At 73.6% G+C, this 57,671-nt stretch carries 47 protein-coding genes, 3 tRNA genes and 1 pseudogene (1 of these 51 running past the window's edge); 32 read left to right on the top strand and 19 right to left on the bottom strand.

The features are described 5' to 3' along the window. The 4 genes from BLR33_RS32550 to BLR33_RS32535 all read left to right on the top strand — a co-directional run. On the top strand, positions 1 to 654 hold the 3' portion of the coding sequence (locus BLR33_RS32550) for an ABC transporter permease (RefSeq protein WP_093788389.1). Its footprint begins 102 nt before the window's first position; the window shows 654 of its 756 coding nt (coding positions 103-756); its start codon lies off the left edge, out of view; its stop codon occupies positions 652 to 654. Beyond that, positions 651 to 1,871 (top strand): sensor histidine kinase, encoded by a 1,221-nt coding sequence (locus BLR33_RS32545; RefSeq protein WP_093788346.1) that lies wholly within the window; start codon positions 651 to 653, stop codon positions 1,869 to 1,871. The genes BLR33_RS32550 and BLR33_RS32545 overlap by 4 nt, the downstream gene beginning before the upstream one ends. Then, entirely contained in the window at positions 1,868 to 2,488 is a 621-nt protein-coding gene (locus BLR33_RS32540; protein WP_093788344.1) for a response regulator, read from the top strand. The genes BLR33_RS32545 and BLR33_RS32540 overlap by 4 nt, the downstream gene beginning before the upstream one ends. 249 nt (positions 2,489 to 2,737) lie before the next feature. After that, positions 2,738 to 4,012 (top strand): RNA polymerase sigma factor, encoded by a 1,275-nt coding sequence (locus tag BLR33_RS32535; protein WP_093788342.1) that lies wholly within the window; start codon positions 2,738 to 2,740, stop codon positions 4,010 to 4,012. A 62-nt stretch (positions 4,013 to 4,074) separates the two neighbouring features. Here the strand turns inward: BLR33_RS32535 and BLR33_RS32530 are convergent, their stop codons facing one another. The 4 genes from BLR33_RS32530 to BLR33_RS32515 form a co-directional block, all read right to left on the bottom strand. Further along, complete coding sequence (locus tag BLR33_RS32530; protein ID WP_176930717.1) at positions 4,075 to 5,004, bottom strand: DUF3048 domain-containing protein; 930 nt, start codon at positions 5,002 to 5,004, stop codon at positions 4,075 to 4,077. A gap of 134 nt (positions 5,005 to 5,138) precedes the next feature. After that, entirely contained in the window at positions 5,139 to 5,735 is a 597-nt protein-coding gene (locus BLR33_RS32525) for a hypothetical protein (protein ID WP_093788338.1), read from the bottom strand. Continuing rightward, positions 5,732 to 7,252, bottom strand: coding sequence for an ATP-binding protein (locus tag BLR33_RS32520; protein WP_245771817.1), 1,521 nt, complete (start codon positions 7,250 to 7,252; stop codon positions 5,732 to 5,734). Before BLR33_RS32520 ends, BLR33_RS32525 begins: the two co-directional genes overlap by 4 nt. A gap of 57 nt (positions 7,253 to 7,309) precedes the next feature. Then, complete coding sequence (locus BLR33_RS32515) at positions 7,310 to 7,999, bottom strand: response regulator transcription factor (protein WP_093788336.1); 690 nt, start codon at positions 7,997 to 7,999, stop codon at positions 7,310 to 7,312. A 245-nt stretch (positions 8,000 to 8,244) separates the two neighbouring features. Between BLR33_RS32515 and BLR33_RS32510 the strand changes: the two genes are divergently transcribed. Both BLR33_RS32510 and BLR33_RS32505 read left to right on the top strand, forming a co-directional pair. Continuing rightward, positions 8,245 to 9,072 (top strand): DUF3152 domain-containing protein, encoded by an 828-nt coding sequence (locus tag BLR33_RS32510; RefSeq protein ID WP_093788334.1) that lies wholly within the window; start codon positions 8,245 to 8,247, stop codon positions 9,070 to 9,072. 248 nt (positions 9,073 to 9,320) lie between these two features. Further along, positions 9,321 to 9,713 (top strand): hypothetical protein, encoded by a 393-nt coding sequence (locus BLR33_RS32505; RefSeq protein ID WP_093788332.1) that lies wholly within the window; start codon positions 9,321 to 9,323, stop codon positions 9,711 to 9,713. A gap of 15 nt (positions 9,714 to 9,728) precedes the next feature. On the opposite strand, the gene BLR33_RS32500 is transcribed toward BLR33_RS32505, so the two are convergent. The 5 genes from BLR33_RS32500 to BLR33_RS32480 all read right to left on the bottom strand — a co-directional run bounded on the left by BLR33_RS32500 (position 9,729) and on the right by BLR33_RS32480 (position 18,346). Next, the gene (locus BLR33_RS32500) at positions 9,729 to 11,750 is read right to left on the bottom strand and encodes a hypothetical protein (protein ID WP_093788330.1); all 2,022 of its coding nucleotides are present in this window, start codon (positions 11,748 to 11,750) and stop codon (positions 9,729 to 9,731) included. Positions 11,751 to 11,968: 218 nt separating this feature from the next. Further along, positions 11,969 to 13,930, bottom strand: coding sequence for an ABC transporter ATP-binding protein (locus BLR33_RS32495; RefSeq protein ID WP_407639752.1), 1,962 nt, complete (start codon positions 13,928 to 13,930; stop codon positions 11,969 to 11,971). Further along, complete coding sequence (locus BLR33_RS32490) at positions 13,927 to 15,663, bottom strand: ABC transporter ATP-binding protein (RefSeq protein WP_093788326.1); 1,737 nt, start codon at positions 15,661 to 15,663, stop codon at positions 13,927 to 13,929. Before BLR33_RS32490 ends, BLR33_RS32495 begins: the two co-directional genes overlap by 4 nt. A 544-nt stretch (positions 15,664 to 16,207) precedes the next feature. After that, positions 16,208 to 17,653 carry an FGGY family carbohydrate kinase gene (locus BLR33_RS32485; protein WP_093788324.1) on the bottom strand — a complete coding sequence of 482 codons (1,446 nt, stop codon included), beginning with the start codon at positions 17,651 to 17,653 and terminating at the stop codon, positions 16,208 to 16,210. Positions 17,654 to 18,049: 396 nt separating this feature from the next. Beyond that, positions 18,050 to 18,346 carry a hypothetical protein gene (locus BLR33_RS32480; protein ID WP_093788322.1) on the bottom strand — a complete coding sequence of 99 codons (297 nt, stop codon included), beginning with the start codon at positions 18,344 to 18,346 and terminating at the stop codon, positions 18,050 to 18,052. Positions 18,347 to 18,567: 221 nt separating this feature from the next. Here BLR33_RS32480 and BLR33_RS32475 point away from each other — a divergent pair. The 5 genes from BLR33_RS32475 (at position 18,568) to BLR33_RS35480 (ending at position 19,678) form a co-directional block, all read left to right on the top strand. Next, a tRNA-Asn gene (locus BLR33_RS32475) sits at positions 18,568 to 18,640 on the top strand. A gap of 5 nt (positions 18,641 to 18,645) precedes the next feature. Beyond that, positions 18,646 to 18,718 (top strand) — tRNA-Asn (locus BLR33_RS32470). A gap of 178 nt (positions 18,719 to 18,896) precedes the next feature. Next, positions 18,897 to 18,970: transfer RNA gene (locus tag BLR33_RS32465), tRNA-Ile, on the top strand. Between the two features lie 204 nt (positions 18,971 to 19,174). Continuing rightward, the gene (locus BLR33_RS32460; RefSeq protein WP_093788320.1) at positions 19,175 to 19,474 is read left to right on the top strand and encodes a hypothetical protein; all 300 of its coding nucleotides are present in this window, start codon (positions 19,175 to 19,177) and stop codon (positions 19,472 to 19,474) included. A gap of 60 nt (positions 19,475 to 19,534) precedes the next feature. Continuing rightward, complete coding sequence (locus BLR33_RS35480; protein WP_176930715.1) at positions 19,535 to 19,678, top strand: hypothetical protein; 144 nt, start codon at positions 19,535 to 19,537, stop codon at positions 19,676 to 19,678. Between the two features lie 149 nt (positions 19,679 to 19,827). Here the strand turns inward: BLR33_RS35480 and BLR33_RS32455 are convergent, their stop codons facing one another. Then, a complete protein-coding gene (locus BLR33_RS32455; RefSeq protein ID WP_093788318.1) occupies positions 19,828 to 20,598 on the bottom strand; it encodes a helix-turn-helix domain-containing protein in 771 nt (256 codons plus the stop codon). Between the two features lie 368 nt (positions 20,599 to 20,966). On the opposite strand from BLR33_RS32455, the gene BLR33_RS32450 reads away from it, so the two are divergent. From BLR33_RS32450 to BLR33_RS32420, 6 genes and pseudogenes are all read left to right on the top strand, one after another. After that, the gene (locus tag BLR33_RS32450) at positions 20,967 to 21,473 is read left to right on the top strand and encodes a glycine-rich domain-containing protein (protein ID WP_093788316.1); all 507 of its coding nucleotides are present in this window, start codon (positions 20,967 to 20,969) and stop codon (positions 21,471 to 21,473) included. A 296-nt stretch (positions 21,474 to 21,769) separates the two neighbouring features. Continuing rightward, positions 21,770 to 22,309 (top strand): annotated as a pseudogene (locus BLR33_RS36540) (DoxX family protein); the annotation flags it as partial. Positions 22,310 to 23,272: 963 nt separating this feature from the next. Then, positions 23,273 to 24,445, top strand: coding sequence for an acyl-CoA dehydrogenase family protein (locus BLR33_RS32435; RefSeq protein WP_218136744.1), 1,173 nt, complete (start codon positions 23,273 to 23,275; stop codon positions 24,443 to 24,445). Next, positions 24,442 to 25,212, top strand: a complete 771-nt coding sequence (locus tag BLR33_RS32430) for a PIG-L deacetylase family protein (protein ID WP_093788310.1) — start codon at positions 24,442 to 24,444, stop codon at positions 25,210 to 25,212. The genes BLR33_RS32435 and BLR33_RS32430 overlap by 4 nt, the downstream gene beginning before the upstream one ends. Beyond that, complete coding sequence (locus tag BLR33_RS32425) at positions 25,209 to 25,841, top strand: class I SAM-dependent methyltransferase (RefSeq protein ID WP_245771816.1); 633 nt, start codon at positions 25,209 to 25,211, stop codon at positions 25,839 to 25,841. Before BLR33_RS32430 ends, BLR33_RS32425 begins: the two co-directional genes overlap by 4 nt. Beyond that, positions 25,838 to 26,548, top strand: a complete 711-nt coding sequence (locus BLR33_RS32420) for a glycosyltransferase family 2 protein (protein ID WP_093788308.1) — start codon at positions 25,838 to 25,840, stop codon at positions 26,546 to 26,548. Before BLR33_RS32425 ends, BLR33_RS32420 begins: the two co-directional genes overlap by 4 nt. A 177-nt stretch (positions 26,549 to 26,725) precedes the next feature. Here BLR33_RS32420 and BLR33_RS32415 read toward each other — a convergent pair whose 3' ends face one another. Beyond that, positions 26,726 to 27,178 (bottom strand): SRPBCC family protein, encoded by a 453-nt coding sequence (locus tag BLR33_RS32415; protein ID WP_093788306.1) that lies wholly within the window; start codon positions 27,176 to 27,178, stop codon positions 26,726 to 26,728. A gap of 182 nt (positions 27,179 to 27,360) precedes the next feature. Between BLR33_RS32415 and BLR33_RS32410 the strand changes: the two genes are divergently transcribed. From BLR33_RS32410 to BLR33_RS32380, 7 genes are all read left to right on the top strand, one after another. Then, positions 27,361 to 27,609: a type II toxin-antitoxin system CcdA family antitoxin gene (locus BLR33_RS32410; protein ID WP_093788304.1), complete on the top strand. Its 249-nt coding sequence runs from the start codon at positions 27,361 to 27,363 to the stop codon at positions 27,607 to 27,609. Further along, positions 27,606 to 28,007 carry a PIN domain-containing protein gene (locus tag BLR33_RS32405; protein ID WP_093788302.1) on the top strand — a complete coding sequence of 134 codons (402 nt, stop codon included), beginning with the start codon at positions 27,606 to 27,608 and terminating at the stop codon, positions 28,005 to 28,007. The genes BLR33_RS32410 and BLR33_RS32405 overlap by 4 nt, the downstream gene beginning before the upstream one ends. Before the next feature lie 1,064 nt (positions 28,008 to 29,071). Continuing rightward, entirely contained in the window at positions 29,072 to 30,940 is a 1,869-nt protein-coding gene (locus BLR33_RS32400; protein ID WP_093788300.1) for an acyl-CoA dehydrogenase family protein, read from the top strand. 171 nt (positions 30,941 to 31,111) lie between these two features. Then, positions 31,112 to 31,393 carry an acyl carrier protein gene (locus BLR33_RS32395; RefSeq protein WP_093788298.1) on the top strand — a complete coding sequence of 94 codons (282 nt, stop codon included), beginning with the start codon at positions 31,112 to 31,114 and terminating at the stop codon, positions 31,391 to 31,393. Next, on the top strand, positions 31,390 to 35,379 hold the full coding sequence (locus BLR33_RS32390; protein WP_245771815.1) for a non-ribosomal peptide synthetase: 3,990 nt from the start codon (positions 31,390 to 31,392) through the stop codon (positions 35,377 to 35,379). Before BLR33_RS32395 ends, BLR33_RS32390 begins: the two co-directional genes overlap by 4 nt. Continuing rightward, on the top strand, positions 35,366 to 35,821 hold the full coding sequence (locus BLR33_RS32385; protein ID WP_093788294.1) for an SRPBCC family protein: 456 nt from the start codon (positions 35,366 to 35,368) through the stop codon (positions 35,819 to 35,821). The genes BLR33_RS32390 and BLR33_RS32385 overlap by 14 nt, the downstream gene beginning before the upstream one ends. 197 nt (positions 35,822 to 36,018) lie before the next feature. After that, on the top strand, positions 36,019 to 37,314 hold the full coding sequence (locus tag BLR33_RS32380) for a beta-ketoacyl-[acyl-carrier-protein] synthase family protein (protein ID WP_093788292.1): 1,296 nt from the start codon (positions 36,019 to 36,021) through the stop codon (positions 37,312 to 37,314). A gap of 131 nt (positions 37,315 to 37,445) precedes the next feature. On the opposite strand, the gene BLR33_RS32375 is transcribed toward BLR33_RS32380, so the two are convergent. From BLR33_RS32375 to BLR33_RS32365, 3 genes are all read right to left on the bottom strand, one after another. Next, positions 37,446 to 39,062 carry an MFS transporter gene (locus BLR33_RS32375; protein ID WP_176930713.1) on the bottom strand — a complete coding sequence of 539 codons (1,617 nt, stop codon included), beginning with the start codon at positions 39,060 to 39,062 and terminating at the stop codon, positions 37,446 to 37,448. A 109-nt stretch (positions 39,063 to 39,171) separates the two neighbouring features. Next, positions 39,172 to 39,669: a MarR family winged helix-turn-helix transcriptional regulator gene (locus BLR33_RS32370; RefSeq protein ID WP_093788379.1), complete on the bottom strand. Its 498-nt coding sequence runs from the start codon at positions 39,667 to 39,669 to the stop codon at positions 39,172 to 39,174. Between the two features lie 125 nt (positions 39,670 to 39,794). Further along, complete coding sequence (locus BLR33_RS32365) at positions 39,795 to 40,499, bottom strand: TetR/AcrR family transcriptional regulator (RefSeq protein WP_176930710.1); 705 nt, start codon at positions 40,497 to 40,499, stop codon at positions 39,795 to 39,797. A 118-nt stretch (positions 40,500 to 40,617) separates the two neighbouring features. Between BLR33_RS32365 and BLR33_RS32360 the strand changes: the two genes are divergently transcribed. The 7 genes from BLR33_RS32360 (at position 40,618) to BLR33_RS32335 (ending at position 51,375) form a co-directional block, all read left to right on the top strand. Then, complete coding sequence (locus BLR33_RS32360; protein WP_093788288.1) at positions 40,618 to 41,655, top strand: zinc-dependent alcohol dehydrogenase family protein; 1,038 nt, start codon at positions 40,618 to 40,620, stop codon at positions 41,653 to 41,655. A gap of 171 nt (positions 41,656 to 41,826) precedes the next feature. Next, complete coding sequence (locus BLR33_RS34875; RefSeq protein WP_143031796.1) at positions 41,827 to 42,015, top strand: hypothetical protein; 189 nt, start codon at positions 41,827 to 41,829, stop codon at positions 42,013 to 42,015. A 415-nt stretch (positions 42,016 to 42,430) separates the two neighbouring features. Then, the gene (locus BLR33_RS32355) at positions 42,431 to 44,485 is read left to right on the top strand and encodes a serine protease (protein ID WP_143031795.1); all 2,055 of its coding nucleotides are present in this window, start codon (positions 42,431 to 42,433) and stop codon (positions 44,483 to 44,485) included. 554 nt (positions 44,486 to 45,039) lie between these two features. Further along, positions 45,040 to 47,292, top strand: a complete 2,253-nt coding sequence (locus BLR33_RS32350; protein WP_093788284.1) for a tetratricopeptide repeat protein — start codon at positions 45,040 to 45,042, stop codon at positions 47,290 to 47,292. Positions 47,293 to 47,390: 98 nt separating this feature from the next. After that, positions 47,391 to 49,148, top strand: coding sequence for a VWA domain-containing protein (locus tag BLR33_RS32345; RefSeq protein WP_093788282.1), 1,758 nt, complete (start codon positions 47,391 to 47,393; stop codon positions 49,146 to 49,148). Next, entirely contained in the window at positions 49,145 to 50,083 is a 939-nt protein-coding gene (locus BLR33_RS32340) for a hypothetical protein (RefSeq protein ID WP_093788280.1), read from the top strand. The genes BLR33_RS32345 and BLR33_RS32340 overlap by 4 nt, the downstream gene beginning before the upstream one ends. Continuing rightward, a complete protein-coding gene (locus BLR33_RS32335; protein ID WP_093788278.1) occupies positions 50,080 to 51,375 on the top strand; it encodes an extracellular solute-binding protein in 1,296 nt (431 codons plus the stop codon). Before BLR33_RS32340 ends, BLR33_RS32335 begins: the two co-directional genes overlap by 4 nt. 161 nt (positions 51,376 to 51,536) lie before the next feature. Here BLR33_RS32335 and BLR33_RS32330 read toward each other — a convergent pair whose 3' ends face one another. The 5 genes from BLR33_RS32330 to efeU form a co-directional block, all read right to left on the bottom strand. Beyond that, the gene (locus tag BLR33_RS32330; protein WP_093788276.1) at positions 51,537 to 52,376 is read right to left on the bottom strand and encodes a helix-turn-helix transcriptional regulator; all 840 of its coding nucleotides are present in this window, start codon (positions 52,374 to 52,376) and stop codon (positions 51,537 to 51,539) included. Between the two features lie 140 nt (positions 52,377 to 52,516). Next, positions 52,517 to 53,290 carry an SDR family NAD(P)-dependent oxidoreductase gene (locus tag BLR33_RS32325; protein WP_093788274.1) on the bottom strand — a complete coding sequence of 258 codons (774 nt, stop codon included), beginning with the start codon at positions 53,288 to 53,290 and terminating at the stop codon, positions 52,517 to 52,519. A 178-nt stretch (positions 53,291 to 53,468) separates the two neighbouring features. Beyond that, complete coding sequence (gene efeB, locus BLR33_RS32320; protein WP_093788272.1) at positions 53,469 to 54,773, bottom strand: iron uptake transporter deferrochelatase/peroxidase subunit; 1,305 nt, start codon at positions 54,771 to 54,773, stop codon at positions 53,469 to 53,471. Between the two features lie 3 nt (positions 54,774 to 54,776). After that, the gene (efeO, locus tag BLR33_RS32315) at positions 54,777 to 55,955 is read right to left on the bottom strand and encodes an iron uptake system protein EfeO (protein ID WP_093788270.1); all 1,179 of its coding nucleotides are present in this window, start codon (positions 55,953 to 55,955) and stop codon (positions 54,777 to 54,779) included. Between the two features lie 156 nt (positions 55,956 to 56,111). Continuing rightward, complete coding sequence (gene efeU, locus BLR33_RS32310; RefSeq protein WP_093788268.1) at positions 56,112 to 56,963, bottom strand: iron uptake transporter permease EfeU; 852 nt, start codon at positions 56,961 to 56,963, stop codon at positions 56,112 to 56,114. A gap of 399 nt (positions 56,964 to 57,362) precedes the next feature. On the opposite strand from efeU, the gene BLR33_RS37295 reads away from it, so the two are divergent. Beyond that, the coding region (locus tag BLR33_RS37295) for an SCO2400 family protein (protein ID WP_456049206.1) at positions 57,363 to 57,671 on the top strand (309 nt) is incomplete at its 3' end.

The raw sequence follows: 57,671 nt of genomic DNA, 5'->3' as shown, positions 1-57,671 counted from the left end.
ATGGCCGGCACCGGTGCCACGGCCTCGCAGTACTACGTGGCGTCCATGACCGCCGCCGGGATCATGTCCACCAGCTTCCAGTCGCTCGGGGTGTCCATCGCGGTGGAGCGCGAGCAGAAGGTGCTGCGCCGGCTGCGCAGCACCCCGATGCCGCCGGCCGCGTACTTCCTCGGCAAGATCTGGCTGGTGCTGGTCACCGGTCTGCTGGAGACCGCGCTGCTGCTGGCGTTCGGCACGGTCGTCTACGGGGTGGACCTGCCCTCGGACGTCACCGGCTGGCTCACCTTCGGCTGGATCTTCGTGCTCGGCATCACCGGCTGCGCGCTGCTCGGCATCGCCATCAGCAGCGTGCCGCGCTCCGCTCGCAGCGCCACCTCGGTGGTCGTCCTGCCCTTCCTGGTGCTGGAGTTCATCTCAGGGGTCTACATCCTGGTGACCACCGTGCCACGCTGGATGCTCACCGTCGGGTCGCTCTTCCCGCTGAAGTGGCTCTGCCAGGGGCTGCGCGGGGTGTTCCTGCCGTCGGCGGCCGCCGCGATGGAGCCGGCGGGCAGTTGGGAGTACGGGCGGATCGCCCTGGTGCTCGGGGCGTGGTGCGTGGGAGGGCTGGTGCTGTGCCTGCTGACCTTCCGGTGGCGCGGGCGGGACGAGTGAGCGCTGACGGGGCTGGTGCCGCGGCCGGCGGCAAGCACGTCTGGGAGGGCCCGTTCCTGCTGTGGGACTGCTACTTCGCGGTGTCCTGGGTGGCCACCGCGCTCTTCGGCCTGGCCGCCGACCGGCCGGGCGAGCCGGTCCGGCTCACCGCGGTGGGGCTCTTCGCGCTGCTGGTGCCCTGGTACCTGGCGGCCGGGCGGCCGGTGCTGGTCGCGCCGGCCGTGGACGGCCGGGCCGCTGCCCGCTACATCGCCGTCCTCGTCGCGGTGTTCGCGGTGGCGGCCTCGCTCGTCGCCGAACTGCGGCTGGGGACCTTCGCGTTGGTGCCGCAGTGCTTCATGGTGCTGCGGCTGCGGGCCGCTCTGGTCGCCGGCGCCGTCGTCAACGTGGTGCCGGTGGCGGGGTGGGCGCTGCTGTGGCGGCCCGAGGAGCACGTCCTGTACTACACGTCGCTGACCGCGGTGGCCACCTTGGTGTTCTCGCTGGTGTTCGGCAGCTGGATCATCCGCATCATCGAGCAGAGCAGCGAACGGGCGGAGATTCTCGCGGAGTTGGAGGCGAGCCGCGAGGGGGTGGCCCGGCTGTCCGCCGAGCGCGGCGCTCTCGCCGAGCGCGAGCGGCTCGCCCGGGAGATCCACGACACCCTCGCGCAGGGCTTCACCAGCCTGCTCATGCTGAGCCAGGCCGTGCTCTCGGAGCTGGACCGCGACCTGGAACAGGCCCGCGTGCACCTGGAGTTGATGGACCGCACGGCCCGGGAGAACCTCGCCGAGGCCCGTGCGCTGGTGGCCGGCGGTGCCCCCGCCGACCTCGCGGCCGGATCGCTGCCCGACGCGGTGCGGCGGCTGGCCGCGCGGCACGCGGAGCAGTCCGGGGCCCCGGCCGCGGTCGATGTCACCGGGGTGGTCCGGGCCCTGCCGCCCGCCGTCGAGGTCGTCGCCCTGCGGACCTGCCAGGAGGCGCTGGCCAACGTCCGCCGCCATGCCGGCCACGCCGTTCCGGTCGCCCTTGAACTCGCCTACGGCGAAGAGGAGCTGGCCGTCACCGTGCGGGACGAAGGATGCGGTTTCGACGGCTCCGCGGCCCCCGGGCCCGGCTACGGGCTGCCCGGACTGCGGGCCAGGGCCGCGGAGTTGGGTGGGCGGGCGCAGGTGTCCGCCGAGGCGGGGAAGGGGGTGACCGTGTCCGTGGTGCTGCCTGTGGACGCCGCCCGGTGATCCGGGTGCTGCTCGCCGACGACCATCCGGTCGTCCGGCAGGGCCTGGCCGCGATGCTGGGCGCGGAACCGGACCTGGAGGTCGTGGGGGAGGCCGGGAGCGGCCCGCAGGCCGAGGCGCTGGCCGCGGCCCTGCTGCCCGACATCGTGCTGATGGACCTGCGGATGCCCGGCGGCGGGGGAGCGGAGTCCACCGAGCGGATGACCGCGGCCGGGCTGCCCTGCCGGGTCGTCGTGCTGACCACCTACGAGTCGGACGGCGACATCCTGCGGGCCGTCGAGGCGGGCGCGGCCGGCTACCTGCTCAAGGACGTGGCCCGGGCCGAACTCGCCGAGGCGGTCCGCGCCGCCGCCCGCGGCGAGACCGTGCTCGCCCCCTCGGTCGCGGCCCGCCTGGTGGACCGGATGCGCGCCCGCACCGAGCGGCCGAGGCTGTCCTCGCGCGAGACGGCCGTGCTGCGGCTGGTCGCCGAGGGCTGCACCAACGCCGAGATCGGCCGCCGCCTGTTCATCGGCGAGTCCACCGTCAAGACCCACCTGCTGCGCGCCTTCGGCAAGCTCGGCGTGGCCGACCGCACGGCCGCGGTCACCAGCGCCATGCGCCACGGCCTGCTCTGAGGCACCCGGCCGGGGCCGCCGTACGAAGGCGCACGGCAAGGGGCCGGCGCGGGGGGTACGACGACGCGGGCGGGTGTGCGGGGGGTAACCGCCGCGGGCACATGCGTCACGGCACGGACGCGCGCGGTGACGTGGCGTGAAAAAGGGGGCGCACGACCCTCGTGGCGGAGGCGCGTCGTGGGTCACACTGGCTGACGGCGCCGAGTCCCCTCCGAGCCCAACGACGCGCTCACCGCGGAGGTCGCTTCCGTGCAGACCCAAGCCCAGACCACCGTCCCGACCGAGCTGCCCGCCCTCGCCGGCGCGGCCGCCGCCATACTGCCGGCCCCCGCCCCGCCGGCCCCGCTCGCCGTGCCCCGGGTCCCCGGCCAGCGCCGGGCGGACGAGCGGGAGGACGACCCGTACGCTCCCGGCGGCGTGCCCGGTGCGGCCGCCCTGCCGGGGCTCGTGCCGGACGCCGACGCCCTCGACCCTGTCACCGCGCCGGCCCCCGACCTGGTTCCGGACCTCGTCCCCGACCTCGACGGCGACCCGGCCCCCGGCTCCGCTTCCGACCTCGACGGTGAGCCCGCACCCGTACCCGGCCGCCGCCCCACCCGCGCCGACACCGCCGGACCGTCGGCCGACCTGTTCCGCCAGTACCTGCGCGAGATCGGCCGCATCCCGCTGCTCACCGCCGAGGGCGAGGTGGAGCTGGCCCGGCAGGTCGAGGCGGGCCTGTTCGCCGAGGAGCGGCTGGCCGCCTTTCCCGATCTGGACTCCCGGCTCGCGGTCGACCTGGACCGGCTGGTCGTGCAGGGCCGTGTCGCCAAGCGGCGGCTGATCGAGGCGAACCTGCGGCTGGTGGTCTCGGTGGCGAAACGGTACATCGGGCGCGGCCTGACCATGCTGGACCTGGTGCAGGAGGGCAATCTCGGCCTGATCCGCGCGGTGGAGAAGTTCGACTACGCCCGCGGCTACAAGTTCTCCACCTACGCCACCTGGTGGATCCGGCAGGCGATGTCCCGGGCGCTGGCCGACCAGGCCCGCACCATACGGGTCCCCGTCCACGTGGTGGAGCTGATCAACCGGGTGGTGCGGATGCAGCGCCGGCTGCTCCAGGAGCGCGGCTGCGAGCCGACGTTGGAGGAGGTCGCCGCCCAGCTCGGCCTGCCCGTCGAGCGTGTCGCCGAGGTGCTGCGGCTCGCCCAGGAACCCGTCTCGCTGCACGCCCCGGTCGGCGAGGAGGACGACGTCGCGCTCGGCGACCTCATCGAGGACGGCGACGCCGCCTCGCCCGTCGAGTCCGCCGCCTTCCTGCTGCTGCGCGAGCACCTGGAGGCGGTGCTCTCCACCCTCGGCGAGCGCGAGCGGCGCGTGGTGCAGCTGCGCTACGGCCTCGCCGACGGGCGCCCGCGCACCCTGGAGGAGATCGGCAGCCTCTTCGGCGTCACCCGCGAGCGCATCCGCCAGATCGAGTCCAAGACCCTCGGCAAGCTCCGCGACCACACCTACGCCCAGCAGCTGCGCGGCTACCTGGACTGAAACCCGGCGGCTGAAACCGGCGACTGAAACCGGCGGCTGGAACCCGCCGACTCAACCGGCGGTCACGAGGACGCGCGCTCGGGCTCCAGCACGATCCAGGTGCGCCCCGGATGCAGCGGCACCGCCTTGCCGTCCAGCGTGAACGACGTGCCGTCCTGCGCGGCCGGCCGGTCCCAGCGCAGCTGCCAGGCCCGCCCGTCGCGCAGCAGCAGCGCCTGCCCCTGCCCGACCGTCTGCGAGAAGGGCACGAAGCCGGTGCGGCTGTGGTACTGCGACTCCTTGACCTGGACGTGCTGGACGATCACGTTGTCGGCCGTCCACGGCGAGCGGGTGCCGTCCATCGCCACCCGGTAGCTCCCGCCGGACCAGGTGAAGGAGAACCGGGCCGCGGGCATGGCCGCCGAAGCGCCGGTGCGGGCGGTGCCGCCCGCGGGCACGGCTGCGGCGAAGGTCAGCCCGATGTCCTTGGCCGTGCCCGCGCCGTCCGTCAGCCCCTTCGTGCGCAGGTACTCGTTGTGCGGGGCCGGGCGGTCCGGGGAGCGGAAGAACGCCGTGCCGCCGGTGCGGGCGACGATCTCGTCGCTGTTCTTGAGTACCGGCAGCAGCTTGCTCTGGGCGCCGGAGAACGCCAGCGCCGGGTGGTTGTAGGCGGCCAGCAGCTGCAGGTCGGTCTCGCGGGCGCTGCGCACGGGGCCGACGACCGACGGCAGGTGCGTGTCGTCGAAGACCGCCATCAGCCGCGACAGGCCGCCCTCGACCTCGATCGCGTACACCAGGTCGGCGTCGTTGAGCCCCGTCTGCGGCCGCGCCGCCGCCACGTTGTCGATCTTCACCGCGAGCACGCGCCCCGCCGCCCCCGGCTCGCCGGTCAGCACCGAGCGGGACGGCCCGGTGGTCCGCGACGGGCCGCCGCCCGCGTTCGGCGTGCACGCGGCCGCCACCAGCGCGAGCACAGCCGATATCCCCGCCACGAGCACCCGCCGACCGACCATGGCTGCTCCCACCGCCGAAGTGACCCCCGACCATGGTGACTCCATCGGCCGGGACTTCCCACCGGAAGGACCGCCGCCGCGCGCCCGACCGATGCAATCCGGCCGCCCCGCCGGCCGACGGGCGCGGCCCGCGCTCAGCCCGCCGGTGGCGCGGCGAGAGACGGCGAGGTGCAGGTCGCGTCCCGGCTCCAGCCGGTCCCGGTGACCGTGACGCGCCGCGAGCGCGCCTGGGCCGCGCGGGAGGCCGACCCCGAAGCCGCGCCCGACGCTCCACCGGAGGCGCCGGGCGCCGCTGTCGGGACCGGCATGCGGAACGCCGCGGCCGTGCACGCCACCTGCTGCATCCCCAGCCCGTCGGGCGCCGCCACACCGGAGGGCAGCCGCACCGTCATCGAACTCCGGTCCACCTGCACCTCGACCGTCCCGGGCGGCCGCGGCAGGTGCGTGGTCAGATGCTTGCGGGCCTCCTCGGGGGAGGGCCCGGCGAACAGCAGCCGCATGGCCCAGGCCGCGGGGTCCGCCGCGCCCGGTGCCTTCCGCCACACCGCGGCCAGGTGCCCGTCCGCCACGAGGTAGACCACCACCAGGGCACTCGCCGGTGGCGGCTGCGGAAGGCCGGTCGCGGGCGCCCCGACGTCCACGACCCCGGTCGTCGGCACCCCGCACCCCGCGAGCAGGGCCGCCCCCACCGCGATCCCGCAGGCCCCGAGGATCGCCCGCCGCCGGTTCACCGCGCCCCCGCCTTCCCGCGGCCGTCCGCGTCCTCCGCGTCTTCTCCGTCGTCCACGCCGTCTGCGCCGTCCCAGTCGTCCGCGTTCCGCCCGCCCGGCCGGCACGGCAGCTCGACGGTGAACACGGCGCCGCCGGGACCGTTCTCCGCCCGCAGCCGGCCTCCGTGCAGCGCCACGTTCTCGGCGGTGATCGCCAGGCCCAGGCCGCTGCTCGCGCTGCGGGTCCGGGCCGAACTCGCCTTGTAGAAGCGCTCGAAGATGTGCGGCAGCGCCTCCGGGGCGATGCCCGGCCCGCTGTCGGCCACCACCAGCCGCGCCCACGGCTCCCCGCCCGCCTCCTGATAGGCGGTGAGGGTGACCGTGACCGGGGCGGCGCCGTGCCGCAGGGCGTTGCCGACCAGGTTGGCCACCACCACGTCCAGCCGCCGCGGGTCCACCACTGCGCGCAGCGCCTGCGGCAGTTCGGCCCCGACCTGCTCCTGCCAGCCCCGGGCGGCCAGCGAGCGCCGCACCGACTCGGCCAGGTCGATCTCGTCCAGGGCGAGTTCGGCCGCTCCGGCGTCGAAGCGGGAGATCTCCATGAGGTCGTTGACGAGCGTCACCAGCCGCCCGGTCTCCCCGCTGATCAGCTGGACCGCTTCGGCCGTCCCGCGCTCCAGGTGCGCCACCTCGTCGTCCAGCACCTCGGTCACCGCCGACATCGCGGCCAGCGGGGTGCGCAGTTCGTGGGAGACGTCGGCGACGAACCGCCTGGCCTGCGCCTCCATCTGGCGCAGCTCCGTCACCGAGCGCTCCAGCGCGGCTGCCGTCTCGTTGAACGTCCGCGACAAGTCGGCGAGTTCGTCCGACCCCTGGACGGTCAGCCGGGTGTCGAGGTGGCCGGACGCCATCCTGCGGGTCGCCCCGCGCAGGGCACGGACCGGGCGCAGCACCCCCCGCGCCACGAGCAGCGCCAGCAGCACCGCCAGGCACACCGCGGGCACCGCCGCCCGCTCGATCGCCGTGACGAGCGCGCTCACGTAGCGCTGCTCGGCGGTCTGGGGCACCACCAGGTAGAAGGCGAGCCCGGAACTGGACTGCGCCACCGTGCCGTACCCGTAGGTGACGGGCAGGCCCACCACCAGGGCGGAGGCGCTGCCGGAGCGCACCCGCTGGAACACCGCCACCGAGCGGGTGTCCACCGACCTGCGCAGGGCCGCGGTCACCTCGGGGAAGCTGTCGCCGGGCTGCGAGGTGACCCGCAGGTCGCGGTAGGTGGCGAGCACGCGCCAGTGCTGGGAGCTGTGGGTCGTGGCCAGGTCGGTGACCACCGCGGCCAGCCCGTCCCGCTGGGGCGGGGTGCCGGCGGCCGGGATCTGGGCGTCGACGCTGTCGCGGAACTGGTCGACCACCATGTCCTGGCTCTGCTGGAGCACCCCGACCCGCGCCTCGCGGAAGGTGAGCGCCCCCGTGCCGAGCACGCCCACCACCGCCACCAGCGCGAAGCCCACCACCAGGCGGAACCGCAGACCGCCCACGACGCCGGGTATCCGGGCCTTCACCGGGTCCCCCGCGATCCGGCCCTCATCGGGCCCTCATCCGGCACGGAAGCGGTAGCCGAAGCCGCGGACCGTCTCCACGTACCGGGCACCGCCGCTCGTCTCGCCGAGTTTGCCCCGCAGCCGCTTCACACAGGCGTCCACCAGCCGGACATCGCCGTGGTAGCTGTGCTCCCAGACCTGCTCCAGCAGCTGCTGGCGGCTGAGCACCTGGCCCGGGGCCGCGGACAGCGCGAGCAGCAGGCGCAGTTCGGAGGGGCCGAGCGGCACCGGCTCGCCGTTGCGGGTGACGGTGTAGGCGGCCCGGTCGATGGTCAGCTCGCCGTAGCTGCGGGGCCGCAGATGGGCCGGCACCGCGGCCTCGGGACCGAAGCGGCGCAGCACGGCGCGGATGCGGGCCTCCAGCACACCGGCCTGCACGGGCTTGATCACGTAGTCGTCCGCGCCCGTCTCCAGGCCGAGCACCACGTCCACGTCGTCGCCGCGGGCGGTGACGATGATGATGGGGAGCTGGTCGCGGTCCCGGATCCGCTTGAGCACGTCCAGGCCCGTCATGCCCGGCAGCATCAGGTCGAGCACGGCCACGTCGGGGCGGTGCGAGCGCAGCGCGGCCAGGCCCTCTTCGCCGGTGGCCGCCGCCGTGACGCGGTGCCCCCGGTGCCGGAGCCCCCACGTGACACCCTGCCGGACGGCGGGGTCGTCTTCGATCAGCAGGACGTCGGACACGCCCCTCAGTATGGGCGGGCCGGCGCGGTGACGGGCCTGTGGGCGGCCCGCGGGCGGCGACTGTTGCAGAACGGTCACATGGGCGCCCGGCCCCCACCGCCGCCCAGCAGCGGACCTTCACCGGCCGTTACCGATACGTGACCGATTGGGCCAGGGCCCATCATGTGGCGCCACGAGGGTGGCGACCGGAAGGGCATCGGGCGGCTGCGGCCGCCGGGCCCGCCGGTCGTCGAAGGGGAAGCGGTATGGGCGGGACACGCAGGGGCAACGGGAGCGCCAAGGCGGCGCACGCGGGCGGGCGGGCCCGCGGCGGCCGCGGCATCTTCCTCGTCGTCGGGCTCCTCCTCGCCGTGCTCGTCGCCATGGCCGCCTTCGCGGTACGGCCGGGGCGCTCGGCCGAGGCGGACACGCGGACGTACGACCTGTCCACGACGGCCCCGGTCCCGACGACCGACGCGCCCACCCGGACCGCGACCGCTACGCCGTCCGCGACCGCCACCTCCTCGGTGCCGCAGCACGGCACCGGCTCCTTCACCACCGCCGACGCCTCGGCGAAGCCGGCGGGGTCGGGCCACATACGCCGCTATGAGGTGCAGGTCGAGGGCGGGGCCGACATCTCCGCCGCCGACGCGGCCCGCGAGATCCAGGGCATCCTGGCCGACCCGCGCGGCTGGACCGACGACGGCCGCGACGGCTTCCAGCTCGTCTCCTCCGGCCCGGCCGACTTCGTGATCAAGATCGCCACACCCGACACGGTGGACGCCATCTGCGGTGCCGCGGGGCTGCACACCCACGGCGAGGTCAACTGCGACGTCGGGCCCACCGTGGTGGTCAACCTCAAGCGCTGGCTGCTGGGCTCGCCCGAATTCCCCGGCCCCATCCAGGACTACCGCGCGCTGATCATCAACCACGAGGTCGGCCACCGCATCGGCCACGGCCACGAGGGCTGCCCCGGCCCCGGCAGGCTCGCCCCCGTGATGATGCAGCAGATCGACGGCCTGCACGGCTGCAAGGCCAACGCGTGGCCGTACGACGCCCAGGGCCGCTACATCCAGGGCCCGCCGGTGGCCTGAGGCCGCTCCGGCCTGCCGCCCCGCCAGATGCTGCCCGCGCCCGGCCGCCCGCGCAAAGACGTTGCCAAGAACGCCCCACGTACCGGTAGGGTCACGGGCCGTCCCGATAGCGTGACCGGGTGAAGGGAACTCCAGCAACGGCCGCCCGCCCAGCCGCATCCGCCGCACTGCTCGCAGCGCTGCTCCTCGCGACCACGGCCTGCTCCTCGTCCCCCTCGGGCCCGACCGCGGCGCAGGCGGGGAAGGATTTGCAGGCCGACCTTCAGGCGGCGGTCAAGGGTTACATGGCGCAGAACGAACTGACGCCGCCGTTCACCGTGACGTCGGACGGTTCGAAGGACATTTCCTGCGGCAAGGGCAAGGCACGCCGGGTCTACACCACCATGCAGCGCAGGACCGGCAAGGGCGTGACCGATCCCGGTTTCATGCTGGGTGAGGTGGAGAGCCTGGCGGGCTTCCTCGACCAGTCCAAGGTCTATGTACCGGGGAGCAGGACGGAAAAGGACCAAGGTCCGGTCACCGTCAGCGAGAAGGCGACCAGCAGCCGGCATCACGCCCGCGCCCTCATCACGGGGAAGGCGGATTCCGGAGCGTTCGTCCTCGTGCTGGAGAGCACGACGGACTGCCTGCGCACGTCCTGACAGCAGGATTGCGCGTCAGTCCCCCTTCTCGGCCGCGTGTGCGACAGCGTCCGCCTGAGCGCTGGTCAGGAGTCCCGAGCCCTCCTCCTCGCGGTCGTGGAAGGTAGAGGTCCCCACGGGGATGTCCTGGTCTGCGAGCCACCTGTCGAACTGGCCGAGCCGGTCCGCGCGCTGCTCCTCGGCCTTCTCCGGGTCCGCACTGTCGCTCAGTTCCTCGAACGGCTTGAGCTTGCCGTCCTTGTCCCGCAGGTCCGACGGGATGTCCGTAGTCGGCCAGCCGGCCTCCACGAGGATCGAGGCGGTGTTGTAGCGGGACGCCTCGAGCATCTCGATGTTCTTCTCCTCCACGCCCTCCAACTCCTCCGGTCCCGCAGTCATACTGATGGCTGTCGTGAGGCCGAACTCCTTGCCGCCCCAGGTGAAGGCACGCCACAGCATCGTCGGGCCGTAACTCCAGTCCGGCTCACCCACCATCTCCATCGGCAGGATGAGACCGGCCTTGAGGTTCTCGCGGAAGGCGTCCACCTGCTCGTCGCTTTCGCCACGCACTTTCACTGTGGCGTTGTACTCCAGCCTCGACACGTTGCCGAATGCCTTGGCCGCTCGGTTGAAGTAGTTGGCGCCGCCTGGCGTGTCCTTGATCAGCCCTTCCTTGTCCATGCGCGCGGCCCGTAGAAGCACGTCGTGCTGGAGGTTGCCCATCGCCTCGTCGTAGGGCGCGGAATGGGCGTCGGCGTCGGCGAAGATCTTCAGGAAGTTGTAGGTGTCCACGCCACCGAGGTGGAACGCCGGTTCAAGGCCAGGGAGTTCGTGATAGCTCTCGTCACTCGGCGCTCCGAAGGACGAATCGTCGGAGGCAACGGCGTCCATCACGTTCCCCGCCGTTGCGAACTCCGGTGCGTACGTGGCTGCCAACCGCCCCATGTCGGACTTGAAGTTGCCGTTGAAGCCCAGCGTGTCCTTCGTGTTCGCCGCCGCGAGGATCGCGCAGTAGGCGAAGTTCTGCTCCCAGGGGTTCGGCTTGTAGGAGGCGTCCACGTGCCAGAGGCCGTGGGAGTCCGTGGTGCCGTGGACGCCCGAGGCGGTGTCCATCATCGCGCCCAGCGCTGTCTGCACTTCGCTGTTGCGGTGGCCGTAGGTCATCAGGGAGGACAAGTGGCCCTGCAGATCGGGGTTGTCGGGGTCGCCCATCTGGGCAACGGCGTCGAAGGCGGCCCGGCCGTTGCGGGAGAGGTCCTGCAGGCCCAAGGCGACAAGGTCGTTGGGCAGCCCGAGGGGCGCCGACACCGTGGTGAGACTGCGATAGTCCCCTTTCGGGTCCTTGGCGAGCCGGTCCAGGCCGTTCGCGCGGACCGCCTTGGCGAGGAAGTCGCTGGGGAAGTCGCCGGCCGACAGCATCGCGGCCCGGTTCCACGCGATCTGGCTGTCGTTGCCGGGCACCGGCGTGAGGTATGCCTTCTTGAGCTTGTCGAAGCCCGGTGCGGGGTGCTGGGCACTGACGGCGGTCGCGAACGCGTGACTGTAGATCCTCAGATCGGCGGCCGCCGTACCGCTCCCCGCGCCGGAGAGGTCCTGCGGCAACTCGTTGGCCACCACCGGGTTCAGGTTCGCGTAGAAGGCCGAGCAGAAGTCCGGGTCGTCCTTGCGCGCGGCCAGTTCGAGGGCCATGTCGTGGTACGCCTGGCCGGCCTTGGCGTCGCCGCCCGTGTTGTGGTTGAGGCGCTCGGCGAGCGCCTTGCCGTCGGATTGCGCGGCGCTCGTGCTGAGGACCGGCTCGGGCACGTGCACCAAGTGGTCCTTGCCCGCGGTGCGGTCCATCGCCACCGCCAGGGTGTGCCGCCTTCTCAGGCCCGGCAGTTGGTCGTCCAGCCAGCCGCAGATGCCGACGATCTCGGCGAGCGGCCCGGTGTCCAGGCCCAGGGCGGCGAACCGTGTGCGGAACTCCGAGGCGCGGCCCCGCAGATGGTCCTTGTCCTTCGCGAAGGACGTGATCATGCCCTGGAGCGCCTGCGGGTCGATGCCCGAGAAATCGCCCATCCCGTTCCCCCCTGTCACAGTGGCCGCGCCAGTCGCTCCGGTCGGTCGTGCCCCAGTTCATCCGGAGGCGGGAGGGCTGTTGCCGACTTTGCCCGATGACGAGGTGCTTTTGACGCTCCGTTGGCAATCGGGAACGCGCTGTGACGCAAAAGGTGGCCGGCCCCCGCGGGACCGGCCACCGTGGCGGCTCGACGGGACCGCGCCCGCCGGCCTGCTGCTCAGTCGACCTCCGCCACCGCCTGGGCGAACTGCGCCGCGTACAGGCGGGCGTAGGCGCCTTCCTTGGCCAGCAGCTCGTCGTGGGTGCCCTGTTCGACGATCGCGCCGGACTCCATGACGAGGATGACGTCCGCGTCGCGGATCGTGGAGAGCCGGTGGGCGATGACGAAACTGGTGCGGCCGTGGCTGAGTTTGGCCATCGCCTGCTGGATCAGCACCTCGGTACGGGTGTCGACCGAGCTGGTGGCCTCGTCCAGCACCAGGATCACCGGGTCGGACAGGAACGCCCGCGCGATCGTGATGAGTTGCTTCTCGCCCGCGCTCACCCCGCTGCCCTCGTCGTCCACCACCGTGTCGTAGCCGTCGGGCAGGGTGCGGATGAAGCGGTCGGCGTGGGCCGCGCGGGCCGCCGCCTCGATCTCCTCGCGCGTGGCGCCCTCGTGGCCGTAGCCGATGTTCTCCGCGATCGAGCCGCCGAACAGCCAGGTGTCCTGGAGCACCATGCCGATCGAGGCCCGCAGTTCCTCGCGGGACATCGTGGCGATGTCCACCCCGTCCAGGGTGATCCGGCCGCCGGAGACCTCGTAGAACCGCATCAGCAGGTTGACCAGCGTTGTCTTGCCCGCGCCCGTGGGGCCGACGATCGCCACCGTGTGGCCGGGCTCCACCGTCAGCGACAGCCCGTCGATGAGCGGCTTGTCCGGCAGGTAGCGGAAGGAGACGTCCTCCAGCGCGACCTGTCCGCGGAGCTTCTTGGGGCGCGCGGGCGCAGTCGGCTCGACCGACTGCTCCTCGGCGTCGAGGAGTTCGAAGACCCGCTCGGCCGAGGCGACCCCGGACTGGATCAGGTTGGACATGCTCGCCACCTGCGTGAGCGGCTGGCTGAACTGCCGGCTGTACTGGATGAACGCCTGCACGTCGCCGATGGACAGCGCGCCCGAGGCCACCCGCAGGCCGCCGACCACGGCCACCAGCACGTAGTTGAGGTTGCCGATGAACATCATCAGCGGCTGGATGGTGCCGGAGATGAACTGGGCCCGGAAGCCGGACCGGAACAGCGCCTCGTTCTCCTCGTCGAAGATCTCCTCGGACTCCTTGGCCCGGCCGAAGACCTTCACCAGCGAGTGGCCGGTGTACATCTCCTCGATGTGGGCGTTGAGCTTGCCGGTGGTCTTCCACTGCTGGACGAACTGCGGCTGCGCGCGCTTGCCGACCTGGGTGGCCACCAGCAGCGTCACCGGCACCGTCACCAGGGCGACCAGGGCCAGCAGCCAGGAGATCCAGAACATCATCGCCAGCACGCCGACGATGGTGAGCACCGAGTTGATCAGCTGCCCCATGGTCTGCTGCATGGTCTGGCCGATGTTGTCGATGTCGTTGGTGGCGCGGCTGAGCACCTCGCCGCGCGGCTGGCCGTCGAAGTACGACAGCGGCAGCCGCGACAGCTTGACCTCCACATCGCGGCGCAGCCGGGAGACCGCGCGGTTGATGACGCCGGTGGCCGTGCGCATCTGGAGCACGCTGAGCAGCGCGGCCGCGACGTAGACCCCGAGGGCGAGCAGCAGCACATTGCCGATCGCGCCGAAGTCCATGCCCTGGCCGGGGGTGAAGTCGATGCCCTTGAGCATGTCGGCGACGCCGCCGTTGCCGTGGTCGCGCATCGCCTGCAGCGCCTGGTCCTTGGAGACGCCGTGGATCTGCCGGCCGATGACGCCGGCGAAGATCAGGTCGGTGGCGTGGCCGAGGATGCGCGGCCCGGTGACGGCGAGCGCCACGCTCGCCGTGCCGAGGGCCAGCAGCAGGGTGATCTTGAAGCGGTCCGGGCGCATCATCCCGAGCAGCCGCTTCAGCGAGCCCTTGAAGTCCATGGACCGCTCGATCGGGCCGCCGCCCATGAAGCGGGCCGGTCCCGCCATCGGGCGCGGTCCCCTGGCGGCCGCGCCGCCTCCCGTACCGCTCATGCCGCGGCCTCCTGCTCGGTCAGCTGCGAGAGGACGATCTCCCGGTAGGTCTTGTTGTCGCGCATCAGCTCCGCGTGGGTGCCGGTGCCGACCACGCGGCCCTCGTCCAGGACCACGATGCGGTCGGCGTCGCGGATGGTGGACACCCGCTGGGCGACGATCACCACGGTGGCCTGCGAGGTCTCGCGGGCCAGCGCCCGGCGCAGGGCCGCGTCGGTGGCGTAGTCCAGGGCGGAGAAGGAGTCGTCGAAGAGGTAGATCTCGGGGCGGCGGACCAGACATCGGGCGATCGCCAGGCGCTGCCGCTGGCCGCCGGAGACGTTGCTGCCGCCCTGCGCGATCGGCGCCTCCAGGCCGCCTTCCAGCGCGGCGACGAAGTCCTTGGCCTGCGCGACCTCCAGCGCGTGCCACAGCTCCTCGTCGGTGGCGTCCGGGCGGCCGTAGCGCAGGTTGCTGGCGACGGTGCCGGAGAACAGGTACGGCTTCTGCGGCACCAGGCCGACGGTCTCGGAGAGCACCTTCGGGTCCAGTACGCGCACGTCCTCGCCGTCGACCAGGACGCGGCCGCCGGTCGCGTCGTACAGCCGCGGGATCAGGCCGAGCAGGGTGGACTTGCCGCTGCCGGTGGAGCCGATCACGGCGGTGGTCTGACCGGGGTGGGCCTCGATGTCCACGCCGCGCAGCACCGCGGCCTCGGCGCCGGGGTAGGCGAAGTCGACGCCGGAGAGCTGGAGGTGGCCGTGCCGGCGCAGTTCGGTGACCGGGACCTGGGGCGGCACCACGCTGGAGTCGGTGTGCAGCACCTCCTGGATGCGCTCGGCGCACACCTCGGCGCGCGGCACCATCATGAACATGAAGGTGGCCATCATCACCGACATCAGGATCTGCATCAGGTAGCTGAGGAAGGCCGTCAGCGCGCCCACCTGCATCCCGCCGCTGTCGATCCGGTGCGCGCCGAACCACAGGACGGCGACGCTGGAGACGTTCACGATCGCCATCACGGTCGGGAACATCAGCGCCATCAGCCTGCCGGTGGCCAGCGACACCGCGGTCAGGTCCTTGTTGGCGCCGTCGAACCGGCGCTGCTCGTAGTCATCCTTGACGAAGGCGCGGATCACGCGGATGCCGGTGATCTGCTCGCGCAGCACCCGGTTCACGGTGTCCAGCCGCTTCTGCATGCTGCGGAAGAGCGGCCGCATCTTCCGGACGATCAGGCTCACCGCGATGCCGAGCACGGGGACGACGGCCAGCAGCAGCGAGGACAGCGGCACGTCCTGGCCGAGCGCCATCACGATGCCGCCGACGCACATGATCGGCGCCGACACCATCAGCGTGAAGCTCATCAGGACCAGCATCTGCACCTGCTGGACGTCGTTGGTGGTGCGGGTGATCAGCGAGGGCGCGCCGAACTGGCCGACCTCGCGGGCGGAGAAGCGCTGCACCTGGCGGAAGACCGATCCGCGGATGTCGCGGCCGACGGCCATGGCGGTACGGGCGCCGAAGTACACCGCGCCGATCGCGCACACCATCTGCACCACGGTGACGCCGAGCATCACGGCGCCCAGGCCCACGATGTAGCCGGTGTCGCCCTTGACCACGCCGTTGTCGATGATGTCGGCGTTGAGGGTCGGCAGGTACAGGGCGCCCAGGGTGGACAGCAGTTGGAGCAGCACCAGGACGCCGATGGGGCGTGTGTACGGTCTCAGGTGGGACCGCAGGAGGGTGATCAGCACGCTGGGTTCCTTCTCGGTCTGAGGGCGGCCGGGTCGTCTCGGGCGTCTGGGGTGGGGGGTGTGCCGGGTTCTTGCTTCCGGGCCCTTCCGGGCCTTGCGGGCTTCCACGGTCCCCTGCGGGCACAGGTGTGGCGTGGACGCCGACCAGGAGGACGCGGGAGCCGGCCGCGGGGTTGAGCGGCTCCCCGCGACGGTGCCGCCGCCGGGTCGGCGGCGCGCCACCCTACCCCCGCCGGCTGTGCGGCGCAGCGGAATTGCGGCCGCACGGGCGGCTGCCCCTCCGGGCAGGCGAGGCCGTCCGGGCCGGCCGGGTATGCCCTCAGGGGCGAGCAGTTGCGACCGCTCTACGATATATCGGTTACAGGGTCACGGCAACGTCCGCGGGGGTGTCGGCACCGGCGCCGGTGGCCGTAGCCGCAGCGGCGTACGTAGGGGTGTGCGGGGACGTCGGGTGACGTGGCTGCGGCGGCTCTCCGCAGCGGCGCCCATCCGCTGCGGCTCACGCCGCCGTTCGCCCGTCTGCTCCCACGGCCGCTGGGATTCCTCAGAGCGCGTCGAACGCCCCCGGGTGGGTGTGCTCGCGGACCGAGCGGAACTGCTGGCGCACCGCGCTGCCCACCGCCGCGTCCTCGCCCGGCTCCAGCAGCCGCGCGCCGTTCAGCGGCCACTGCGGCGGCTCCGCCTGCGACTGCGTGCCCAGCACCACACCCAGCGCCCAGGCCGCCTGCCGGGCCGCGCCGATCGCCGCGTACTCCGCCGCCGGCGGCACCACGACCTGCGCGCCCAGCAGCGGGGGCGCGATCACCTGGACGGCCTCCAACTCGGCGGCCGGCCCCAGCAGGACGACCCGGCGGACCGCAACACCCTTGCCGCGCAGCACATCCAGCGCGTCTGCCAGGGCGCACAGCATGCCCTCGAAAGCCGCGCGGGCCAGGTGCTCGGGCTTCATCGACTCCCGCCGCAGCCCGGTCAGGGTGCCCGCGGTGTGGGGCAGGTCCGGGGTCCGCTCGCCCTCCAGATAGGGGAGCAGCACCAGGCCGTAGGAGCCCGGGGTCGACTTCAGCGCCAGCTCCGACAGGCCCCCGACGTCCGTACCCAGCAGGTCGGCGGTGGCGCGCAGGGTGCGGACGACGTTGCGGACCTGCAGCTGCGGCAGATGGCGGCCGGTGGCGTCGGCGTACGAGGTGACCGTGCCGGTGGGGTCGCGCAGCGCCTCGTGGTGGATGGCGAAGACGGTGCCGCTCGCGCCCAGCGAGACCACCGCGTCACCGGGGCCGAGCCCCAGCCCGAGGGCGGCGGCCATGGTGTCGCCGGTGCCCGCCGAGATCAGCAGCCCCTCGGGGGTCTGCCCGGCCGGCTCGGCGGGTGCGAGCACGTCGGGCACCCGGACGCCGTGGCCGAGCGCGCGTTCCAGCAGGTCGGGGCGGTACTGGCCGGTCGCGGCCGACCAGTAGCCGGTGCCGGAGGCGTCGCCGCGGTCGGTGGTCCGGCGGGCCGGGCGGCCCAGCAGCTGCCAGACCAGCCAGTCGTGGGGGAGCATCACCTCGGCGATCCGCTTGGCCGCGGCCGGCTCGTGCCGGGCCAGCCAGCGCAGTTTCGCCACCGGGTGGGCCGCCTGGGGGACCGCGCCGACCGCTTCCGTCCAGCCGGGCGCGCCGCCGAGTTCCTCCACCAGGTCCGCGGCCTGCACCTGGGCCCGCTTGTCCCCCCGCAGCAGCGCGGGTCGTACGGCCACACCGCCGGCGTCCAAGGCGACCAGGCCGTGCTGCTGCCCGGCGACGCCGATCGCCTGCACGCCCTCCAGCACCCCGCCGGTCGCCGCCTCGCCGAGCGACAGCAGCCACGCCTGCGGGTCGATCTCGGTCGGCTTCTCACCCTCGCCCAGCGGGTGGGGCGCGTGCCCGTGCCGCAGCACCTCACCGGTGTCCGTGTCGCAGACGACGATCGTGGTGCCGGCCGACGAGCTCTCTATACCAGCGACTTTCCCCATGAGCCGATGATGCCGTACGCGGGGGTGGGCGTGGGGGCGGGTGGGGTGCGGAGAGGGGCGGCGGGGTCGCCTGTCGTAAGGAGGGGCGCGGGGGCGCTGTCGCGGGGAGGGGGCGCGGGTGTCCCGCGGGCGGGTGGACGGAGCTTTGCCGCGCACCAGGGCGGTGTGGTGGGCGGGGGCGGGTCCGGAGCACGGGGTGCCACTGAGCTTCTGCGGCATCGGTGCCGTTCTCCGGGGCCGGAGCGCGGTGCGGCCCGCTCGCGGTCGTCCCGCGGGCGGGCCGGGTTCGCTCCGGGCCGGGCGGCCGGTGCGTCTGCAACGGCCGGTGCGTCGGCAGCCTTGAGCGGAGCCGCCGGCGGCTTGGGGGGAAGCCCGGCGGGAGCCGATCGGTGGCCGTCAGGTGTTGGAGGTGCCCCAGTCGTCCTCGGGGGCACTGCCGTTGCGGCCGGCCCGCAGCTTGCCCGCCAGGGCGTCGGGCATGCGGTCGCCGACCTTGGCCGAGACCGTGTCCTTGGCCTTGACGGCAACGGTGCGGCCCTGCTGGACGGCGCTCTCGGCGGTGTTGCGCACGGCCGGGTTCTGCGCGAGCTTGCGTGCGCCCTCGCGCATTTGCTCGTACCGCTCCCGCCCGGCGCGCGCGCCGAGGACGAAGCCGACCAGGGCTCCTGCGATGAACGTCAGCCGGTAGCGCATGGCTCCACCCTTCCTCTCGGAATCCTCGTGCGACCTTCTCGGGACCTGCGGGCCCTGCGCGGCCCTCCTAGGGGCCTACTGGCGCCTACCCTGCGTGCGTGGCCGCAACCCCGCCGCAAGCGGTTGGCGGAGCACCCCCCCACTTGCGCTAATGTATGTGTCGCACCGAGCACGCGCCCTCCGGAGACCCTTCCGGCGGGTGCATTCGGTGCACAGAGCGGTCCTCCGTAGCTCAATTGGCAGAGCAGCCGGCTGTTAACCGGCAGGTTACTGGTTCGAGTCCAGTCGGGGGAGCTCGGTCCTCCGTAGCTCAATTGGCAGAGCAGCCGGCTGTTAACCGGCAGGTTACTGGTTCGAGTCCAGTCGGGGGAGCGCAGGACCCAGGACCCTTCGGGGTCCTTTTTTCTGCCTTCTCCCGCGGCGCCCGCGCGCTTCCGCGCAGGTCGGGCCCACCGGGGGTCCACCCGGCGCCCGCGTCCTCCACCCGCGAGGGCGACAGATCGTATGAGCAGCTATGCTGCGGCAGACGGCGTGCACGCCACGCCGTGACGGGGCGGTAGCTCAGCCGGTTAGAGCAGCGGACTCATAATCCGTCGGTCGTGGGTTCGAGTCCCACCCGCCCCACCGTGCCGCCGGGGAGTGCTGGCGCAAACGAGGTGCGAAGCCGGCACTTCACCACCTCCCCAACCGGCGCGGCCCTCACGGGTCGGCTGCGTGAGCGATGCGTGAGCATCCGTCCCGGCGGCTTCCCGGCGGGCTCCCTGCGGGCGCTGGGCACCAGAACGGCCGCCTTCTCCGCCAACGCCCGGTCGACCTCCTTGAACAGCGGTGCGGCAGCCGCCCAGCTCGTCGGTGAAGACCTTCCCCGTCTCGGTCCACGCCGTGCCGGCCTTCTCGCGCTCGGCCGGCTGCCGCTCCTTGTGCTCGCGCAGCACGGCGACCGTCAGGGAGTCCAGGGCGATCGTCGCCGCGGACTCCTCGGCCTTCGGGCCCTCTTCGATCGGCATCCAGCCGTCCACGATGATCTCGCGCTGCACCGTGAACTCGCCCGCGTCCAAGTCCACGTTGACCCAGTCCGCACATACGCCCTCGCCCCGCCGCAGGCCGCGGAAGAGCAACAGGTGGTAGAAGACGTACAGCCGCGAGTCGACCGCGACGTCGAGGAACGCGCCGATCTGATCCGGCGTGATGACTGCGGACGGGCGTTGGCCGGTCGCCCGCCACGCCCCCACGTACTGGTCGGCCCACATCTTCGCCTTCGGCCGCTTCCCCGAGGCGAGTTCCTCGCCGCCGTCGAGTTCGCCTGCCGTGCTGGAGCGCCGCAGAGCCTGAGCACAGAAGCCCCCGCTCTCCTTCGGGAGGGCGGGGGCTTTCGTCGTTGCTCGAGCGCGGGGCGCGTGTCGGTGCCGGGGTCTACCGTGGCGGTATCCCATCCACGGGCAGTGCGGTGGCCAGTCCCCGGCCGGTTGCGCGGCTGGGGCTCACGCGTTCGCCGGGAGCCGGTTGTACGCGTCGAGGGTGGCCCGGTTCGTGGAGGCGTCCTGGAGGACGAGTTCCCACGGGCCGGTGTTGATGTCGAACTCCTTGCCGAAGCCGACCCACTTGCCCGCCATGCGCCGGCCGGTCGGCTCGATCAGCAGCTGGATCGCTCCGTGGTAGCGGGCGCCGCGGTAGTAGCCGTTCGCCGCGGTCTGTTCGGTCCAGGTGCCGGTGACGATGTTCCGGTCGATTTCGAGGTCCATCGTCAGCGGGGAGTCGGACGAGCCGGGCAGGGAGCGCACGGTGAGCCGGTCGCCGTGCTGCAGGACGACGACGTAGTGCAGGCCGGTGAAGGAGCCGTCGCGCCCGGAGGAGAAGTATTCGTACCGGGAGAGCCACACGCCGGAGAAGTTCCCGTGGGGTCCCCGTGGGGCGCTTTGGGTGGTGGCCTGTCCCGCGGGGGGAGCGACCCCCGGGGAGTGGGGCGCCATGTCGTGGCCGCCGTGCCCGTCGCCCGTGACCCGGGGCTCGGGGACGGGCACGGAGAAGCCGAGGGCGGCCAGCGGGAGGCCGGTGACGGCTTCGAGGGCGCGGGCGTAGACGGGGCGCGGGCTGGTGATCTGGCCGGATTCCCAGCGCTGGATGAGCCGCTTGTTGGCGTCGTTGGGTTCGCCGGCGCGGGAGCCGGCATCGCGGATGGCGCGGGCCATGTCGTCCTGGGAGAGGAGCATGCCCATACGGATGGCGCGAAGCGTGGCGTTCGGGGTGCCCATGGGGTCACGGTAGTTGCCGCCGGGTGGTTCTGACACCGATTTGACGCCTTCAGTGTCGCCGCTTTGTCGCCTCATGTGACGCCGCGTCAGGCGACATTCCGGCGTCACTGTAATTGCATGGATACGGCACGTGCCCACCCGGGGCTCACGATCCGGGTATACCGCAAGAACCCGGCCACCGGGCGGGTCACGACGCTCATCGAGCGCACCCAGCTGCCTCCGTCCGAAGAGGCCGCCAAGACGATGATGTGGCCCCCGTGCCGCTGTGTCCGATGCGTCGGGACCGCCTGATGCCCACGTGGGACGACGGCGGCACCCGCAACCCCCTGATACGCGCCACCTGCCCCTACCGACCGGAAGGACCACGCATGAGCACCACACTCATCAACGTCCGCGGGTTACTCACCAACGACGAGATGGCCGACGTCAGCGCCACCGTCCTGGGCAACAACCCGGGCATGGACCAGGCTACCGCCGAGCGCATCGTCATCGACGCCCTGGCCTACGTCACCACCGCGGCCCGCAACCCCGGCGTCTACATCTCCCCGTCCCGCACCGTGGACGAGGGCTGGCACGCCCTGATCCTCCACACCGCGCTGTACGCTCGGCTGTGCGACCGCCTGGGCCGCTTCGTCCACCACTACCCCGAGCGGCCCGACCCGACCCGGCACAAGGACGGCGTCATGGACCGCACCCTCGACCTGATGCGCGAGGCCGGCCACATCCCGGACATGGAGCTGTGGACGCGGCCGCTGGAAATGGTCATCGATGTGGCGGCGAACTGCTCCCACACGCCCAAGCCGGGCGGCTGCGGCCCGATCAACCCCGGCCGGTGCGCCTCGCACTGCAACTCCGGCGGCGACTCGGCCGCGTAGCCTGCTGGCGACGAAGGAGGCGTTCATGTCCGAGTGGATCGACCCGCGCCACGCCGAGACCGTGGCCCATCTCCGCCGGGCCCAGCTCGCCGCGCGGCCGTCGCCGTGCGGCCCCTGCCGCGGGAAGGGCCTGGGGGCGGATGGGGTCACGCGGTGCCGGGCGTGTACGGGTACCGGAAAGCAGCGCCCGGTCCGGATGTTCATCACCTCCTGACCGCCAGTACGAAGACCCCCCACTCCGCTGCTTCACCGCCGGCGGCGGGTGTGGGCGGCGGGGGGCGGGGCAGCCGGTGGACATGGCTGTCCTGCGCAGAATCGCCCGGCCCCTGCTGGCCTCGATGTTCGTGAGCGGCGGATACGAGCAGGTGCGCGACCCCGCGCACCTGCTGCCCGCCGCGAAGCCGGTGGTCGAGCCCGTGAGCTCGACGGTCGCACCGCGCACCTCCCTGCTCCCGGAGAACCCCGAGCAGCTCGTCCGCATCAACGGCGCCGTCCAGCTGGGCGCGGGCGTGCTGCTCGCGCTCGGGCGCGCGCCCCGGCTCGCGTCGCTCGCGCTGGCCGTGACGCTGGTGCCGACCACGCTCGCCGCCCACCGCTTCTGGGAGGAGGAGGACCCGGAGCGGCGGGCCGCCCAGCGGGTGGAGTTCCTCAAGAACGTGTCCATGCTCGGCGGGCTCCTTCTGGCCGCCGCCGACACCCACGGCAAGCCCTCCCTCGCCTACCGCACCCGCGGCGCGGCCGGTCACGCCGGCGACACTGTCGCGCACCGGGCCCACTCGGCCGCCGACCTGCTCGGCGGCGCGGCCTCCGGGGTGACGGACGCGCTCGGCGGCGCGGCGGGCGATGTCGCCCACGCGGTGCGCGACGTGACGGGAACGGTCGCCCACGCGGTGCAGGGCGCCACCGGAACCGTCGCTCACACGGTCGGCGGGGCGGCCGGAACCGTCGCCCACGGTGCCGGTGACATCGCCGGCACCGTCGCGGACACGGTTGCCGGCGGGGTGACGGACGCGGCCGACGCCGTACGGCGCCGTCTGCACTGAGCCCGCCCGAGTCGCCCCTCCCGGACGGCCCGAGCCGCCCCCCGCAGCCCCCCGAACTTCTGGAATCCCCCCGAACGGTCCCGTCGCGAGCCGCCCAGGACGCGGTCCGCGACGGGCCGCCCCTTGCCCCACGTCCCCTGTGAGCCCGGCGACGATCCGTCCGCCGGGCGTTTGCGCCGTCCAGGACGGGCGACCAGCTGTGATGCAGCACCCCTGCCCCTTGGGTGCCCGCCCGGAAACGCTTGCACCACCCCGCAACGAAGAGAGCCCAGCATGCCGACCCCGACCCACCAGCCCGCCGCGCCAGGCACCCGGCCCGAGCCCGCCGACCGGTCCGAGCCTGACGGTTGGCCTACCCACGCCGCCCGGCCCGGCCCGGCCGTCACGCCCCCGCCCGGCGCACCGGGCGCCCCCGCCGCAGAGCCCTCCGTGCCCGGGGGCGCCGCCTCCCCGTCGGGCGGGAGCTGGTTCGTGGGGCCGCAGGGCCGTCCCGCACATGCGGACGCCGCAGGCCCCGGAACCGCCCCGGCTTCCGCGAGCGCACCCGCCGCAGGGCCCGTACCCGCTGGCGCGGGACCCGTACCCGTTGGCGTGGACCCCGTCGCGGGGCCCGTACCCGCTGGCCCGGAGCCGGTCGTGGGGCCCGTACTCGCTGGCGCGGGGCCCGTACCCGCCGGCGCAGAGCCCGCTGCGGGGCACGTACCCGTTGGCGCGGAGCCGGTCGTGGGGCCCGTACCCGCTGGCCCGGAGCCGGTCGTGGGGCCCATACCCGTCGGCGTGGAGCCCGCCGTGGGGCAGGTCCCGCTCCCCGCGACCGGCCCCGCAGCCGTGCCCACAGGGCCCGCCGCCCCTCCTGGTGAACCCGCCGGCCGCGCGGAAGACGGCACCCCGAGCGCCCCCGACGCCCCCGACGCCCCCGGCACCCCCGGCACCCCCGGCACCCCCGGCACCCCCGACACCCCCGACACCCCCGAGGGCCTCGCCGCCGCGCGGCGGTTCGGGGACCTGGTGGAGCGGCTGGAGACCGGTGAGCTGGTGTGTCCCCTCCCTGGAATCGGACGGACGCGGGAGCGGTTCGCCGTGCTCTCCGCCGTCGCCGAGGAGGACCTGAGCGCCGCCCGGCTGTTCGAGGGCCACGTGGACGCCGTCGCGATCCTCGCCGAACTGGGCGGGCTTGCCGTCCGGCCGGGGGAGCGGTGGGGGGTCTGGGCCGCCGAACCGCCCGGCACCGGTCTCCTTGCCATGCGCGACGGCGACGGGTGGCACCTGAGCGGCCGCAAGGCGTACTGCTCGGGCGCGCACACCCTCACCCACGCCCTGGTGACCGCCACCGCGAGCGACGGCCGCCGGCTGTTCGCCGTCCGGCTCGGCTCCGGCTGCCGTCCCGTGGCGGACAGCTGGCAGGCGATCGGCATGGCCGGCAGCGACAGCCCTGACGTGCGGTTCGACAACGTGCCCGCCGAACCCGTCGGCGATGTCGCCGCCTACCTCACCCGCCCCGGCTTCCAGCACGGCGGCATCGGCGTGGCGGCCTGCTGGTACGGCGGCGCCCGCGCCGTGGCCCGCGTCCTGCTGGAGGACACCGGGCGCGGGCCCGATCCGCTGACCGACGCCCACCGCGGCGCTGTCGACGTGGCGCTGCACGCCGCCCGCGCGGCCCTTGCCGAGGCCGCCGACGGCATCGACGCCGACCCCGCCGACACCGAGGCCACCGCCCGCCTGCGCAGCCTGCGCACCCGGGCCGTCGTCGAGGCGGCCTGCGCGGACGTCCTCACCCACGTCGGGCGCGCCACCGGCGCCGGACCGCTGTGCCACGACCCCCGGCACGCCCGCACCGTCGCCGACCTGGAGGTCTACGTCCGCCAGCACCACGCCGAGCGCAACCTCGCCGAGCTCGGCCGCCTCGTCACCACCGGACAGCCGTCTTGAGCGGCCGGCCCGGCACCGCGCCCGTGTACGCCGACCCCATCCAGGCACCCGGCACCGACGAGTGGGAGTGGCAGGCGTGGGACGGCTGGGACCGCCTGCCCGACCTGCGCCTGCCCGCCGCCGGCCGGGTCGTGGTGGCCGCCGCCCACCCGGACGACGAGGTGCTCGGCCTGGGCGGCACCCTGGCCCGGCTCGCCGCGGCCGGGCTGCGCGTCACCGTCGTCTCCGTCACCGACGGCGAGGGCTCCCACCCGGGCAGCACGGCGGTCGGCCCCGCCCGGCTGGCCGCCCTGCGCGCCGAGGAACTGCGCGCGGCCCTGGCCGAGCTGGGCGCGCCGGACGCCGAGGTGCGGCGGCTGCGCGTCCCCGACACCCAGGTCGCCCGGCACCAGCAGGACGTGGCCGCCGCGCTGCGCGAGTCATTCGCGGGCGCCGCCCTGTGCCTCGCGCCCTGGACGGGGGACGTGCACGCGGACCACGAGGCGGTCGGCCGCGCCGCGCTCGTCGCCGCCGCGCAGGAACACGTCCGGTGCCTGATGTACCCGGTGTGGACGTGGCACTGGGCCCGGCCCGGCGACCCGCGGGTGCCGTGGGAGGCCGCGTCCGCCGTCCGGCTCGACCCCGCCGAGCTGGCCCGCAAGCGCGCAGCCGTCGGGCGGTTCGTCACCCAGATCCGGCCGCTCGGGCCCGGCCCGGCCGACCGCGCCGTCCTCCCGCCCGACGAACTGGCCCACCACCTGCGCCCGTTCGAGGTGGTGTTCGGATGAGCGCCGCCCGCCCCGGCACGCCCGACGCCTACTTCGAGGACATGTACGCCGGCACCGAGGACCCCTGGCACCTCGCCGAGCGCTGGTACGAGCGCCGCAAGTACGACCTCACGGTGGCGGCCCTCCCGCAGCCGCGCTACCGCCGCGCCTTCGAACCGGCCTGCTCGGTCGGCGAGTTGACGCGGCGGCTGGCCGGTCGCTGCGACAGCCTGCTCGCCGCCGACCGGGTGGGGTCCGCCGTCCTCACCGCCCGCCGCCGCACGGCGGACCTGCCCGGGGTGACGGTCCGCCGGCTCACCGTCCCGCGGGAGTGGCCGGGCGGCGCCTTCGACCTCGTCGTGCTCTCCGAACTGCTCTACTACCTCGCCGACGACACCATGGACGAGCTGCTGGAGCGCGTGCGGGCCTCACTGGAAGGCGGCGGCACCCTGGTGACCGTCCACTGGAACCACCCCGTCCCCGACCACCTGCGCACCGGCACGGACATCGCCGCGCGCCTGGCCGCCCTGCCCTGGCTGCACCTGCTCGCCGACCACCGCGAGGACGACTTCGTCCTCCAGGTGCACACCCGCGCCCTGCCCGGCGCCGGCCGGGCCCCCACCCCCGCCGAGCGGGAGGGACTGGTGTGAGGGTGCGCCACCTCGCCGTCGTCGTCCCCGCGCGCGACGAGGCGCAACTGCTGCCCGCCGCTCTGCGGGCGCTCGCCGCCGCGGCGGCCCACCCCCGTGTCCGGGACGTGCGGGTGCTCACGGTCGTCGTCGCCGACTCCTGCCGGGACGGCACCGCGGCGATCGCCGAGCGGGCCGGGGCGGTGGTGGTCCGCGGACGCTTCCGCAACCCCGGCCGGGCGCGGGCCGCCGGCGCCCGGCACGCGCTCGCCCTGCTCGCGGGCGCCGAGCACGAGACCTGGCTCGCCTCCACCGACGCCGACAGCACCGTCCCCCCGCAGTGGCTCGCCCAGCACGCCGAGGCCGCCGCCGACGGGTGGGACGCCCTCGTCGGCACCGTCGCCGTGCCCGGCGGCAGCCCGCTGGAGCTGCGCCACCAGGCGCTGTACGAGGCCGGACGGCCCGGCGACGGCACGGCCTGGCACCACCGGCACGTGCACGGCGCCAGCCTCGGAGTCGCCGCACCCGCCTACCGGGCCGTCGGCGGCTTCCCGCCCCTGGCGACGGGCGAGGACCACGCACTGGTCGCCGCGCTGGAACGGGCCGGCCACCGGGTGCTGCGGACGGCCGCCGCACCCGTCACCACCTCGGCGCGGCTGCGCGGCCGCGCCGTCGGAGGCTTCGCCGACCACCTCGCGGGACTGGCCGCGCGCGCACCAGCGCCCTGACGCGGCTCACCCGGCTTCACCCACTTCCCCCCGGCCGGACCCGGTTGTGCGCCCTCGCGCGTCGTTCCGGAGCCGTACGGCACGCGCCGGGACGTGCGGGGCGGGCGACGGACGACGGCCCCCGGCCGGCGGTGAGCCGGGCCGGGGGCCGTGTCGTACGGGCGGGATGACGGACCGTCAGACCTGGCCGCGCCAGGCACCCGTCTGCGTGCCGCCGCGGTTCTCGATGAACGTCTTGAACCGCTGCAGGTCGCCCTTCGCCTGCCGGCGGACGAAACCGAGCTTGTCGCCGACGGTGTCCGTGAACCCCTGCGGGTCGTGCTCCAGTTGGAGCATGATCCGGGTGTGCCGGTCGTCCAGCCGGTGGAAGGTGACCACCCCCGCCTGACGGACCTCGCCGCCGACGGTGGTCCACGCCACCCGCTCGTCCGGGATCTGCTCGGTGATCTTGGCGTCGAACTCCCGGGTCACCCCGTCCACCGACGTCCACCAGTGCGTCAGCGTCGGCGTGCGCTGCTCGATCCGCTCCACGCCGTCCATGAACGACGGGTACTCCTCGAACTGCGTCCACTGGTCGTACGCCGAGCGCACCGGGACCTCGACCTCGACGGATTCCTCGATCATCGACATGAGCGATTCTCCTTGTCTGTCCCTCGACTTGCTGTTCCGGCTGCCCGGCCCCCGCTCCCGTACACCTCGCCACCCTCGGTCCGCGTCCGGGTGCCCGGCCCCCTGCCCGCAAGAGGGCGCAGCCGGCGCTCGACAGGATCGAGGGGAAGGCCGCTGCACGCATACCGCGGTATGCTTGCTGCATGGCTGAAACGACCCGGATCACGGTCACGCTGCCGTCCGAGCAGGTGGCGGAGCTGAAAACGCTCACCGACAACGTCTCCGGTTATGTGGCCGAAGCGGTCGCCCGACAGATCCGGCACCACTTGCTCGGGGCCGACCTGCGGAGCTACGAGGACGAGCACGGCTCCTTCACCGAAGAGGAACTGGCCGAAGCCAGGGCGCGTGTCGCGGGGGCGACGAAACCCGGCGACGGCGCGAGCGCCGCGTGAGTCAGCACGTCGAATCCGTGGTTCTGGACAGCGAGGGTCTGTCCGCCTGGGTCGCCCAGGACCGGAAGGTCCTCGGTCTGCTGCAGGTGTTCCACGAGATGGGCGCGGATCTCGTCATCAGCGCGAACACCGTCGTGGAAGTCAGCCACTCCCGGGTGAACATGCCGCGGCTCCAGTGGATCCTGTCCCGGACCAAGGTGGAGCCGGTCACCGAGCAGACCGCCGAGGAGGCGGCGCGACTGCTCAAGGCAGCCGGCCTCCACGGTCACAAGTACGCCATCGACGCGACCGTCGCGGAGGCCGCCCTACGGCAGGCCGGCCCTGTCGTCCTGCTGACCTCGGACATCGACGACATGGGCCGCTTGTGCGGCAACCGGGTCGGGCTCATCGGCCTCTGACCCGAGCCGGGCGGAGAGTCCACGAGCAGCAGGTTTCGGCGGGCCGCGCGCTGATCCGGCCGTCCTCTCGCCCTTGTCGTGGAGGATGAGGGCTCCGCTGCCGCATTCCGCCGCCGAGCCGCCCTCCCGCCCGCGTCCCCGTCGCCGCGTTCGGCACCGAACCGCCCCTTTCGCCCGAGGAGGCCGTACCGGCCCGAATCGTCCCTGACGTCCCATCGGGCATCCCTCGCCGCAGGGGCACATCTGTGCACAGGTGACAGTCTGTATGTGCACGGCGGGGCGAATTTCCCCGCACCACCCGGTCCGGAATGGTTAATTCCTCTTGGTGGTGGAGGGATGCATACGCGGGGCAACGTTGCTCGGGTGCTATGGCGGGCCTGTAAAGGAGTGCGGGATGGTGGGTGATGCTCGTCACATCAATTGCCGATTGTTGGCCATCGTGCCGTCCGGGAAGCCCCAGTTCACGGCGGCGCGGCCGCCTTACCGGCGGTAGCCGGGCTCGTGTGCGCCGCGATACGCGCGAGAATTCACCTGGATGTAGGGAGAACCATTGGCGCGAGCTTCACGTCTAGTGGAAAGATAGGGCTCGAACGGGGAGAGGCCGGACAGGGGTCCGTGCCGCCACCGGCTTTGCCATGCAAGCTCAGGAGACGGGTCACGGGGAGCGTGAGACCCGAAGGAGTGCACGTGGAAGACCGGCAGTACAACAACGACACACCGCGGATCGACCTACGCACCGCCGACCTGCCCCGGCCTCAGGCCGGGTGCCTTCCGTCGCGTCGGCGTGCTTCCGTGTGCCGTGCCTTCACCGGCTGACGGAGACCTGCACCGGTAGGTGCGCGGTGCCGCGATAAAGAAGACAACACGACACGGTCCGACTGACGCATGCGCGCCATCCGGAGCCGATATCGGCTGCCTTCGGCGCGCCCATTTCGCGAGCCGGACGCGGTATGCCGGCGTGCCTTTCGCCGACCGCCGCGGTCCGGTTGATTCGCGCTGCAATTCCGGGGCTGCTCGGTTGCCCGACGCTGCCCGGAAACCGCACAGGAAAGGGGAAAACGCCCATGACCGATGCCCATTTCTCGCCGAACAATGAGACGGACACCCCCGGGACGCCGTTACGGTCCATTGTCGACGCCGTCGCCGTGACCGAGGAACTGGAGGACTGGCTCGGCGACCCTGCCGTGCCCGGCAACGCCGTCTCCTTCTCCCGCGGACTCGCACTCGACGACCGCGACGAACTCCCGCAGGACGGCATCGACCGGCTGCGCGCCTTCGGCTTCGGCCACTTCTTCGTGCCCGCGCGGCTCGGCGGCCGGCTGCGCAGCGCCGAGGAGCTGTTCATGCTCGCCCGCGCGGTGGCACGCAGGGACATGAACGTGGCCGTCAGCGAGAGCACCCAGCTGTGGATGATGCTCGCCTGGATCGGCGGCAGCCCCGAGCAGCAGGAGAAGAACGCCGCGGCCGTGCTGCGCGGCGGAGTCATCCCGTGCCTGGCCTACTCCGAGACCGCGCACGGCGCCGACCTGGCGGCCAACGACTTCCTGGCGACCCCGGACGGCGGCGGTTACGTCCTCAACGGGGAGAAGTGGCCCATCAACCGCGGCCGCACCTCCACCCACGTCGTGATCATCGGCCGCACCGGCGACGAGGACACCCCAGCCAAGCGCCGGCAGTCGCTGTTCCTGCTGGACCGCGCCGAGGTCGAATCCGGCGGCGTGCGCGGCCTGGACCGCGTGCCCACCTACGGCCTGCGCGGCTGCGACATCAGCGGCATCGGCTTCGACGACGCGCGGGTGCCCGCCACCACGCGGATCGGCGAGGAGGGCGAAGGGCTCGAACTGGCCCTGCGCGGCCTGCTGATCACCCGCACCTTCTGCACCGGCCTGTCGCTGGGCACCGGCGACACCATGCTGCGGACGGCCGCCTCCTTCCTGTCCGAGCGGCACCTGTACGACGGCCCGGCCGCCGAGATCCCCTACGTCGCCGAGCTGCTGGCCAACTCCTACCTGAGCATGCTCGTGGCGGACTGCGAGGCCCTGGTCGGCGTCCGCGGACTGCACCTGTACACCGAGGAGTTCAGCATCTGGGCCAACCTCGCCAAGGTGCAGGTCGCCCGCCTGGTGGACTTCAACGGCAAGGTCCTCTCCAAGGTCCTCGGCGCCCGCTACTACATGCGGGCCGAGGAGCACGCCGGCATCTTCCAGAAGATGCTGCGCGACGGCTCGATCGTCTCGGTCTTCGACGGCAGCGAGCCGGTGTGCCTGGACAGCATCGCCCTGCAGCTGTCCGCCATGGCCAAGGCCCGGCGCCAGGAGCGCGAGGAGGACTGGAGCGCGCTGTACGACCTCCAGGCCCCGCTGCCGGAGTTCCGGCCCGAGCGGGTCACGGTCTTCGGCCGCGGCCGCGACGCCGTGTTCGCCAGCCTGCCCGGGCTCGCCTCGATGCTGGACGACCTGGCGCCGAGCGAGGGCTGCGGCGAGGAGCGGCTGGCGATCCTGCGGAAGCAGGCCGCCGAACTGGCCGCGGAGCTGGACGGCGTCTTCGAGCGGCTGGGCGAGGCCCGCCAGTGGAGCGCCGCGCAGGCGCAGATTCCGCTCGCCTCGGGGAAGACCACCCCTCCGCAGCTGATGCGGCTGGCCGAGGAGGTCTGCGCGCTGCACGCCAAGGTCTCCGCGCTGGGCGTGTGGCTGCACAACCGGGACCGGCTCGGCGGCTTCTTCGCCGACGGCGAGTGGCTGCAGGCCGCGCTCGCCCGCCGCCAGGTCCACGAGTACGAGGTGGGCGACCTCGAACCCGCCACCGCGCACCGCCTGTTCGAGCAGATGAACCGCCAGCGGACGAACGGCGAGTACTTCTCCGTCCGCCGCGTGCGCCAGGCCGCGCCCGGCGCCGTGGAGGCGAGCGGGCCCGCACCCGTACCCGCCGGCTGACCGCCCGTCCGGTGCCGCGGGCACACGGGGCCGTCCCGCGGTGCCCGCACACCGGCCATCCCACCCGAGAACACCACCTGACGACACCACCTGACGACACACGTCCCGACGGATACCGGCCGCCCTCGTCGCGGCGCGGTCGGACGCCGGGTCAGAAAGGTCCTGATCATCATGAGCACAACCGTCCAGACCATCGACGAGGTCCGCGCCATGCTGGTGGAGGCGATAGCCGTGGAGGCAGGTGTCCCCGCGGACACCGTCGCCACCGACGAGCCCTTCACCTCCTACGGGCTCGACTCGATGGCCGCGCTGTCCGTCGGCATGGAGATCGAGGACACCTGCGGGCTGAAGGACCTGCCGGTGGACCTGCTGTGGGACCACCCCACCGTGGACTCCCTCGCCGACGCCCTGTGGGCCCTCATTCAGCAGCAGCCGGTCGCGGAGGAGGTGTGACTCCCCTGAGCACGGCAACGGCGCAGCGTGTGCTGCCCGCCAACGCGCAGCAGTCCGGTCTGTGGTTCATCCACCAGACCGACCCCGACTGCTCTGCCTACCACATCGTCTTCGCCGCCGAGGCGACCGGCGACCCTGCGGTCGGCGGCCAGGTGCTGAAGATCCTCGACGAGCTGACCGCGGAGCACGAGGCCCTGCGCGTCGCGTTCCGCCCCGGCGCCGACGGCCCGGTCACCGTCGTGGGCGACGACGTCGCCGTGGACGTGCGCCACACCGACGCCCGGGGCACCGACCCCGAGGCGCTGCGCGACCTCGTCCGCCGCGACACCCGGGCCCCCTTCGACCTCGCCGAGCCGCCGCTGTGGCGCGTGCACCTCTACCGCACGGGTGAGGACACCTGGGTGCTGGCCCTGGTGATGCACCACGCGGCCTTCGACTTCTGGACGCTCGCACTGCTGCTCGGCGCGGTCCGCGACCGCCTCGGCGGCGCCGGGCAGGAGCCGGTGCGGCTCGACGGCACCGCGTTCGCCGCCTACGCGGAGCAGCAGCAGGAGTTCCTGCGCTCCGAGCGGGCCGCCCAGCTGCTGGAGGACGAGCGCAAGCGGCTCGCCGGCGCGCCGCCCGCGCTGGACCTCTACGGCGACCGCCCCCGCCCGCCGGCCCCGTCGTACGACGGCGGCTCGGCGCCCTTCGCCCTGTCGGCCGAGGTGACCGACGGCGTGCGGCGCCTGGCGCGGGAGACCGCCTCGACGCCGTACATGGTGCTGCTCTCCGCCTACCTGGTGCTGCTCAGCCGGCTCAGCGGGCAGTCGGAGGTGATGGTCGGCACGCCGACCTCCGGCCGCCTGAAGCGCGAGTACCGCAACGCCCTCGGCAACTTCGTCAACACCGTGGTGGTGCGCGGCGAGGTCGACGAGGAGCGCACCTACCGGGAGCTGCTGGCGGCCACCCGCGAGCGGGCCCTGGGCGCCCTGCGCGGCCAGGAGCTGCCGTTCCCGTGGCTGGTGCGCGAGCTGGCCCCGCCGCGGGACGCCGCCCGCACCCCGCTCTACCAGGCGGGCTTCGCCTGGGACCGGCTGCCCTTCCTCACCGACATGGGCGACTTCTTCCTCCTGGATCCCGGCTCGGGCACCGCGGTCGAGATCGCCGGCACGGTCGTGCGCCCCTTCCCGGTGCCGCAGCAGGAGGGCCAGGCCGACCTGTGGATCGAGATGGGCGCCGAGCGCGACGGCGCCTACGGCGGCGTCCTGCGCTACAGCACGGACGTCTTCGGCCCCGCCACCGCCCGCGAGCTGGCCGACGCCTTCGTCACCACGCTGGAGACGATGGTCGCCGAGCCGGACGCGAAACTGCGCGACCTGACCCGCGGCAACGCGCGCCAGCGCGCGCTGCTCGCCGAGTGGGGCACCGGGCCCGTCCGCGAACTGCCGGACGAGCGGCTGCCGGACCTCTTCCGCCGCCAGGCCCTGCTCACCCCGGACGCCGCGGCCGTGGTGGCCGACGGCGAGGAGTGGAGCTACGGCCGGCTGCTGGAGGAGGCCGAGCGGGTCGCCACCGCCCTGCGCGCCACCGGCGTGGCCGCGGGCGACCGCGTCGCGGTGATGGTCGAGCGCGGCACCGGCCTGGTGCCCGCGCTGCTCGGTGTGCTCGCGGCCGGCGCGGCGTACGTGCCGCTCGACCCGAAGCTGCCCGCCGACCGGCTGACGTACATGGCCGAGGACTCCCGGGCCGCGCTGCTGCTCACCCAAGGAGACCTGCGGGAGCGGTGGATTACGGGTCTGCCCGTGCTGCGTCTGGACGACCTGGCCGCCGGCGCGAGCACCCCGGTGGAGCGCACCCGAGAGGACCCGGCGGCCGTCGCCGACCTCGCCTACGTGCTCTACACCTCCGGCTCCACCGGCCGCCCCAAGGGCGTCGCGATCCCGCACCGCGCGCTGGTCAACCTGCTGCTCTCGATGCGGGAGGAGACCGGCTTCGGCCCGGCCGACAGCCTGCTCGCGGTCACCACGATCTCCTTCGACATCGCGGGCCTGGAGCTGTTCCTGCCGCTGGTGGCAGGCGGCCGGGTGCTGGTGTGCGACAGCGCGACCGCCGCGGACGGCGCCGCGCTCGCCGTGCGCGTCGCGGAGTCGGGTGCCACCTGGATGCAGGCCACGCCCACCTCGTGGCGCATGCTGCGCGAGGCCGGCTGGAAGGGCGCCGAGGACCTCAACATCCTGTGCGGCGGCGAGGAACTGCCGCAGGAACTCGCGGAGTTCCTGGTCTACGTGTCGGCAAGCGTCCGCAACGTCTACGGGCCGACGGAGACCACCATCTGGTCCACCGCCGGCCTGGTGCAGCCCGCCCGCCGGATCGACATCGGCCGGCCGCTGGCGAACACCGGACTGCACGTGCTGGACGAGCAGGGCCGCGCGGTCGAACCGGGCTTCCCCGGCGAGCTCTGGATCGGCGGCGAGGGTCTCGCGCTCGGCTACTGGGACCGGGCCGAGCTGACCGGCGAGCGGTTCGTCACCGGCCTGCCGGCCGCGCCGCAGACCCGGCTGTACCGCACCGGCGACCGGGCCCGCTGGACCGGTGACGGGCTGCTGCGGCACCACGGCCGGCTCGACAACCAGGTCAAACTCCGCGGCTACCGTATCGAGTTGGCCGAGGTCGAGGCCGTCCTGCAGGCGGTCGAGGGCGTGTCCACCGCCGTCGTCGTGGTCCGCGACGAACGGCTGGTCGGCTACGTCGTGCCCGACCCCGGCGTCGAGCTGAAGGTGTCGCAGATCAAGGCGGCCGCGGCGGCGTCGTTGCCGCAGTACATGGTGCCCGGCGCCCTGGCGATCCTCGACGAACTGCCGCTGACCGCCAACAAGAAGGTCGACCGCAACCGGCTGCCGCCCCCGACGGTCGTCTCGGACGCGGTCTTCGAGAAGCCCCGCGACGCCACCGAGATCACGCTGGCGCGGATGTGGACGGAGATCCTGGGCATCCCCGAGGTCGGCGTCCACGACAACTTCTTCGACATCGGCGGCCACTCGATGCTCGCGGTCCGGCTCACCAAGGCCATCCGCGAGGAGTGGGACGTGGAGGTGCCCCTGTCGGAGCTGCTGCGCCACGGCACCATCGCCGAACTCGCCACCCTCGTGCGCCGCGGCGGCCGGATCGACGCCCGCACCCCGGTGGTGACGCTGCGCGAGGGCGAGGAGGGCGCCAACCCGCTCTTCCTCTTCCACCCCTTCGGCGGGACCGTCTTCTGCTACGTCGAGCTCACCCGCCACCTGCCGCCCGGCCGGCCGGTCCTGGCCATCGAGGCACCCGGCATCGAGTCGGACGGCGAGGCCGAGGTCAGCGTGGAGGGCATGGCCGAGCGCTACCTGGAGTACATCCGCGAGCTGCAGCCGACCGGCCCGTACGCGCTGGGCGGCTGGTGCTTCGGCGGCGTCATCGGCTACGAGGTCGCCGGCCTGCTCCAGGACGCGGGCGAGGAGGTCGAGTTGTACGTCGCGATCGACTCCCGGGCCCCGATCGAGGAGAACATCCCGGAGACCGCGGACGACTCGACACTGCTGTCGTGGTTCGCCCGGGACCTGGCCGTCCCGTACGGCAAGACCCTCGACATCCCGGCCGACCATCTGCGCGAACTCGGCGGCGACGCCGCGTTCGACCACATCCTGGAGCGCGCCGCCGCCATCGGCGTGCTCGCCGAGGACGCCGACCGGGCGCAGATCCTGCGGTACTTCGAGGCGTACCTCGCCAACGGCATCGCCCTGCAGACCTACCTCCCCGAGCCCCGGCAGCTGGACCTGCTGCTGCTGAAGGCGAAGGACGAGCCGGTCGACTACGGGCCGTCGCTGGGCTGGGACCGGCTGGTCGAGGGCGACCTGCGGGTCCTGGAGGTCCCCGGCGACCACAACTCCGTGATGTATCCGCCGCACGCCGCGGTCGCCGCCGAGGCGATCGCACCGCACCTGGGAGCACAGCAGAACGATGATCAGGGCTGAGCACGAGTTCACGCTGCCGGTTCCGCCGAAGGAGGCGTTCGCCCTCCTGTCGGACCCGGCCAAGGACCCCGACTGGCAGACCGCCTGCAAGTCCACCCGCCTGCTCAACGGCGAGGCCCGACCGGGCTGCCAGTACGAGATCCTCTTCCACATGGTGGGCAAGAAGATGCAGTTCACCGTGGAGATCCTCGACTACGAACCGGGCGTGCTCTCCCGGTTCAAGACCCTGGACGGCCCCTTCGGCTACCTGGGCACCTACCGCTACAGCGAGCAGCCCGACGGCACCACGGCGGTCCACTGGACCTTCGAGGTCGACCCGGGCGACTACTTCGGCGTCATGCCGCTGTCACTGGTGAAGAAGCTCCTGATCAGCCAGGTCAAGAAGGACTCCGGCCGGCTGGCCGGGACACTCGCCGCCCAGGGCGCAGCCGCCCTGGCATGACCGCGGGGCCCGCCCGCGCGGGCCCCGACCGCCCCGTCCGCCGTCCGGCCGAAGCGCGCACGCGACGGCGGCACGCGGCTTCCCCGCACACCGCACCGCCCGGCGGCAGTCGCCCGCCGGGCGGGCGGTGGCGGTGGGGAGTTGTCACACGGGGGTCGACATCCACCATCGCGCCAGATCACACCGGGAAGTGAGTCATGCATCCGGAAACCACCGAGGGCACGTCCGTGCCCGCTCCGCGCCGCACCGTCGTCCTCACCGGCCTGGGCGCCACCACCGCGCTCGGCGGTGACGTCACCACCACATGGGAGGCCATGCTGCGCGGCGAGAGCGGCGTCCGCCTGGTCGACGGCGACCTGTGGGAGGGCATGCCGCCCATGATCGCCGGCACCGCCGCCGTCGACCCGGCCGCGGGCCTCGCGCCGCTGCAGCGCCGGCGGCTCGGCCGCTGCGCCCAGTTCGCGGTGACCGCCGCCGCCGAGGCGTGGCGTGACGCCGGCCTGGAGGGGACCGACACGTCCGGGGAGCGGGTGGCCGTGTCCGTGTCCACCGCGACCGGCGACCTGGGCGCCGTCATCGACGTCTGGGAGACGCTGAAGCAGAAGGGCTGGGACCGCGTCCCGCCGCTGGCCGTGCCGACGTCCATGGCGAACAGCCCGGCGGCCGCCGTCAGCCTGCTGGTCGGGGCCCGCTCCGGCGTGCACTCCAGCGTCAACGCCTGCTCGTCCGGCACCCAGGCGCTGGCCACGGGCGCCGACCTGATCCGCCGCGGCCTGGCCGACATCGTCGTCGCCGGCGGCGCCGAGGCCCCGGTGCACCCGGTGGTGGTGAGCGCCTTCGCCGCGATGCGGGCGCTGTCCAAGCGGGTTGACGACCCCACCTCGGCGCCCAGCCCGTTCGACGCCGACCGGGACGGCATGGTCCTCGGCGAGGGCTCGGGCATCGTGATCCTGGAGTCCGAGGAGCACGCCAGGGCCCGGGGCGCGCGCGTCTACGCCGAGTTGGCGGGGGTCGGCATCTCCTCCGACGCCTACCACGTCGTGCAGCCGGACCCCCAGGGCGTCGGGGACGCCGAGGCGATACGGCTGTCGCTGGCCGACGCCGGGGTGGCCCCGGAGGAGGTCGCGCACTTCAACGCCAACGGCACCGCCACGCTCCCCGGGGACGCGGCCGAGGGGCTGGCGGTGCGGGAGGTGTTCGGCGAGCACGCCAAGCGCCTGCCGCTGACCGCCAACAAGTCGCTGATCGGCCACAGCCTCGGCGGCTCCGGTGCCATCGAGTCGATCGCCACGGTGCTCGCCGTCCACCACGGCGTGGTGCCGCCGACCCGCAACTTCCGGCGCTGCGACGACGGCATCGAACTCGACGTGGTGCAGGGCACCCCCCGCAAGCTGGTGGGTGAGCAGATCGTGGCGGTGAAGAACTCGGCCGGCTTCGGCGGCCACAACGTGGCACTGACCTTCCGCGGCGTGACGCCGCCCGAGGTCGGCTGACGCCTTCCGCTGCTCCCGCCGTTCCCCGACGGGCGCGCCGCACAGCACTCGGCCTCCGGCAGGATGTCTGCCGGAGGCCGAGTTGTGTGCTCTTGCCGCGTGCGGTCCGTCCCGTGCGGGCCGGGTGCCGATCAGGCCGGGGCGGCGGCCCTGTCCACGGCGTCCTCGGTGTCGGGGACGATGTTGCCCTCGTCGTCCACGTCCGGCGGGATGGTGGACAGCGCGCTGGCGTGCAGGTCCTTCGTGCGCAGCAGCAGGAAGGCGACGACCGCGGCGGTGCCCGCGAGGATCGCGGAGAGCAGCATCGCGTCGTGGAAGCCGGTCAGGAACGCGCTGCGGGCGGCGTGCAGCACCTGGTCGTGCGCGGGCCCGGCCTTGGCGGCCACCGCGTCGATGCCGCCGGCGCTGATGCCGCTCGCCGCGCCGGAGGCCGCGTCGTGGCCCATCTGGTGGCCGACGTCGGAGGAGGTGAAGGCGTGCGCCACCCGGTTCTGGAAGAGCGCGCCCACACCGGCGATGCCGACCGCGATGCCGACCTGCTGGAACGTCTCGTTGATACCAGAGGCGACACCCGCCTTGGACGGTTCGGTGACGCCGATCGCGAGGGCGGCGCGGGCCGGGTTGAAGGCGCCCATGGCGATACCGCTGACGATCATGCTCGGGATCAGCGCGGTCCAGGTCGAGTCCAGGTGGGTCAGGCGCAGCAGCACCAGGCCGACCGCGAGCAGGCCGGTGGCGAAGCCGAGCAGCACCCGGAAGGGCACCTTGCCGATCAGGCCGCCGGCGACGGCGCCGGCGACGAACATGGCCGAGGTGAGCGGCAGGAAGCGCAAGCCGGCGCCCCAGGCGTCCACGTGCAGCATGTTCTCCAGGTAGCTGGTCTCGAAGAACACCGAGGGCAGCGCGCCGGCGTTGCCGATCATGGCGACCAGGGAGATGCCGACGAAGGTCGGGTTGCGGAAGAAGGCGAGGTCGATCATCGCCTTCTCGCCCACCCGGCGCTCGACGAGCGCGAAGACGACCAGGAAGACCGCGCTCACCGCGTACAGGCTCAGGATGGTCGCGCTGGTCCAGCCCTCCTCGGGGCCGCGGATCGTGGCGAACACCAGGGCGCCGAGGGCGACGCTGAAGGTGACCAGGCCGGTCCAGTCGGTGCCGAGCGAGCGGGGGTTGAACGACTCACGGACCCGCAGCGCGCCGATGGCCATGGCGATGACGCCGACCGGCACGTTGATGAAGAAGATCCAGCGCCAGGAGAGCGCGCTGGTCAGGCCGCCGCCGATGAGGGGGCCGGTGGCGACCGCGAGGCCGACCGCGGCACCGAACGCGGTGAAGGCGGTGGCCCGCTCCTTGCCGTGGAACTCGTGGCCGAGCAGGGCCGGGCCGACGGCGAACATGATCGCGGCGCCGATGCCCTGGACCGCGCGGAAGGAGCTGAGGGCGACCGCGTCACCGGCGAGGCCGCAGGCGAGCGAGGCGGCGGTGAAGATGCCGAAGCCGACCTGGAAGACCTTCTTGCGGCCGACCCGGTCCGCGGTCGAGCCGGCCGCCACCAGGAAGATCGCCAGGGTCAGGGCGTAGGCGTCGAACACCCACTGCAGGTCGCTGAAGCTGCTGTGCAGGGAGGTGTGGATCTGGGGCAGCGCGATGGACACGACGCTCAGGTCGAGCATGAGCATGAACGTGCCCAACGCGACGATGCCCAGTGTCCACCATCGCAGGGGCGAGGGGACGCGTTCAGCGTGCATGACTGGCTCTCCAGATCTCTACGCGAAATCGATGATAGAAATCTAGATGATTTGGTTTCCGACCGTCAACGTGAGCAGGAGAGCACGCGCGGCTACCGGCCGCGCACCGTCAGGTCGTGCAGACCGAGGCGGGCCAGCGGCCTTCCAGCACCCGGCGGAGGGTGGCCACCAGGGCGGTGCGCTCGTCGTCCCCGAGGCCGGAGAAGTAGGCCGACTCCGCGTCGAAGGCGATCTGTTCGGCCTTGGCGAGGGTCTCGCGGCCGTCGTCGGTGAGGAACAGCTCGTACCGGCGCCGGTCGGCGGCGCTGCGGCGCCGCTCCACGTGCCCGTTGTGCTCCATCTCGTCGATCACCGTGACGACCGTGGTGGGGTCGAGGTTGAGCAGCCGGCTCAGGTCCTGCTGCGAGAGCGTGGGGCCGCCGGCCAGGGAAGCCAGGACGAAGAAGTACCGGGTGCGCATGCCGGCCGTCAGCAGGGCCCGCTCGACGTCCTCGGCCAGCAGCAGCGCCGCGCGGTGGAAGAGGAACCCGGTCCGGCCGGCGAGGAGGAAGTCATCTCGCAGCGCCGCAGGGGTCCCGTCATGGCTCACAGCATCGTTGGACACCATCGACACCATCCTCGTCAGTTCGTTCGGCAATCCCATCATCGAAGATAACAATGTTTGCCGTTCGGGATACCGCCGTTCCCGGCCCGGCTGCCCGGCCGACCGGTGGGGTGTGCGGCGGGCCGGTGTCAGAGCTGTCCGGTGCCCGATCCGGGGAGGGCGCGGATGCCGCCGAGCAGGAGGGCGAGGCCGCGGTCGAAGTAGACGTCCTCGTCGCGGCAGTCGGCCAGCGGTTCGGCGGCGGCGATCACGTGGGGGAAGCGCGCGGGGTCCAGCGCGGAGAGCCGCGCGCGCCGGCGGCGTACCTGGCCGGCCCGGTCCGCCGTGGCCGCCGGCGGCCCGGGCGCGGCCGTGACGAGGGTGACCAGGGCGCTCAGCGCGTACGTGCCGACCTCGGCGGTCTGCTCGGCGTCGAGCCCGGCGGCGGTCAGGAGCCCCAGGACGTGCTCGGCCACGGCCAGGCCGGCCGGCCCGTCCAGGATGCGGGTGCGGACCAGCGCCGCGACCTCGGGGTGCGGGCGGAGGACGGCGAGGAAGGACGTGAAGAACGCTTCCAGCCGCGCCTCCCAGGAACCGCCCGCGTCATCGAGCCGCACCTGCGACAGCAGCCGCTCGGCCAAGGCGCCCAGCAGCGCGTCCTTGTCGGCGAAGTAGTGGTACATCGCCATCGGCGTGACCCCGTGCTCGGCCGCCATCCGCCGCACCGTCAGCGCGTCCAGCCCCTCGGCGTCGGCGAGGGCGAGCGCGGAGCCGACGAGCGCCTCGACACTGAGCGCTCCGGCGCCCCCGCGCCCCGGGGCACGGCCGGGGTTGCCTCGCTTGCTGGTGGCCATGGCACCAGCGTAGTGAGGGCGGTCCCTGTCCCCCGGGGTGGGCAGCGGTCGCGGCGGGCGGTGGGGTGGGCCTAGGTTGGGTCGGGACGTCTGATTGCCGAAATGCGAGGTGGGAGCCATGCGGGGTGCCGTGCTGCACGCGGCTCGGGATGTGCGGTTCGAGGAACGGGCCGACCCGGCGGTGGTCGAGCCGACGGACGCCGTGATCCGGACGCTGGCCGCGTGCGTGTGCGGCTCGGACCTGTGGCCGTACCGGGGGATCAACGAGATCGCCGGGCCGCAGCCGATCGGGCACGAGTACGTCGGGGTCGTGGAGGAGGTCGGCGCCGAGGTCGCCGCGATCAGACCCGGGCAGGTCGTCGTCGGCTCCTTCTTCGCCTCGGACAACACCTGCCCCAACTGCCGCTACGGCTACCAGACCAACTGCGTACGGCGGCAGCCGATGGGCGCGCAGGGCTGCCAGTCCGAGTACATCCGGGTCCCGCTCGCCGACGGCACGCTCGTCGCCGCACCCCAGCCGCCCGACGAGCGGCAGCTCAAGAGCCTGCTCGCCTGCTCGGACGTGATGGGCACCGGCTGGTACGCGGCGGTGGCCGCTGGTGTGGTGCCCGGCTCCACGGTCGTGGTGGTCGGTGACGGGGCGGTCGGGCTGTGCGCGGTCCTCGCCGCCAGGGAGTTGGGCGCGGGCTCCGGCGGGCGGGGCCGGATCATCGCGATGAGCCGGCACGAGTCGCGCCAGGAGCTGGCCCGCGCCTTCGGCGCCACCGACATCGTCGTGGAGCGCGGCGAGGCGGGCGTCGAGCGGGTCAAGGAGCTGACCGGCGGGATCGGGGCGGACGCGGTGCTCGAATGCGTCGGCACAGCCGAGTCGATGCGGCAGGCGTTGCGGTCGGCCCGCCCCGGCGGTGGCATCGGCTTCGTCGGCGTGCCGCACGGCGTGGAGATCGACGGCGCCGAACTCTTCAACTCCCACGTGTCGTTGCGCGGCGGTCCGGCTCCCGTGCGCGCCTTCCTCCCCGACCTGGTGGACCGCGTCTTCGCCGGCACGATCGACCCCGGCCGCGTCTTCGACCTGGAACTGCCGCTGTCGGAAGTGGCCGAGGGCTACCGGGCGATGGACGAGCGACGGGCGATCAAGACGCTGCTGCGACCGTAACGGGTGCGGCCCGCAACGGAGTTGTACGGGGAGCGAGCGCGGGTCGGCGCGGTGGCCCTTCGCACGGGCGCCTCTGAGCCGGGTGTGCCGGGCTCGTACGGGCCACCTGACCGGCGAACGGCCCTTGGCGGTCGGTGAGTTGGCCTCGGCGCAGCGACTAGGCTCTTCGGCATGGGCAAGGGGCGGGCGCGGACGCTGCGCAGGAGGGCACTGGCCGCGGTGTGCGTGGTGTCGGCCTTCCTGACCGTGGGCTCGGCGGTCGCCGCCTCCCACGCGGGCGGCCGCCTGGTGGCATATCTGCCGGTCCCGGTCTTCGCATACGCCACGTGGCGCAGCTGGCGACTCTTCCGCGTCCGCTAGCTGGTGGCTTGCGGGAGGGGCTGCGCGGCGCTTGGCCGGCCCATCGAGCGGAAAGCCGCAGCCGTCCGCGCCCCCGCGTACCCCACCGGCGCGGCCCCGCCGCAGGCGGCAATGCAACACACCAGGCACCACCGACACGTCCGTGCTGAGCAAGCAGGGGGAGCCGAACGGGCGGGGCCGCCCCGCCAGGGCATCGCCGCAAACCGCACGAAGGGCGCCTCCGTCGTGCCGGTGGCCCGAGCGCAGCAGCCCCACGACCCCCAATACATATGCTTCGCACCGACATGACGGGCCGTCACGCGTAGAGTGGGCCCCTATGGAGGCCGGAGGGGGATTCGGCGGCGGGTACTCCTGGGGAGCACCGGCTTGGGCCGTGCGCGTACGGCGGGGCGACGGCGAAGTCGCGGGAGCCGGCGTGCTGGTGGCGCCCGGGTGGGTGCTGACGAGCGCGTACACCGTGGCCCAAGGCGAGCGGATCACCGTGGAGTTCGGCGACGGCGGCTCACGCGCGGGCATCGTGCAGGAGGTGTGCCCGCCCGAGCACGGCGGCATCGCCGCGATACGGCTGCAGCAGCCCGCGCCCGCGGGCGCCGCCGGCTCGCTGCTGCGGCTGTCGGTGCCCGGGCGCCGCGTGCGCGTCCACGGCTTCCCGCGGGGCCACGGCCCCGGCCGGTGGACCGACGGCACCACCCGGCCCGGCCCCGGCGGAGCCGACGGCCGCGCCCGCCTCGCCCTCGCCGAACCGCTCGGCCCGGACCACGCGGGAGCCGGCGTCGCCGACGCGCTCACCGGAGACCTGCTCGGCGTGCTGCTGCCCGGCGCCGACCCCGGGCAGCCGAGCCGGGAAGCCCACGTCGTTCCCGCCGAATCCATCGTCCGGCACCTGCCGCGCGCCGCCGGCTGGACCCGTGGGCGCAAGGCCGTGGACGAGTCGCTGCAGGCCCTGCCGCCCGGCCTGCCCGCCCTGATCGACCCGCACTTCGGCCGCCGCCTCGCCGAGTGGTTCCGCGGCGACAGCCGCGGGCCGGACGGGCGGCACGGCGACGGCAGCCAGGTCAAGATCAGCCTGGTCCGCACCGACGACACCGTACGGCTCGGCACCCTGCGCCGCTCGCTGCTCCTCGCCGACCGCGAACTGCGCCCGCACAGCGCCGAGTCGGCCGGTACGGGCGGCGCCGACGACCCGGCGGTGCCCCCGCCCGGCGGCCTCGACCTCGCCGTCGACGTCACCGGCCGCACCGCGCACTGGCTCGCCCAGCGCGTCGCCGACCGCCTCGGGCTGCCCGCCGACGACCCCGCGCCGCCCGAGGAGCGCATCCAGGCCGCGCGGCCCACCCTCACCCTCGTCGTCGCCGGCGTGGACGAATCCGACGAGCCCGGCCAACTCCTCGACCTGCTGGCGCAGTTGCGGGCCCGCGAGGACCGGCTGCTGCTCGTCTTCCGGCACGACACCGAGACGTACGCGCGGGCCCGCAGCCAGCTCGTCATCGAGCCCAACCAGCAGCGCCACGCGGCCCTGGTGGAGCGGCTGGAGCGGATCACCGGGCCGCTCGCCCGCGCCTTCTACGAGCGCCGCGCCGTCGTACGCGCCGACACCGACCGCGCGCTGGACGCCCTCGTACGGGCCGAGGCGCTGCGGACGCGCGTGGCCGGGACGACGGGCGTGCTCACCGCGCATGGCCGCTTCCCCGACGCGGGCCGCTACGAGCGGTCCGCCCGGCGCTACGAGCGGCGGCTGCGCGAGGCCAACACCGCGATGGACCGGCTCATCGAGCGCCGCAAGGAGCTGGCGGGCCGCCTCACCGCCTACCGCGCCCTCTACCAAGCCGCCGCCGTACGCGAGGACTTGGCCGCGGACGCGCTCTACCGCGAGGCCCAGGAGCTGCTGGCCGCCACCCCCTGCGAGATGCCCGCGGCGGAGGCGGCGGTGGCCCGCTACACGGAGTTCGTGGACGCATGGACCGGCGACAGCCGCCCGGACGCCGGCCCCGTTGCGGGAGAGGACCCGGCGGGGCCGGGCGGTCGGCGGGTGTCCGATGCGGAGCCGGCCCTGGGCGAAAAGGCCACGGCGGAGGGGCCGCCCGTGGGCGACGCCGGGCCGAATCCCGCGGTTCCGGCCGGCCCGTCGGAGCCGGAGATCGAGCCGCGTGCCCACGGCATCCCGCACGCGCGCGGTGCGGGGGCGGACGAGCAGGACACCGCTCGTGGGCACGAGGCCGGGGCGGAGGACGAGCCCGAACAGGCCCCGGGCGGTGGGGCGCAGGCGCGTACGGCGTCGCAGGAGTCCGCCCCAGGAGCCGTACCGCCCGCACCCGGCGGTGGACGCGAGTCCCGAGACGTACCGCCGAGGCCGCACCAGCCGCCGGATCCCCGGATCGCCTTCCACGCGCGCGGTGCCGAGCGGGCGCCGGACGCGGGGCCGTACCGGCAGGACGGCCAGGGCGGGGAGGGGGCGGGTCCTTCCCGATGACCGGAACCCGTACGCCCTGCCCGCGCCCCGACTGCGAGGGCGGCACCCTCATGGCAACGGGCTACTGCGACACCTGCCTGCGCGCGGCCCCGGCCCTGCCCGCCGACCCCAACGGTGCGTCCGCCGCGCCTTCTTCGCCGACTGCCGCGCAGGGCAGCCTTGGAGTACGGTCCACGCCGACTTCAGCCCTGCCCGCGTCCTCGACCCCACCACCGTCACCAACTCCGGTTCCGCCCGCGCCTTCGGCCGTACCGCCGTCCTCAACTCCCGCTCCGCCGGGGTCCTCCGCCGTACCGCCCACCTCACCTCCGGCTCCGCCAGCGCCTTCTGCCCTCTCACCCTCCTCGACCCCGGCTCCGCCCGCGCCTTCCGCTCCACAGTCCTCGCCGACTCCCGCGTCCGGCAGGCTCTCCGTCCCCACTCCTCGCGCTCCCGAAGCCCCGCAAGCAGACCTCGACGCCCAACTCCCTTCCTCCGCCCCCGAACACGCGCACCCCGCGCCCAACGAGCCACCTGCACCCCCGGCCCCCGGAGGGCTCGACCGGGACGGGCTCGTGCTGCTGCCCGACATCCCCGCCCCGGCCCTCTCGACCATCTCGCGGGTGCCCGCGCCGCCGCCCGTCGGCGGGCGGAACTGCGGTGTGCCCGAGTGCACGGGCACCATCGGGGTCGCCTACGACGGCGGGCCGTCGCCCGACCACGGGTTCTGCCCGCAGTGCGGCACCCCGTACTCCTTCCGGCCGCAGTTGCGGCCCGGCGAGGAGATCGGGGAGGCCGGCAGCCAGACGTACCGCGTGCTGGGCTATCTGACGCCGGGCGGCACGAGTTGGGTGTACCTCGCCGAGGACACCGCGCTGGAGGGGCAGCTGGTGGTGCTCAAGGCGCAGGTCAACAACAGCGACGCCATCGCGCGGCGGCGCGCGGTGGAGGAACTGCGGTCGCTGACCTCGCTGCACCACCGCGACATCGTCAGCGTCATCTCCTCGCGCCGCCACCTCGCCGAGGGCGAGACCGAGCCGACCGACTACATCGTCATGGAGTACGTCGGCGGCCGCCCGCTCAACCTGCTGCTGCGCTCCAGCGACGAGGAACTGGCCGAGATCTTCGGCGAGCCCTTCGCCCTGGACCATGTGCTCACCTACGGCTGCAAGCTGCTCGGCGCTCTGGAGTACCTGCACGACCAGGGCCTGCTCTACTGCGACATGAAGCCCGCCAACGTCATCCACTACGGCCGCCAGATCAAGCTCATCGACCTCGGCGCGGTACGGCGGATCGACGACCACGAGTCGCGCCTGTCCTTCACCCGGGACTACGCGCCGCTGTCCTACGAGCGCGAGCGGCGCGGATTCCACATCGACAGCGACCTGTTCACGGTCGGCCGCACCCTGCAGGAGCTGGCCGCGCGGGCGGCACCCGGAGCGGGGCTCGCCGCGCGCTCCTTCGAGCGGCTGATCGCTCGCGCCACCCATGACGACCCCGCCGCCCGCTTCACCTCCGCCGCGCAGATGTCCCGCCAGCTGTGGGAGGTGCTGCGCGAGCACCGGGCGCTCGGCCGGCACGAGCGGCACCCCGAGCGCTCCACCCGCTTCGGCCCGACCGCGGTCCTCTTCGGCGCCGGGCTCGGCGCGATCCCCGGCACCGCGCACTGGACCGATCGCCCGGGCCTGGACCTGGCCGATCCGCCCGACCTGGACATCTCCACGCCGGAGCCGCGCGAGGCCGCCCGCGGCCTGCCGGTGCCGATCCCGGACCCGCAGGACGGCTCGGTGGTCTTCCTCGGCCGGCTGGGCGGCGCCGCCGTGCCCGAGCGGGTGGCCGAACGGGTCGAGCGGGAGCGGGAGTTGCGGACGGTGGAGGTCGCGTTGTGGCTGTGCCGGGCCTATCTGCTGCGCGGGGAGCCGGAGTCGGCGCGGCAGGCCAACCGCTGGCTGGGTGAGGCCGAGCAGCTGATGGGCCGCGATGTCGCCGGCTACGACTGGCGGTTGGCCTGGCACCGCGGACTGCAGTTCCTGATGGCCGGCCATGTCGGCAAGGCGCAGGCGGAGTTCGCGGCCGTGTACGACATCGTGCCGGGGGAGTGGGCGCCGAAACTGGCGCTGGGCTACTGCGCGGAGCGGCTGCGCAACCCCGAGGCGACGGTACGGGAGTTCTACGCGGCCGTCTGGGAGCGGGACCGCAGCCAGGCGAGCGCGGCCTTCGGGCTGGCCCGGGCCCGGCTGCGGGCGGTCGGACGCGAGCCGGGCGCGCGGGAGGCGGCCGTGGCGGTGCTCGACCAGGTGCCCTCCACCTCGCGGCACTACGACACCGCCCGGGTCGCCGCGATCCGCGTGCTCACCGGGCGGCTCGGCCCCGGCGTCCCGTCGGCGGCGATGCTGTGGCAGGCCGCCCACCGGGTGGAGGAGCTCGCGCCCGGCGAGTCGCGGGACCGGCTGGTCGCGGAGGTCCGCGAGAACGTACTCGCCGCCTTTCTCGGCCCGCTCACCGGACCCGGGAACGGCCCGCCGGAGCGGCCCGCCGCCCTCGCACGGGCCGCCGAGCTGGTCCGCAAGGCGCTCGGCGGCGGCGAGGAGCCTGGCGGGCCGCGCAGCAGGGCCGCCTATCTGCGGCGGTTCGCCGACCCGCGCGGTGCCGCCGAGTTCCCCGTGCTGCCCACGGGGGAACTGTTCGAAGGGGCGGACAGCAGGGAGCAGTTGGCCGAACTGCTCCACACCTCGCTGCGGGCCCTGGCCGACCGCGCCGCCGACGCCCAGGAACGCGGTGCCCTCCTCGACCGCGCCTACGCCGTACGGCCGGAGCGCAGCTTCTGAGGCGGGGCCGGCGGGGCGCTGCGCCGGATGAGGTGAGTACGGACCGGGTACGCCGCGACGAGCGGTCGCGACACAGGAGTCAGGGAGCAGCAAGCACAGTGGACACCCAGGGCACGCAGGCGCCGTCCGTCCGCCTCGCTATCGACCAGCGCACCTTCCTGGCCGTGGGCAGAGGCCGCCAGGAGCTGCACGCGATCGTGACGGTCTCGATGACGGGCACGGCGCCCAGCGCCGCCGGGGCTGCGCGGGACCCGGCGGGCAAGCATGCGGAAGCCGCGCGTTCGGCAGGCGGAGCGGCGCCCGCCGGCCCCGCCGCACCCGGTGAGTCCGCCGGGCAGACCGGTCCCGCTGTGCCCACGGGGTCCGCCGGGCAGACCGGCCCGGCTGTGCCCACGGGGTCCGCCGGGCAGACCAGCCCCGCCGTGCCCACGGGGTCCGCCGTAACTGCCGCGCGGGCCGGGTCCGTTGGGAGCGCCGCATCTGCCGGCCGCCCCGCCATCGCGAGCGCCCCCGCCTCGGCCGCACCGGCCCGGCCCCACGGCTCCGCCGCTCCGGTCCCCGCCCGGCTCGCCGAAGTCCTCGTGCTCGACTGCTCCAGCTCCATGGACTGGCCCGAGCGCAAGTTCCGCGAGGCACGCAAAGCCGCCCTCGCGGCCCTGGACGCCCTTCCCGACGGGACGCCCTTCGCCGTGGTGCGCGGCACGCACACCGCCGAGGTCGCCTATCCGCCCGGCGGCGGGATGCGGGCGGCGGACGCTGCTGCCCGGCGCGAAGCGGCGCTGGCGATCGGTGGGTTGGAGGCCCACGGGGGGACCTGCGTCGGCAACTGGCTGGAGCTGGCCGGGCGGTTGCTCGCCGAGCAGGGCGCGGCGATCCCGCACGTGCTGATGCTCACCGACGGCCGCAACGAGCACGACGAGGAGAACCCGCTCGCGGCCGTACTCGACGCCCTGGAAGGGAAGTTCGTCTGCGACGCCTGGGGGATCGGCGACGGCTGGGACGCCCAGGTGCTGATGGACGCCACCGGCCGCCTGCACGGCTCGGCGAACTCCGTGCACGAGGAGCGCGAACTGCCCGCCGCCTACCGACGGCTGGTGGCCGGGCTGGCACAGCGGACCGTCCCCGAGCTGGAGATCGTCGTCACCCCCATGCCCGGCACCCAGGTGCGCTACCTGCGGCAGGTCCACCCCAACGAGGCGCAGCTGCCCCAGGCGCCGGGCACAGGGGCGGCGGTCTTCACCACCCGCGCCTGGGGCGACGAGCGGCGCAGGTACCAGCTGTGCCTGCTGGTCGATCCGCAGGGGCGGCCGCTCGGCGAGGACCTGCAGGCGGCCACCGTGCGGGTGCGGGTGCCGGGCGGGCCGCCGGTGGCCCTGCCGGCGGAGCTGCCGTGCCTGGTGCAGTGGACCGACGACCCGGTGCGGGCCGAGGCGGAGAACCGGCGGAACCTGGAGCGCGCCCACGTAGAGAAGCACCAGCTCCTGGGCCGCACCGCCGCGTCGGCCGCCGACGCCTTCCGCCGCGACCGGCACGACCCCGCCGTGCTCGACCACCTGGCCGCCGCCGTCCGGCTCGCCCACGAACTCGGCGCGGTGCGCCAACTCGCCGAGCTGCAGCGCATCGTGGCGGTGCACGACGCCGCCGCGGGCCGTGTCGAGATGCGCGCGGGCGTGACGGCGGCGCACTTCGAGCACCTGCTCACCGCCAGCACCCACACCACCTTCGGCCCACCCGCCGACGGCATCCAAGCCGCGGCCGCCGCACAGGAGTTGCGGGACTGCCCGCACTGCGGCGCGCGCATGCCCCAGCAGTCGGTGTTCTGCCCCACCTGCGGCCGCCGGACGCAGACGCCGTGAGCACCACCGCCCGCGAACTGCGGCGCCGCCAGTGGCTGCTGGTCGCGCTGTGCGTGCTGGCCACCCTCGCGCTGTTCGGCTCCTACACCGGTGTGCACGCGGGGGCGGTGCCGCTGGCGACCTCGACCTCGGCCGGGGTGCTGGACGTCGACACCGCCAAGGCCGCGCTGCTGCAGGCGCAGCGCCGGGTGGTGAACGACGTGGCCGCCGACCGGGCCGGCACCGGCGACTTCTACCAGCAGATCTCGACCGCCGACCAGAGCCTGGCGGCGGCCGCCGCCGAGGACGTCACCGGCGCGGACGGGCGCGAGACGCTGCGTACCCTCTTCGGCCTGATCACCACCTACACCGGCTGGGTGGCCGAGGCGGACAAGGTGCGGGCGGACTCGCTGGAGCACGCAGGGTACGTGTACTACGCCACCGAGATGCTGGGCGGCAAGGACGCCAGGACGTCGGACACTTCGGTGATGGGGCGGCTGAACGCGCTGCGGGCCCAGCAGGTGCGCACCGCGGACCGGCAGGCGTCCTTCGGCTGGATGCTGTGGACCGGGTGGACGCTGGCCGCGCTGCTCTGCGTGCTGCTGGTCGCCGCCCTGGCCGAGGCGCACCGCTTCACCCGGGCCCGCTTCCGCACCCGCTGGAACCGCCAACTCGCCGCCGCGGGACTGCTGCTGGTGGCCGGCGCCGCCGTCCTGGTGGTCTTCACCTGGCAGACCCACACCGGTCTGTTCCACGTCAGGACCCTGCTGCACGGCGACCACGCGGGTCCCGGCATCGGCGACACCGCGGCGGAGATCGCCCGCCGCACCCGCGGCACGGGCCTGCGGGCCACGGCCGGCTACGGGATACTCGGGGGAGGAGCGGTACTGGTGAGCCTGGTCATGTGGGGTCTGCAACCGCGGATCAACGAGTACCGACCGAGGGCGCCGCGATGAGCCGCCCGGGCCGCAGGACACTGGGCGCCGCCGCGCTGTGCCTGGCCGTGCTCGCCGTCACCGGTGTGGTCGTCGTCAGGGCCGTCGCCTGGCACGGCTCCGTCACGGTGCTGGCCAACTGGACCGGCGGCAACGAGGCGCTGTTCCGCGAGAAGGTCATCGCCGGATTCGAGTCCGAGGAGCACATCCACGTGCTCTACCAGGGCAGTTCGGCCGTGAGCCAGGTGCTCGCCGCCGACGCCGAGGCGGGCACCACCCCGGATGTCGCGGTGCTGCCCGGCCCCGGTGAGCTGGCCGGATACGCCCATCAGGGCCGGCTGCAGCCGCTGGACGGCCTGGTGGACACCGCCGACTTCGCCGCGCCCTGGGGATCGCGCGCCCTGGGCCCCGGCGACACCGCGCACACCTACTGGGTGCCGATCAAGACCGACCTGAAGAGCCTGGTGTGGCACCCCGCCACGATGAAGCCCGCCCAACTCGCCGATGCCGCACGGCAGCAGGACTCCTGGTGCCTGGGAATGGCCGACGGCGCCACCTCGGGCTGGCCGGGCACCGACTGGATCGAGGACATCCTGCTCCAGCAGGCCGGCCACGACGTCTACCAGGAGTGGGCCACCGGCAACCTGGAATGGACCGCGCCCGCGGTCCGGCGGGCCTTCCGCACCTGGGGCGCGATGGTCGGCGCGGGCGACCGGCACTTGGTCGGCAACGCCATGGTCACCGGCTACGGCGACGCCGCCCGAGGGCTGCTGCCCGGCGCGGCCCGGCCCTGCACCCTGGAGCACCAGGCCACCTTCGTGCGCACCGAGCAGCCCTGGATCGTCACCGGTCCCGCCGAGGCCCACTCCCACGACCTGGTCCCGGGCGCCGGCACCGAGACGGCCGACTGGGAGGTCTCCGGCGACCTGGCCGCGATGTTCCGCGCCACCCCGCAGGCCCGCAAGCTGATCGCCTACCTCGCCCGGCCCGACGTCCAGCAGCGCTGGAGCCGCTCCCAGCACGGCTTCACCGGCGACCGCCAGGGCGCGGGCCCCGGCGCCGACCGGATCGACCAGGACATCGCCAGGGTGCTGCGCGACCCGCACACCGAGCGCTGCTACGACGCCTCCGACGCGATGCCCTCCGCGATGCGCGACGCCTTCGCGCTGGCCGCCCTGCGCTACCTCGCCGACCCCGGCGGTCTCGACGCGCAGCTGGACATCCTGGAGAAGGTGCGCGACCGGGTGCACAGCGACAGCGCCTCCGGCGACACCGGCCAGGTCTGGCTGCTGTCGGTGTGCGGCACGGGCTGACCGGCGGCCGCGGCTCCTCCCCGGACCCGGACCGGGGCCCGCACCTGCCCGTATCGGCTCCCCGGAGCTGACCGCACCCGCGTCCGCCGGGTGTCGCGCGGGTTCGCGCGCAGCGGCCGCGGCCCCGATCCGCCCCCGCCGCCGGCGGCGAACCCGCCGGCTCAGCTCCCCGGCTGCCGCGTCCCCAGCGACGACAGCAGTTGCAGCTTGTCGTACGACTCCGAGCCGGGCCGGGCCGTGTAGACCAGCAGCACCTGCTCCTGGCCCGGGTCGTGCAGCGTCTGGCAGTGCAGCTCCAGCACACCGACCTCCGGGTGCCGCAGGCGCTTGATCTCGCTGCGCCGCAACCCCACCTCGTGCGCCTTCCACACGTCGGCGAACTCTCCGCTGACCGCGAGCAGTTCGTCGACCAGTTCGGCGGCCGGCGAGCCGGGGCCCTGCCGGGTGTAGGCACCGCGCAGGTTGGAGGCGAGGAAGCGGCCCTGGAGGCCGTGGTCCTCCTCGGGGTAGACCAGGCGGGTGGCCGGGTCGGTGAACCAGCGATAGGCGATGCTGCGGGCCGGCCCGGTGAAGCGCGTCTCGTCGCCGACCAGGGCCATCGCCGGGGCGGTCTGCACCAGCGTCTCGCCGAGCGGGCCCATCACCTGCGCCGGGGTGTCCGCGAGCCGGTCCAGGATGCGCATGACGCCCGGGCTGACGTGCTCGCCCCGCAGGCCGCGCGGCGGGGTGCTGTGGCCGGCCATCCGGAACAGGTGGTCGCGCTCGTCCAGCGTCAGGTGCAGCCCGCGCGCGATGGCGGCCAGCATCGACTCCGAGGGCTGCGGGCCGCGCGCCTGCTCGATCCGCCCGTAGTAGTCCGCCGACATCCCCGACAGCGCGGCGACCTCCTCGCGGCGCAGTCCCCGGGTACGGCGCCGCTGCCCGCGCGGCAGCCCCACGTCCTCGGGCTGCAGCGCCTCGCGCCGGGTCCGCAGGAAGTCCGCGAGCTGTTCCCTGTCCATGCCGCCAGTCTCCCTCCTCCGGGCGGGACCGCCGGCATACCGGGCGGCCTCGTGCCTGCCGGATGCCGCGAGCGCTCCGGTGAGCGCCGCGGGCGGTGCGCAGGGGCCCGGTGCCGCCCCGGCGCCCCTTCCGTGCCCTCTCAGAGGTGGATGCCGCCGGACGCCTCGATGCGCTGCCCGTTGATCCACCCGGCCTCGGGCGCCACGACCAGGGACACCGCGTCGCCGATGTCGTCCGGCTGCCCGACCCGGCCGAGCGCGGTCAGCCCGCCGAGCACTTCCTGCACCTGCGGGGTGTCCCGGACCAGGCCGCCGCTGAAGTCGGTGGCCACCGGGCCGGGCGCCACCGTGTTGACGGTGATGCCGCGCGGGCCCAGCTCCACCGCCAGGTAGCGGGTGAACACCTCGATCGCGCCCTTGACCGCCCCGTACACGGCCTTGCCCGGGGAGGTGAAGCGGGTCAGGCCGGTGGAGACGTTGACCACCCGGCCGCCGTCGGCGATCAGCGGCAGCAGCGCCTGGGTGAGGAAGAAGACGCCGCGGAAGTGGACGGCGACCAGGTCGTCGAACTCCTCGACGGTGGTGGACTCGATGCTGGCGTTCCCGGAGTGCCCGGCGTTGTTGACCAGGTGGTCGAAGGTGTCCCGGTTCCAGCCCTCCTTCAGCACCCGCCGCACCTCGTCGGTGAACGCCGGGAAGTCCTCGATCCGGCCGGTGTCCAGCCGCAGCGCGTACGCGGTGCCGCCCAGCGCCTCGATCTCGGCGACGACGGCCTTGGCCTCGTCCTCGTGGCTGCGGTAGGTGATGATCGAGTCGACGCCGTCGGCGGCCAGCTTCAGCGCGGTGCTGCGGCCCAGTCCCCGGTTGGCGCCGGTGACCAGCGCGATACGGCGGGTGTCGGTCTGCTGCGACATGGTGTGCTCCTGTGCGGACGGGGGCCCTGGGCCCCGTGTTTCTGCCTGCACCACCAGCCTGCGTCCACCGCAGCCGCGGATGAAGGCCCGCCTCAACCAGGGATAGGCAGTCCCCGGCTGAGACGGGCCGGCCGTTTCCGGCCCGAACCCGCCCGAGCCGCCCGGGCGGGCTCGCCTGTCAGCCGAACAGCTGGGTGCCCCAGTCCTGCCCGGCGGCCAGCCCCGGCGGCACGGCGAACAGCCCGCTGCCGATGTGCTGGATGTACTCGTTGAGCGCGTCGTGCTGCCCGAGGGCGGTCTGCAGGGTGATGAACTGCTGCGGGCTCTTCATGAACGCGATGAAGAACAACCCGCCCATCAGGTCGCCGGTCTCGGGGTCGATGCCGTCGGTGTAGGAGTACCCGCGGCGCAGGATCCGCAGCCCGTTGTTGTTCTCGTGCGCGGCCAGCCGGATGTGCGCGTCGGCCGGGATGACGTACTGGCCGCCGGACTTCGCGTGGAAGTCGGGGGTGTCGAACTCCGCCTTGCCGGTCAGCGGGGCCCCGGTGGACTTGAAGCGCCCGAAGACGTCCTGCTGGTCGCCGAGGCGGTCCCGGTCCCACTGCTCCATCAGCATCCGGATCTTCCGGCTGACCAGGTACGAGCCGCCGCGCGCCCACCGCTGCGGCTCCTCGTCGCCGATCCACACGTGCGCGCCCATCAGCGCGGCGTCGGTGCCGTCGATGTTGCGGGTGCCGTCCTTGAAGCCCATCAGGTTGCGGGGGGTGGCCTGCTGCGGGGTGGTGGAGGAGGTGCGGCCGAAGCCCAGCTCCATCCAGCGCGGCACCAGCGTGCCGAAGGCGAGCCGGCGCAGGTTGCGCACCGCGTGGAAGGCCACCTGCGGGTCGTCCGCGCACGCCTGCACGCACAGGTCGCCGTCGGAGTTCGCCGGGTCCAGGTTGTCCTTGGGCAGGTGCGGCAGCTTCACCAGCCCCGACGGGCGGCGGCCGGCGAGGCCGAACCGCCGGTCGAAGAGGGTGGGCCCGTAGCCGATGGTGATGGTGAGGTTGCCCGGCTGCAGCCCGGCCGCCTCGCCGGTGTCCTCCGGCGGGGTGTACAGGTCGCCGGGGTTGCCCGGCACCGGGTTGCCCAGCGTCATCGCCTCGGCCGCCGCCGTCCAGGTCTTCAGCAGCTCGCGCAGGTCGGCCGCGGTGGCGCCGGGACCGACGTCGAAGGTGGCGAAGCACAGCCGGTCCTGGGACGGCGTGGCGATGCCGGCCTGATGGACGCCACGGAACGCCACGGTCTGCGGGCCCGAGCCGGCGGCGTCCGCGCCGGACGAGCCGCTGTCGTGGTGGGCCAGGACGGCGCCGCCGGCTCCCAGGGCGGCGCCGGCCACGGCCGCTCCGGCGCCGACCGCGCCCAGCAGCCGCCTGCGGCTGACAGCGGCCCGCTCGGGGCCCGCCTCGTCGGGGGCGGGGGTGATGTCCGGAGTATCGGTCACGGGTCAGGCAATCTTTCCGGCGATCTTGGAGACGGACTCGGCGTAGGCGTCCACGGTCTGCGCCAGGGTACGCCGCTGGGCGTCGGTCACCTTCCGGTAGTCCACGTAACCGGTGCCCTCGTAGCCGGGCTTGGCCGCGTAGCTCTTGAGCGCGGTGAGCACGGCCTGGTAGCGCTGGTCGATCTCGGTGGCCAGCGCGGCGTCCTTCTGCTTCAGCGTGGGCATCAGGACCGAGACGGCCTCGTTGGCGCCCGCGAGGTTGCCGTCGAAGTCCAGCAGGTCGATGTGCGAGTAGCGCTCCTCCTCGCCGGTGATCTTCGAGGACTGGATCTCGTTGATCAGGTCGGTGGCGCCGTTCGCGATCACCGCGGGCTGGTACTCGACGCTCGGCACCTGGGAGTTGAGCGTCTTGACGTCCGCGTCCAGCTGGTCGGCGAGCTTGGCGGTGCCGGCCAGCGACTTCTTCTGCCACAGCGCCTGCTCCAGGCGGTGGAAGCCGGTGAAGTCGGCCGGGGTCGCGGCGTCGTCGGCGCGGCCGTCGATCCGGGCGTCCAGGTCGCCCCAGATCTCGGCGGTGGGCTCGATGCGCTCGTAGTGGATGCGGGCCTTGCCGTACAGGGACTTCGCCTCGTCGATGTTGCCGGCCTTGACCGCGGCGGTGAACGCGTCGGTGGTCGTGACGAGCTGCTTGACCTCGCCGTCGATCCAGGTGCCGTACTGCTGGGTGGCGGCGACCAGTTGCGGGTCGTCCTTCCAGGTCTTCGTCGTCGCGCCCGTGACGGAGAAGGCCGTGCGGTCGGTGTCGGCGCCCGGGCAGTAGACCGAGTACGTGCCCTTGTCGAGGTTGAGGGTGAAGTCGCCGGACAGGCCCGGCGTCAGGTTCTCCTTCTCGCCGAGCATCTTGCCGTGGTCCTGCAGCTCCGCCTCGGTGACCTTCGCCGAGTTCTTGTTGCTCACCTTGAACTTCACGGCGCCGGCCGGGACCTTGGCCGGGCTGGGCGCGCAGTCCTTGTCGGTGATGCTGATCGTCACGGTGGCGGTCTTGCCGCCGGCGTTCTTCGCCGTGGCCCCGGAGGCCGAGGAGTTCGTGTCGTGGCCGCCGCACGCGGTCAGCAGCAGACCCGCGGAGACGACGGTCGCGGCGCAGGCCAGGATGCGACGGGTGGGGGCAGGGCGGGTCACGGTGGGCTCCTCGGTACGGGGCCGTGCGGGCACGGCGGAAGTCGGGACGGTTCGTTTCAGGGGCGGTACGCGGGCGTACGGGTGGTGCGGGGCGCTCTCGCTGCCGGACGGGGCCGGTGTCCAGCGCTGTCGGGCGGGGCCGGTCGCGGCCGGTCGTCAGCCGGCGCTGGCGTTCACCGGCAGGTCGGCCGGCGGCTTCGCGGGGGCCTTGCGGCGGGTCGGCCACAGGATGACCGCGACCATCGGGACGGCGTAGACGAGCCAGCCGGTCACCATCGCCCAGCTCGGGTTGGGCTGGATGCCGAGCACGCCGGTGACCACCGAGGCGATCGGGGTGCCGGGCCGCACCAGCCAGTCCAGGTTGAACGCCGGGTTGTTGCGGTCGATCCAGCCGCCCTCGTACGCGGTCATGATCGCGGTGGAGACCAGGCCGGCCGCGACGATGACCAGGACGACGCCGGTGATCCGGAAGAAGCGGGACAGGTTGATCCGCACGCCGCCCTTGTAGATGCCGTAGCCCACGACCGCCGCGACCAGGATGCCCAGCGCCGCGCCGGTGCCGCCGTAGGCCGGGTTGTCGCTCTCGTTGAAGGTGGCGAGCAGGAAGACCGCGGTCTCGAAGCCCTCGCGGAGCACCGACAGGAAGGCCATCACGACCAGTGCCGTCGCCGAGCCGGTGGCCAGCGCCTGGCCGGCCGCGCCCTCCAGGTCCTTCTTCAGGTTCCGCGAGTGGCGGCGCATCCACAGCGCCATGTAGCTGACCATCACCACGGCGATCGCGCCGACGACCGTCTCCAACTGCTCCTGCTGGCGCGTCGGCAGGTCGCTGGAGGCCACCTGCAGGCCGATCGCCACGGCCACGCAGATCGCCACCGCGGCGCCGACGCCCAGCCACACTTTCCGCAGCGCGTCGCGGCGGCCCTGTTGGCCGAGGAAGGAGGCAATGATGCCGACGATCAGGGCAGCCTCCAGTCCTTCGCGGAGGCCGATGACGAACGTGGGAAGCATGTGCGGTCCTTCTTCGCGGCGGTTAGGGGAGCCTGCCCTAGGTTAGGTCACCCTAATTTCTACGGACCGGGCATGTCACGCGTCAAGCCGCTCGCGCCGCCAATTTCGACAATCCGGGCTCCGTGTGGGGAGTGTCACCCGTAAACGGGGCGGGGTTGCTCGCGCTGGCGTGTGAGGGTGCTGCCGCTGCCGCTGCCGCTGCCGCTGCCGCTGCCGCTGCGGGTGCGGGTGTACGGCTGGGCGGTTCGTTGGTGGTACGCGTTGCGCGGCTGGGGTGGGAGTGCGGCTGGGCCGTGGCGTGTGTGTGCGGGGGGTGTCGCGGAGTTTCCGGGCAAAGGGAGGGGAAGCGGGTGGCCAGGGTTTCCCTGTCCTGTACGTGTCCCCTAGTGTCCTTCCGCCATGGACTACTGCTACACGTGTCGGCGCCACCTCAATGGTGCCTACTCGTGCCCCGGTTGCGGGACTCCTGCCGATCGGCTCACGGTGCCGCCGGCCGGGGACACCGCGCCTTTGCCGTTGGTCTCCGAGGGGTTGCCCGACGGGCTGGGGGACGGCGGGGCGTACGGCGAGGAGTTCGGGGCCGGTGGCGGGCGGGCGGCTCGGCGGGTCGAGGAGCGGCGGAAGGCGGCGCGGCGGGCCAAGCGGGGGCGGCGGCGGGTGGCTGTCTACGGGGTGGGGGCGGTGGCTGTCGTAGGGGCGCTGGCGATG

This window comes from Actinacidiphila guanduensis, from assembly GCF_900103985.1.
Taxonomy (GTDB): Bacteria; Actinomycetota; Actinomycetes; order Streptomycetales; family Streptomycetaceae; genus Actinacidiphila; species Actinacidiphila guanduensis.
Note: the sequence above shows the minus strand (reverse complement) of the source record. Positions and strands in the feature narration are given on the sequence as shown.

Bases quoted from the DNA above. Each gene is read 5' to 3' on its own strand.
- BLR33_RS32530 (WP_176930717.1), bottom strand. From the start codon at position 5,004: ATGGTCGGTCGGCGGGTGCTCGTGGCGGGGATATCGGCTGTGCTCGCG.
- BLR33_RS32510 (WP_093788334.1), top strand. From the start codon at position 8,245: ATGGGCGGGACACGCAGGGGCAACGGGAGCGCCAAGGCGGCGCACGCG.
- BLR33_RS32500 (WP_093788330.1), bottom strand. From the start codon at position 11,750: ATGGGCGATTTCTCGGGCATCGACCCGCAGGCGCTCCAGGGCATGATC.
- BLR33_RS32495 (WP_407639752.1), bottom strand. From the start codon at position 13,930: ATGAGCGGTACGGGAGGCGGCGCGGCCGCCAGGGGACCGCGCCCGATG.
- BLR33_RS32485 (WP_093788324.1), bottom strand. From the start codon at position 17,653: ATGGGGAAAGTCGCTGGTATAGAGAGCTCGTCGGCCGGCACCACGATC.
- BLR33_RS32480 (WP_093788322.1), bottom strand. From the start codon at position 18,346: ATGCGCTACCGGCTGACGTTCATCGCAGGAGCCCTGGTCGGCTTCGTC.
- BLR33_RS35480 (WP_176930715.1), top strand. From the start codon at position 19,535: ATGACTGCGGACGGGCGTTGGCCGGTCGCCCGCCACGCCCCCACGTAC.
- BLR33_RS32455 (WP_093788318.1), bottom strand. From the start codon at position 20,598: ATGGGCACCCCGAACGCCACGCTTCGCGCCATCCGTATGGGCATGCTC.
- BLR33_RS32450 (WP_093788316.1), top strand. From the start codon at position 20,967: ATGAGCACCACACTCATCAACGTCCGCGGGTTACTCACCAACGACGAG.
- BLR33_RS32425 (WP_245771816.1), top strand. From the start codon at position 25,209: ATGAGCGCCGCCCGCCCCGGCACGCCCGACGCCTACTTCGAGGACATG.
- BLR33_RS32415 (WP_093788306.1), bottom strand. From the start codon at position 27,178: ATGTCGATGATCGAGGAATCCGTCGAGGTCGAGGTCCCGGTGCGCTCG.
- BLR33_RS32410 (WP_093788304.1), top strand. From the start codon at position 27,361: ATGGCTGAAACGACCCGGATCACGGTCACGCTGCCGTCCGAGCAGGTG.
- BLR33_RS32400 (WP_093788300.1), top strand. From the start codon at position 29,072: ATGACCGATGCCCATTTCTCGCCGAACAATGAGACGGACACCCCCGGG.
- BLR33_RS32395 (WP_093788298.1), top strand. From the start codon at position 31,112: ATGAGCACAACCGTCCAGACCATCGACGAGGTCCGCGCCATGCTGGTG.
- BLR33_RS32385 (WP_093788294.1), top strand. From the start codon at position 35,366: ATGATCAGGGCTGAGCACGAGTTCACGCTGCCGGTTCCGCCGAAGGAG.
- BLR33_RS32380 (WP_093788292.1), top strand. From the start codon at position 36,019: ATGCATCCGGAAACCACCGAGGGCACGTCCGTGCCCGCTCCGCGCCGC.
- BLR33_RS32375 (WP_176930713.1), bottom strand. From the start codon at position 39,062: ATGCACGCTGAACGCGTCCCCTCGCCCCTGCGATGGTGGACACTGGGC.
- BLR33_RS32370 (WP_093788379.1), bottom strand. From the start codon at position 39,669: ATGGTGTCCAACGATGCTGTGAGCCATGACGGGACCCCTGCGGCGCTG.
- BLR33_RS32365 (WP_176930710.1), bottom strand. From the start codon at position 40,499: ATGGCCACCAGCAAGCGAGGCAACCCCGGCCGTGCCCCGGGGCGCGGG.
- BLR33_RS32360 (WP_093788288.1), top strand. From the start codon at position 40,618: ATGCGGGGTGCCGTGCTGCACGCGGCTCGGGATGTGCGGTTCGAGGAA.
- BLR33_RS34875 (WP_143031796.1), top strand. From the start codon at position 41,827: ATGGGCAAGGGGCGGGCGCGGACGCTGCGCAGGAGGGCACTGGCCGCG.
- BLR33_RS32335 (WP_093788278.1), top strand. From the start codon at position 50,080: ATGAGCCGCCCGGGCCGCAGGACACTGGGCGCCGCCGCGCTGTGCCTG.
- BLR33_RS32330 (WP_093788276.1), bottom strand. From the start codon at position 52,376: ATGGACAGGGAACAGCTCGCGGACTTCCTGCGGACCCGGCGCGAGGCG.
- BLR33_RS32325 (WP_093788274.1), bottom strand. From the start codon at position 53,290: ATGTCGCAGCAGACCGACACCCGCCGTATCGCGCTGGTCACCGGCGCC.
- efeU (WP_093788268.1), bottom strand. From the start codon at position 56,963: ATGCTTCCCACGTTCGTCATCGGCCTCCGCGAAGGACTGGAGGCTGCC.